Annotated in this window: 44 protein-coding genes, 1 other RNA gene and 2 pseudogenes (1 of these 47 only partly in view); 29 read left to right on the top strand and 18 right to left on the bottom strand. The window is 32.9% G+C overall.

Annotated elements, in window-relative coordinates; all coding sequences use genetic code 11:
• Positions 1–228 precede the first annotated feature (228 nt).
• Positions 229–1,613 (bottom strand): annotated as a pseudogene (locus G6042_RS06725) (IS3 family transposase).
• Between the two features lie 207 nt (positions 1,614–1,820).
• On the opposite strand from G6042_RS06725, the gene G6042_RS06720 reads away from it, so the two are divergent.
• From G6042_RS06720 to G6042_RS06680, 9 genes are all read left to right on the top strand, one after another.
• Positions 1,821–2,297, top strand: coding sequence for a c-type cytochrome (locus G6042_RS06720; RefSeq protein ID WP_169523532.1), 477 nt, complete (start codon positions 1,821–1,823; stop codon positions 2,295–2,297).
• 62 nt (positions 2,298–2,359) lie between these two features.
• Positions 2,360–4,339, top strand: coding sequence for a Sec-dependent nitrous-oxide reductase (gene nosZ / locus G6042_RS06715; RefSeq protein ID WP_169523531.1), 1,980 nt, complete (start codon positions 2,360–2,362; stop codon positions 4,337–4,339).
• A 51-nt stretch (positions 4,340–4,390) separates the two neighbouring features.
• Positions 4,391–4,972 (top strand): hypothetical protein, encoded by a 582-nt coding sequence (locus G6042_RS06710; protein ID WP_169523530.1) that lies wholly within the window; start codon positions 4,391–4,393, stop codon positions 4,970–4,972.
• 5 nt (positions 4,973–4,977) lie between these two features.
• Positions 4,978–5,409: a nitrous oxide reductase accessory protein NosL gene (locus tag G6042_RS06705; protein WP_169523529.1), complete on the top strand. Its 432-nt coding sequence runs from the start codon at positions 4,978–4,980 to the stop codon at positions 5,407–5,409.
• A complete protein-coding gene (locus G6042_RS06700; RefSeq protein ID WP_169523528.1) occupies positions 5,406–6,635 on the top strand; it encodes a nitrous oxide reductase family maturation protein NosD in 1,230 nt (409 codons plus the stop codon). Before G6042_RS06705 ends, G6042_RS06700 begins: the two co-directional genes overlap by 4 nt.
• On the top strand, positions 6,632–7,357 hold the full coding sequence (locus tag G6042_RS06695) for an ABC transporter ATP-binding protein (protein WP_169523527.1): 726 nt from the start codon (positions 6,632–6,634) through the stop codon (positions 7,355–7,357). Before G6042_RS06700 ends, G6042_RS06695 begins: the two co-directional genes overlap by 4 nt.
• A 4-nt stretch (positions 7,358–7,361) precedes the next feature.
• Positions 7,362–8,129: an ABC transporter permease subunit gene (locus G6042_RS06690; RefSeq protein WP_169523526.1), complete on the top strand. Its 768-nt coding sequence runs from the start codon at positions 7,362–7,364 to the stop codon at positions 8,127–8,129.
• A 1-nt stretch (position 8,130) separates the two neighbouring features.
• Positions 8,131–8,505 (top strand): group III truncated hemoglobin, encoded by a 375-nt coding sequence (locus G6042_RS06685; RefSeq protein ID WP_169523525.1) that lies wholly within the window; start codon positions 8,131–8,133, stop codon positions 8,503–8,505.
• Positions 8,502–8,945, top strand: a complete 444-nt coding sequence (locus G6042_RS06680) for a copper resistance protein CopD (protein ID WP_169523524.1) — start codon at positions 8,502–8,504, stop codon at positions 8,943–8,945. The genes G6042_RS06685 and G6042_RS06680 overlap by 4 nt, the downstream gene beginning before the upstream one ends.
• Positions 8,946–8,957: 12 nt before the next feature.
• On the opposite strand, the gene G6042_RS06675 is transcribed toward G6042_RS06680, so the two are convergent.
• From G6042_RS06675 to nadA, 3 genes are all read right to left on the bottom strand, one after another.
• Complete coding sequence (locus G6042_RS06675; protein ID WP_169523523.1) at positions 8,958–9,569, bottom strand: porin family protein; 612 nt, start codon at positions 9,567–9,569, stop codon at positions 8,958–8,960.
• A gap of 97 nt (positions 9,570–9,666) precedes the next feature.
• Positions 9,667–11,214 carry an L-aspartate oxidase gene (gene nadB, locus G6042_RS06670; RefSeq protein WP_169523522.1) on the bottom strand — a complete coding sequence of 516 codons (1,548 nt, stop codon included), beginning with the start codon at positions 11,212–11,214 and terminating at the stop codon, positions 9,667–9,669.
• Complete coding sequence (gene nadA, locus G6042_RS06665; protein WP_169523521.1) at positions 11,214–12,143, bottom strand: quinolinate synthase NadA; 930 nt, start codon at positions 12,141–12,143, stop codon at positions 11,214–11,216. The genes nadB and nadA overlap by 1 nt, the downstream gene beginning before the upstream one ends.
• Before the next feature lie 187 nt (positions 12,144–12,330).
• Between nadA and ric the strand changes: the two genes are divergently transcribed.
• From ric to G6042_RS06645, 4 genes are read left to right on the top strand one after another with little or no spacing between them, the layout of a single operon-like run.
• Positions 12,331–13,071, top strand: coding sequence for an iron-sulfur cluster repair di-iron protein (ric, locus tag G6042_RS06660; protein ID WP_169523520.1), 741 nt, complete (start codon positions 12,331–12,333; stop codon positions 13,069–13,071).
• 26 nt (positions 13,072–13,097) lie between these two features.
• Positions 13,098–15,212, top strand: coding sequence for a ribonucleoside triphosphate reductase (locus G6042_RS06655; protein ID WP_169523519.1), 2,115 nt, complete (start codon positions 13,098–13,100; stop codon positions 15,210–15,212).
• A complete protein-coding gene (gene nrdD, locus G6042_RS14435) occupies positions 15,196–15,354 on the top strand; it encodes an anaerobic ribonucleoside-triphosphate reductase (RefSeq protein ID WP_211161651.1) in 159 nt (52 codons plus the stop codon). Before G6042_RS06655 ends, nrdD begins: the two co-directional genes overlap by 17 nt.
• Positions 15,355–15,366: 12 nt before the next feature.
• Positions 15,367–16,041: an anaerobic ribonucleoside-triphosphate reductase activating protein gene (locus G6042_RS06645; RefSeq protein WP_169523517.1), complete on the top strand. Its 675-nt coding sequence runs from the start codon at positions 15,367–15,369 to the stop codon at positions 16,039–16,041.
• Here the strand turns inward: G6042_RS06645 and G6042_RS06640 are convergent.
• The 7 genes and pseudogenes from G6042_RS06640 to G6042_RS06610 all read right to left on the bottom strand — a co-directional run bounded on the left by G6042_RS06640 (position 16,034) and on the right by G6042_RS06610 (position 23,502).
• Complete coding sequence (locus tag G6042_RS06640; RefSeq protein ID WP_169523516.1) at positions 16,034–17,272, bottom strand: pyridoxal phosphate-dependent decarboxylase family protein; 1,239 nt, start codon at positions 17,270–17,272, stop codon at positions 16,034–16,036. The genes G6042_RS06645 and G6042_RS06640 overlap by 8 nt on opposite strands.
• Positions 17,273–17,305: 33 nt before the next feature.
• Positions 17,306–19,098, bottom strand: a pseudogene (locus G6042_RS06635) (hypothetical protein).
• Between the two features lie 77 nt (positions 19,099–19,175).
• A complete protein-coding gene (locus G6042_RS06630; RefSeq protein ID WP_169523515.1) occupies positions 19,176–20,495 on the bottom strand; it encodes a cbb3-type cytochrome c oxidase subunit I in 1,320 nt (439 codons plus the stop codon).
• On the bottom strand, positions 20,485–20,916 hold the full coding sequence (locus tag G6042_RS06625) for a c-type cytochrome (RefSeq protein ID WP_169523514.1): 432 nt from the start codon (positions 20,914–20,916) through the stop codon (positions 20,485–20,487). The genes G6042_RS06630 and G6042_RS06625 overlap by 11 nt, the downstream gene beginning before the upstream one ends.
• 140 nt (positions 20,917–21,056) lie before the next feature.
• A complete protein-coding gene (locus tag G6042_RS06620; RefSeq protein WP_169523513.1) occupies positions 21,057–21,608 on the bottom strand; it encodes a fasciclin domain-containing protein in 552 nt (183 codons plus the stop codon).
• 65 nt (positions 21,609–21,673) lie between these two features.
• Complete coding sequence (locus G6042_RS06615) at positions 21,674–22,915, bottom strand: hypothetical protein (protein WP_169523512.1); 1,242 nt, start codon at positions 22,913–22,915, stop codon at positions 21,674–21,676.
• Positions 22,915–23,502 carry a Crp/Fnr family transcriptional regulator gene (locus G6042_RS06610; RefSeq protein ID WP_169523511.1) on the bottom strand — a complete coding sequence of 196 codons (588 nt, stop codon included), beginning with the start codon at positions 23,500–23,502 and terminating at the stop codon, positions 22,915–22,917. Before G6042_RS06610 ends, G6042_RS06615 begins: the two co-directional genes overlap by 1 nt.
• A gap of 145 nt (positions 23,503–23,647) precedes the next feature.
• Here G6042_RS06610 and G6042_RS06605 point away from each other — a divergent pair, with 145 nt between their 5' ends.
• The 3 genes from G6042_RS06605 (at position 23,648) to G6042_RS06595 (ending at position 27,029) form a co-directional block, all read left to right on the top strand.
• A complete protein-coding gene (locus G6042_RS06605) occupies positions 23,648–24,022 on the top strand; it encodes a hypothetical protein (protein ID WP_317168056.1) in 375 nt (124 codons plus the stop codon).
• Between the two features lie 102 nt (positions 24,023–24,124).
• Positions 24,125–24,985, top strand: coding sequence for a FixH family protein (locus G6042_RS06600; RefSeq protein WP_235933220.1), 861 nt, complete (start codon positions 24,125–24,127; stop codon positions 24,983–24,985).
• Between the two features lie 58 nt (positions 24,986–25,043).
• Positions 25,044–27,029, top strand: coding sequence for a TonB-copper family protein (locus G6042_RS06595; protein ID WP_169523510.1), 1,986 nt, complete (start codon positions 25,044–25,046; stop codon positions 27,027–27,029).
• A gap of 62 nt (positions 27,030–27,091) precedes the next feature.
• On the opposite strand, the gene ssrA is transcribed toward G6042_RS06595, so the two are convergent.
• Positions 27,092–27,489: a transfer-messenger RNA gene (gene ssrA / locus G6042_RS06590) on the bottom strand.
• A 159-nt stretch (positions 27,490–27,648) separates the two neighbouring features.
• Between ssrA and G6042_RS06585 the strand changes: the two genes are divergently transcribed.
• Genes G6042_RS06585 through G6042_RS06570 form a run of 4 tightly spaced genes read left to right on the top strand, consistent with a single transcriptional unit; the run spans position 27,649 to position 33,838 of the window.
• The gene (locus tag G6042_RS06585; protein ID WP_169523509.1) at positions 27,649–28,137 is read left to right on the top strand and encodes a GbsR/MarR family transcriptional regulator; all 489 of its coding nucleotides are present in this window, start codon (positions 27,649–27,651) and stop codon (positions 28,135–28,137) included.
• A gap of 7 nt (positions 28,138–28,144) precedes the next feature.
• Positions 28,145–29,254, top strand: coding sequence for an efflux RND transporter periplasmic adaptor subunit (locus G6042_RS06580; protein ID WP_169523508.1), 1,110 nt, complete (start codon positions 28,145–28,147; stop codon positions 29,252–29,254).
• Between the two features lie 9 nt (positions 29,255–29,263).
• Complete coding sequence (locus G6042_RS06575; RefSeq protein WP_169523507.1) at positions 29,264–32,419, top strand: efflux RND transporter permease subunit; 3,156 nt, start codon at positions 29,264–29,266, stop codon at positions 32,417–32,419.
• A gap of 30 nt (positions 32,420–32,449) precedes the next feature.
• Positions 32,450–33,838 carry a TolC family protein gene (locus G6042_RS06570; protein WP_169523506.1) on the top strand — a complete coding sequence of 463 codons (1,389 nt, stop codon included), beginning with the start codon at positions 32,450–32,452 and terminating at the stop codon, positions 33,836–33,838.
• A 109-nt stretch (positions 33,839–33,947) separates the two neighbouring features.
• On the opposite strand, the gene G6042_RS06565 is transcribed toward G6042_RS06570, so the two are convergent.
• Positions 33,948–34,964: a hypothetical protein gene (locus tag G6042_RS06565; RefSeq protein WP_169523505.1), complete on the bottom strand. Its 1,017-nt coding sequence runs from the start codon at positions 34,962–34,964 to the stop codon at positions 33,948–33,950.
• 159 nt (positions 34,965–35,123) lie between these two features.
• The gene (locus G6042_RS06560) at positions 35,124–36,335 is read right to left on the bottom strand and encodes a serine hydrolase domain-containing protein (RefSeq protein WP_235933216.1); all 1,212 of its coding nucleotides are present in this window, start codon (positions 36,333–36,335) and stop codon (positions 35,124–35,126) included.
• 158 nt (positions 36,336–36,493) lie between these two features.
• Here G6042_RS06560 and G6042_RS06555 point away from each other — a divergent pair, with 158 nt between their 5' ends.
• The 9 genes from G6042_RS06555 to G6042_RS06520 all read left to right on the top strand — a co-directional run bounded on the left by G6042_RS06555 (position 36,494) and on the right by G6042_RS06520 (position 46,312).
• Positions 36,494–37,696 (top strand): NAD(P)-dependent oxidoreductase, encoded by a 1,203-nt coding sequence (locus G6042_RS06555; RefSeq protein ID WP_169523503.1) that lies wholly within the window; start codon positions 36,494–36,496, stop codon positions 37,694–37,696.
• Between the two features lie 228 nt (positions 37,697–37,924).
• Complete coding sequence (locus tag G6042_RS06550) at positions 37,925–40,024, top strand: glycoside hydrolase family 97 protein (RefSeq protein WP_169523502.1); 2,100 nt, start codon at positions 37,925–37,927, stop codon at positions 40,022–40,024.
• A 5-nt stretch (positions 40,025–40,029) separates the two neighbouring features.
• A complete protein-coding gene (locus tag G6042_RS14275; RefSeq protein WP_262887308.1) occupies positions 40,030–40,815 on the top strand; it encodes a family 43 glycosylhydrolase in 786 nt (261 codons plus the stop codon).
• The gene (locus tag G6042_RS14270) at positions 40,812–41,909 is read left to right on the top strand and encodes a discoidin domain-containing protein (protein WP_262887307.1); all 1,098 of its coding nucleotides are present in this window, start codon (positions 40,812–40,814) and stop codon (positions 41,907–41,909) included. The genes G6042_RS14275 and G6042_RS14270 overlap by 4 nt, the downstream gene beginning before the upstream one ends.
• 235 nt (positions 41,910–42,144) lie before the next feature.
• Positions 42,145–43,581: an MFS transporter gene (locus G6042_RS06540; protein ID WP_169523501.1), complete on the top strand. Its 1,437-nt coding sequence runs from the start codon at positions 42,145–42,147 to the stop codon at positions 43,579–43,581.
• Positions 43,582–43,748: 167 nt separating this feature from the next.
• Positions 43,749–43,967 (top strand): helix-turn-helix domain-containing protein, encoded by a 219-nt coding sequence (locus G6042_RS06535; protein ID WP_169523500.1) that lies wholly within the window; start codon positions 43,749–43,751, stop codon positions 43,965–43,967.
• On the top strand, positions 43,960–44,391 hold the full coding sequence (locus tag G6042_RS06530) for a hypothetical protein (RefSeq protein WP_169523499.1): 432 nt from the start codon (positions 43,960–43,962) through the stop codon (positions 44,389–44,391). Before G6042_RS06535 ends, G6042_RS06530 begins: the two co-directional genes overlap by 8 nt.
• Positions 44,391–45,173 (top strand): hypothetical protein, encoded by a 783-nt coding sequence (locus G6042_RS06525; protein WP_169523498.1) that lies wholly within the window; start codon positions 44,391–44,393, stop codon positions 45,171–45,173. Before G6042_RS06530 ends, G6042_RS06525 begins: the two co-directional genes overlap by 1 nt.
• Entirely contained in the window at positions 45,173–46,312 is a 1,140-nt protein-coding gene (locus G6042_RS06520; protein ID WP_169523497.1) for a hypothetical protein, read from the top strand. Before G6042_RS06525 ends, G6042_RS06520 begins: the two co-directional genes overlap by 1 nt.
• Before the next feature lie 10 nt (positions 46,313–46,322).
• On the opposite strand, the gene G6042_RS06515 is transcribed toward G6042_RS06520, so the two are convergent.
• The 4 genes from G6042_RS06515 to uvrA all read right to left on the bottom strand — a co-directional run.
• Positions 46,323–47,177, bottom strand: coding sequence for a DNA-methyltransferase (locus G6042_RS06515; protein ID WP_169523496.1), 855 nt, complete (start codon positions 47,175–47,177; stop codon positions 46,323–46,325).
• Entirely contained in the window at positions 47,167–47,901 is a 735-nt protein-coding gene (locus G6042_RS06510; protein ID WP_211161650.1) for a DNA-methyltransferase, read from the bottom strand. Before G6042_RS06510 ends, G6042_RS06515 begins: the two co-directional genes overlap by 11 nt.
• 192 nt (positions 47,902–48,093) lie before the next feature.
• A complete protein-coding gene (locus tag G6042_RS06505) occupies positions 48,094–48,699 on the bottom strand; it encodes a hypothetical protein (protein WP_169523494.1) in 606 nt (201 codons plus the stop codon).
• Between the two features lie 222 nt (positions 48,700–48,921).
• Positions 48,922–51,323 carry the 3' portion of an excinuclease ABC subunit UvrA gene (gene uvrA, locus G6042_RS06500; protein WP_169523539.1) on the bottom strand. It continues 400 nt past the right edge of the window, so 2,402 of the gene's 2,802 nt are visible here — the last part of the coding sequence; its start codon lies beyond the right edge, outside the window; it ends in the stop codon at positions 48,922–48,924.

Genomic DNA, 51,323 nt, shown 5'->3' with positions numbered 1-51,323 from the left:
GTAGTTTTTAATGAAAAATGGAAGTGGTCATTTTGCTCCGAAATTAGGTGGTCAATTTGAATTGGAATCAGGTGGTCACTTTAAATTGGAATTAGGTGGTCAATATCACTGGAATTTGCACACACGACCAATAATTTTACATTTTACATTGTTTAAAACTAACATTGCATTCTTACCTTCATTGTACGTCTTCAAACTAAATTGGACTTTTGCTAAGAGAGTATTTAGTTAATAATTCAAAGATAAAAGATTTTTTTGATTTGTTGATAATTTTGATTTTTGGTACTCATTTCTTCGGTTTAAAATTGCCATTTTCTTTAATCGTTCACGTTCTTTTAAAATTAGTTCGCCTCTTCCAAAATACACATCTGCTGGGGTTAAGTTGTTTAATGATTCATGATAGCGTTGATTGTTATAACGATAAACAAACTTTTCTATAGCAGCTTCTAATTCTTCTGGAGCGAAGTAATGATCAAGTTTTACCAAATTTTTCATGGTTCTGTGATAGCGTTCAATTTTTCCCTGTGTTTGTGGATGATTGGGTCTGCCGTGAACTTGATCCATTTGATAATTGTCTTTTAAATACAATTTTCATTCGCTTCCAATGTAGCATGAGCCATTGTCAGACAAGAGTTTAAGTTTTTTTTTAGTCACCAATTTTCCTTTTTTAATGGCGGTATCAACGGTTCTTTTTACATCATCTGCTTTCATGTTCGAGCAAAGTTCCCAGTGAACAATGTATCGGCTGTAATCGTCCAAAACCGTACTCAAGTAATACCAACCCCAACCCAATATTTTAAAATAGGTAAAATCCGTTTACCACATTTGATGAACAAAGCCTGTTTTATCTGTAAATTCATTACCTGCACTCAGAAAAATATGAGCTGGAGCTGTAATTAAACCTCTTGACTTTAAAATTCTGTAAACGCTTGATTCTGATAGGAATATTTGCTGTTCATCTGTCACTTTATAGGCTAATTCTCGTGAAGATAAATCAGGATATTCTAAAGCTAATTTTACAACTAAATTCTTCTGTTCTTGTGGAATGCTGTTCCATTGCCTGTTTGATGCTCTTTTGGTTGGAAATAATCCTTCAACACCATTTTCGCTGTAAGCATGATACCAATTGTAAAAGGTACTCTTGTTAATTCCAATCTCCCGAAGTGTTCGATTTACGCCAATTTCAGAACGAGTAACCAGGTGAATGATTTCTTGTTTTTCGGATACTGTAAGTCGCATATATTTCTTAAACTTTTCAGTTAATCCAGCATGTCTAAGCTTTTTTTTACAATATCGTAGCGTAAAACCAAATCGGCAATCATGACTTTTAAAGCCTGATTTTCTTTCTTGAGCTCTGCCACTTCATCACTTGTAGCTTCTCTTGTGGTATCGCCTGCTAAACGCTTTTTACCAGCTTCTAAAAACTCTTTGTTCCATTTGTAAAACTGGGATTCATTAATGGAATACTTTCGGCATAATTCTGCAACTGACATTTCTGCTCGTAAAGCTTCCATGACAATTTGAATTTTCTGTTCGGAACTAAAGATTCTTCGTGTGTTTCTACGAATGTCTTTGATGAAATTTTCTGCTGTTTTTTTCTTAGGTGTTTTCATACTATTTCAAAGTTAATAATTTTTGAAAACACTCTCTTAGTTTTGAACTAAATCAGTCCACTTTTTGCTGAAGATTTACAGTACTAACCAATGCTTAATTTTTTTTAATTCCTAAACTATTAAAAAACAACCTACTTTATGATTATAGTCATAAAATTAACTCTATTCAATTAAGACCTTTGGAATATTATTTTAAATCTAAACAATATGAAAAAATTAGTAGTATTTATCACAGCTGTAATGCTATTTTCTTGTGGTAAAAAAGAAAAAGAAGCAGAGGAATACAATCCGGCAACAGCCACAGAAAATGCAACAACATCTGCAGATCCTTCGAGTTATGATCCAAAAAGAGGTGAAGGAAAATTTGACAATGTAGAACTTGGGCCAACTTTAGATCAAGCAATGGCTTCCAAAGGAGAGGAAGTTTCCAGTGTAAAATGTACTTCTTGCCACAAACTTACCGATGAAAAATTAGTAGGCCCAGGTTGGAAAGGTGTAACAGAAAGAAGAAAACCGGAATGGATTATGAATTTCATAACTAATCCTGATCCAATGATTGATAAAGATCCTGAAGTTCAGGCGCAATTGGAGATATGCTTGGTTCGTATGCCAAATCAAGGGCTTAGTGACGATGATGCCCGAAATATTTTGGAATATATGCGTAAAAACGACGGTGTAAAATAAACCAAAACAAGAGATTGGTTAACCCGTGAAAGTACTGACCAATCTTATTTAAATTCAATAATATGAAAAATAAGTTTGTAAAAGCAATTTTTGCTATTGTCCTCGGGAGTGCTTTAGTCACTTCTTGTAAACCAAAAAATTCTGGTGATGCCGTAAGTGGTGATGCTGCTCAAAAAGCATACGTTGCTCCAGGAAAATACGATGAATTCTATAATTTCGTGTCAGGAGGTTTCAGCGGACAGTTGAGCGTTTATGGTCTTCCAAGTGGAAGGTTATTTAGAGTTATACCTGTTTTCTCCGTTGATCCTGAAAAAGGTTGGGGTTATAGTGAAGAAACGAAACCTATGTTGAATACATCTAATGGTTTTGTGCCTTGGGATGATTTGCATCATGTTGAAATGTCACAAACCAATGGCGAAGTTGATGGACGTTGGGTTTTTGGTAATGCTAATAATACACCACGTATTGCACGTGTCGATTTAAAAACATTCAAAACTGCCGAAATTATTGAGCTGCCAAATAGTGGCGGAAATCACTCTTCTCCATTCATTACTGAAAACACAGAATATGTAGTGGCAGGAACTCGTTTCAGTGTACCTGCAGATTATTCAAATGGTGACGTTCCTATTAATACGTATAAAGAAAACTTCAAAGGTCATATCAGCTTTGTAAAAGTAGGTAAGGAAGGCGAAATGGATTTGGCTTTCCAAATCGTAACTCCTGGAGTAAATTTTGACCTTTCTCATGCTGGAAAAGGTAAATCTCACGGTTGGTTCTTTTTCTCTTGTTATAATACAGAACAAGCTAATACTTTATTAGAAGTAAACGCTTCACAACGTGATAAAGATTTTATCATGGCTGTAAATTGGAAAAAAGCTGAAGAATACATTAAAGCTGGAAAAGGCAAAAAACAAGCTGTGAAATATGCTCATAATAAGTGGGATGAAAAAACACATACAGCAACATCTGAAATCAAGAATGAAGTATTGGTATTAGATTCTGCTGAACTAAAAGACATTTGTTATATGATTCCTTGTCCAAAATCTCCACATGGTTGTGACGTAGATCCAACAGGTGAATACATCGTAGGTTCAGGAAAACTGGCTGCTTTAATACCTGTATTTAGTTTTGATAAATTAATGAGAGCGATTAAAAACAAACAATTTGAAGGTGATTATAGCGGAATTCCTGTTGTAAAATATGAAGCAGCTTTACATGGTGAAGTTCAAAAACCAGGATTAGGTCCGTTACATACTGAGTTTGACGGCAAAGGAAATGCTTATACAACGTTTTTCGTATCCTCTGAAGTTGTAAAATGGGATATAAAATCACTGAAAGTATTAGACAGGGTTCCTACTTATTATTCCGTAGGTCATCTTTGTATTCCTGGCGGTGACAGTAAAAAACCTTTTGGCAAATATTTAATTGCTTACAATAAAATCACAAAAGACCGCTATTTACCAACAGGACCAGAATTAGCACAATCGGCTCAAATATTTGATATTAGCGGTGATAAAATGCAGTTAATACTCGATTTTCCAACTATTGGTGAACCACATTATGCTCAAGCTGCACCAGCTGATTTAATTAGAAACAACGGTCAGTTGAAGTTTTATAAAATTGCTGAAAACAATCATCCATTTGTAACCAAAGGAGAAAAAGAAGCCAAAGTAACCCGAAAAGGAAACAGGGTTGATGTTTACATGACTTCCATTCGTTCTCATTTTGCTCCAGATAATATTGAAGGAGTAAAACTAGGAGATGAAGTGTATTTCCATGTAACCAATTTGGAACAAGATTGGGATGTACCACACGGATTTGCTGTAAAAGGTGCCGATAATGGTGAGTTACTAATTATGCCAGGAGAAACAGCAACCTTAAAATGGGTTCCGAAAAAAATAGGTATGTATCCAATATATTGTACCGATTTTTGTAGTGCATTGCATCAGGAAATGCAAGGTTATGTAAGAGTTTCTCCAGCAGGAAGTTCTGTTCCGCTCACTTGGAGTGTAGGAACTAATCTTCCAAAGGCTACCAAATAAAATTAACCAAAGGGAACGGATTTTATTTGTTCCCTTTTTTTCTAAAATCAAATGAAAAATGTAAAAATATCCGGATTATCCAAAGTACTATTACTTATAACAGCAGTACTTTTTGCCAGTTCACTACTTGTTCCAATGTGGCAAATCCAACTTGAAGCACCACAATATCCCGAAGGACTTGTCCTTCGACTACACGCTAATAAAATTGGTGGTGATGTAGAAATTATCAACGGATTAAACCACTACATCGGTATGGCAACTTTACACACCGAAAACTTTTTTGAATTTACTATTTTGCCCTATATCATTGGTGGATTTGCTATTATTTCAATACTGCTGATTTTTATTGCTAAAAGAAAAGCGGTACTTTCTTTTCTGCTTTTGTATGTTACATTTGTTATTTTAGCTGCTATCGATTTTTATCGATGGAACTATGAGTATGGACATAATCTTGATCCAAATGCTGCCATAAGAGTTCCTGGAATGGCATATCAACCACCGCTTATTGGATATAAACAACTCTTAAATTTTGGAGCTTATTCTATTCCTGATATTGGTGGATGGATGTTGACTTTTGCAGGAATATTAATGTTTTCAATAGTCATAAAAGAATATAAATTCAATAAAAAATAAGTATAATGAAAACTTTATTTATATATATGATTGTTATTACAACATTAATTTCTTGTAATTCAAAAGAGTCAGTTCCAATTAAATTAAATGTTGATACTTGTGAATTTTGTAAAATGACTATTTCCAATGGAAAATTTGGAGCTGAATTGATTACGAAAAAAGGTAGAAATTATAAATTCGATGATGTAGCTTGTATGATTCAATTTGCAAAATCAAATACAGTCGTACCTTACGATGCATTTTATGTCAATGATTATTTAAAAGACAATACACTTATTCCAGCCGAAACGGCTCATTTTATCAATGGAGAAAAAATAAGTTCGCCAATGCGAGGCAATTTCGCTGCCTTTAGCTCAGTTAATGAACAAATGGAGTTTAAGAAAAAACTTGAAGCTAAAACTATGACGTGGTCTGAAGTTTATGATGCTTATAAATGAGAAAACTAATTTACATCTTGCTCTTCTTTTGCTTAATTAGTAATGCCAAAACTATTACTGTAGGTAGATTATATCCTGTAAAAACCATAAAACAGGCTATCGCTTTGGCTAACGATGGTGACATCATCATCGTTACTCAAGGTGTTTATAAAGAAGAAAATATTATCATTAATAAAAAAATTAAATTTTTAGGCAAAAATTTTCCAGTTCTTGATGGTCAAAATAAAGCTGAAGTGCTTTCTGTCGCTGCTGACAGCGTTGTGATAAAAGGATTTAAAATTATCAATTCTGGTCATGCTGCGCTCGATGATCCATGCGGAATTAAAGTATATGATCGGAATTTTGTAGTAATTGAAAACAATATACTTGACAATAATTTCTTTGGAATTTATCTGCAAAATTGTAAAAATGCGGTTGTAAAAAACAACACAATTAAAGCCTATGGCAAACAGGAACAGCTTATTGGTAACGGAATTCATTGCTGGAAAAGTGATAATCTGCAAATCATTGGAAATAAAATTTCAGGACATCGCGATGGAATTTACTTTGAGTTTGTAACTCAATCGGTCATTTGGCGAAACATTTCCAGTTATAACATTCGTTACGGTTTACATTTTATGTTTTCCAATGACGATTCCTATATTACTAATGTTTTCAAAGGAAACGGAGCTGGAGTTGCCGTTATGTTTACTAAAAATGTAAAAATGTTCAATAATTATTTTGAAGAAAATTGGGGTGATTCGGCCTATGGATTACTACTCAAAGAAATCTCAGATAGTTATATTTTCAACAACCGTTTTGCCCGAAATACTTCTGGAATATATATGGAAGGGACATCAAGAATTAAAGTTGAGAAAAATATTTTTGAAGCCAACGGTTGGGGAATGAAAATCCAAGCGAGCTGTATGGAAAATGAGATTGTGAACAACAACTTTCTCGGAAATACTTTTGATATTAGTACCAACGGAAGCTTGGTTCTCAACACGTTCAACAGTAATTATTGGGACAAATATGAAGGTTATGATTTAAACAAAGATGGTTTTGGCGACGTTCCATATCATCCGTTGAGTTTGTTTAGTGTTTTAACCGAAAATAATCCGTCGTCAATGATTTTGTTCCGAAGTTTTATGATTACACTTTTAGACAAATCCGAAAAAGTTTTACCCAGTATAACGCCCGATAATTTTATAGATAACAAGCCATTAATGAAATCACTGCCATTATGATTACGATACGAAACATTAATAAAAAATTCGGAAAACTATCGGTGTTAAACGACATCAATCTTTCGTTTAAAAAAGGACAATGTATTGCTTTGATTGGTCCAAATGGTTGCGGAAAAACCACATTAATTAAGTCTATTCTTGGCATGGTAATTCCCAACAGTGGATTAATAGAGTTCAACGGAAAATCTATTCTTGGCGAATATTTATATCGCGAAAACATTGGTTATATGCCACAAATTGGTCGTTATCCTGATAATATGACTATTGGACAAATTATCGAAATGATTAAAAAAATCAGAAATTCTAACCAAGAATTGGATGAAGATTTATTAAAAGCATTTGAATTAGAAAAAATGTTCGATAAGCAAATGCGAACACTTTCAGGCGGAACTACTCAAAAAGTAAGCGCGGTTTTGGCTTTTCTTTTCAATCCTGATGTATTGATTTTAGACGAACCAACAGCAGGTTTAGATCCGTTGGCATCTGAAATTTTGAAGGAAAAAATTATTCGCGAAAAAGAAAACGGAAAACTCATTTTGATAACATCTCATTTGTTGAGTGAATTGGATGATTTGATTACCGAAATTATTTTTATGCAAGAAGGAAAAGTTCATTTTCATAAAAGCATAGAAGTTATAAAAGCCGAAACCAATGAAACCAAAATTTCAAAAGCTATTGCGAGTATTTTAAAGCAAAAGCAATCCAAAAACCAAAATTCGTAACATCATGAACCGAATTATTAAAATCATATTACTCGATATACTAAAGAACAAAATTGTGCTGACTTACACCTTAATTTTGGCGGCACTTTCCTGGAGTTCTTTTGCTTTAGAAGACAATTCTGCCAAAGGTTTGCTCACAATTCTTAACGTAATTCTGTTTACAGTTCCGTTGGTTTCGGTATTGTTTTCTACCATTTATCTTTACAATAGTTCCGAATTTATCGAGTTATTATTGAGCCAACCGGTAAAACGCCGAAAAATTTGGGCAAGTTTATTTCTAGGATTATCGTCGTCTATGGTATTTGCATTTATGGTTGGAGCTGGAATACCATTACTTATCAATGCGCCAAATAGTTTAGGACTTATGATGATAATTATTGGATGTTTAATCACCGTAATTTTTGTAGCATTGGCATTTTTAAGTTCTATTTTAACTCGTGATAAAGCCAAAGGAATAGGAATTGCCATTATGATTTGGCTGTTTTTCGCCTTGCTTTTTGACGGAATAGTTTTGTTTCTTTTATTCCAATTATCCGATTATCCAATAGAAAATTTCATGGTAGGATTAACTGCTTTAAGTCCGATTGATTTAGCCCGAATTCAAATATTGATGCATCTTGACGTTTCGGCAATGATGGGTTATACTGGAGCCATTTTTAAAGATTTCTTCGGAACTTCATCAGGATTAGTGATTTCTTTCCTGCTACTTTGTTTATGGGCAATTATTCCATTTTTTATTTCACTGAAAAAATTCAACCAAAAAGATTTGTAGTATGAAAACCGATATAAGAAACCGAAAAGACATCGAAATATTAGTAAATACTTTCTACGACAGAGTAAAAACTGATGATGTAATTGGCTATTTATTTAATGACGTAGCCAAAGTAAATTGGGAAAGACATTTGCCTAAAATGTATGATTTTTGGGAAAATATTCTTTTTTTCACTGCCAATTATGAAGGAAATCCAATGGCAAGACATAAAGAATTGCATCAAAAAAGTCCAATGAACCCATCGCATTTTGGACATTGGAACAAATTATTCATCGAAACGGTTGATGCCCTTTTTGAAGGACAAAAAGCAGAAGAAATTAAAAACCGAGCAATGAATATTTCGGCAGCAATGATGTATAAAACGTTAAGTCAATGACGCATCACGTTATTTTAATTTTTCATTTATTGGCGGCAACTATTTGGGTTGGCGGACATCTTTTTTTGGCTATTAGAATTTTGCCCGAAGCATTGAAAAAGAAAGATGCTTCTATCCTGAAAAATTTCAAAAGTAAGTTTGAACCTGTTGGAATGCCGTCGTTACTGGTTTTGCTCGTTACCGGAATTTTGATGGCATATCATTATAACGTAACGTTTACCAAATGGTTTTCGTTTTCAAATGCTATCGAAAAAGTCATTTCTATAAAATTGATTTTACTGTTTACTACGGTACTAATGGCTGCTTGTGCAGAAACATTGATTTTCCCAAAGCTAAAATCGGAACGAATGTTTCCAGCCGCATTTTTTATAATAACAGTTACAACCATTGCTGTTACAATGCTAATTTTAGGAAGTTTGATTAGAATTGGAGGTTTATAGTTTTTTAAATGGCTACTTATTTATAATTCTCTCTAAATCAATGCCAACACCAAAATAAACCCCAAAAAAGTTACTTTTATTACCGTTATCCATTTTGAAAAATGGTGTAACTCCATAATCAAATGTGGCTTGTAAATCAATGTATTTTGCTATTCGCGTGCCAATGCCATATTGAGCTGAAAAGACAGTCGTTTCCAAATTATCTTTTACATCTTCTCCTTCTGATGTTGCCTTTGTTATAAAATTGATTTTTGGACCTAAAAACATATAAAAACCTTTTCTGTATTCTTGTCCGAAATCATATTTTAGTAATGGTGAAAACTCAACAAAAGATATTTTATGCAGATATTCTATTTGAAGCGGGTTTGCCCTATACGTTAAATCTCTATTTGAAAGAGCTAAAGTAACTTTCAATCCTAAATTTTTATTAAACGCATATTCGCCATAAACTCCATAGTTAAAACTTATATTATTGTCCAAAGAAGAAAAAGTATTTTGACTATTATTGTTGGCTGCTGTATGAAACAAACCCCCTAAAACTACTCCGTAAGATAATTTTTCTTGAGAAAAAGTTACCGTTGAAACTAGAAATAATAAAACCAAAAACCTAAATGAATTAACCATAATTTATATCTGAATTTTTTTAAGTCAGCAAATGTAAGATTAATTACAATCTTAAAATAGTATTTTTAGCAAAGTCTCCGTTTTATTCAGAACTTAATTAGAATTGGAGGTTTATAGTTTTTCCTTCTTTGAAAAAACTTCCTTTATTTTCGTTTCTTTTTAATGAAAAGGCAACAATCGGAATACTTACCGTAAGCATGTTTTTTAGTTCCAAAAACTCTTTCGACACTTTATATTTGTATTCCATTTCTAAACATTTTTTTTTCCAAAGAAGTAATTGTTCTAACGTTTTTTTCAAATCGGTATCATTTCTAACAATTCCAACATTTCGCTGCATACTATTTTGCAAATCTTCTTTGAATTTATGAATGATTTTTTTGTCTAAAGATTTGTTATTTGAGATGAAACAATCAGAAATTATAGTTTTTACGAATGAATCTTTTTTGTCATTACTTTTCAGAAATTCAAAAATCTGATTGGCATAAACCAATGCTTCCAATAACGAATTCGATGCCAATCGATTAGCACCGTGTAATCCAGTTTGGGAACATTCGCCGCAGGCAAATAAATTTTCAATAGAAGTTTGCCCGTTTTTATCCACCAAAATTCCGCCACATAAATAATGTTGCGTTGGAATTACCGGAATCCAATCTTTTGTAACATCAATTCCTGATAATAAACAATTCTGATAAATCGTTGGAAAATGATTTTTAAATGCTAAAATATCCAAATGTGTGCAATCGAGATAAACACATTTGCTTTTAGAATTTTTCAGTTCGGTTTCAATGCTTCTCGACACAATATCTCGGGAAGCCAATTCGCCTCTAACATCATAGTCAAATAGAAATCGGCGACCTTTTTTGGTTTTCAAATAAGCGCCAAAACCTCTTACCGCTTCCGAAATCAGGAATGTTGACGTTGATTTTGGCATATATAAAGCCGTTGGATGAAACTGAATAAATTCCATTTCTTTAATGGTAGCATTTGCTCGAATAGCCATAGCAATTCCGTCACCTGTAGCAATTAACGGATTGGTTGTTTGTTTATAAACCTGACCAATTCCACCGGTTGCTAAAATTGTGAAACGAGAATAAACTGGAATTATAGTGTCGTTTTTTTCATCTAAAACAAATGCACCAAAACAACTATTGGATTTGGTAATTAAATCGATGGCAAAATGAAAATCGAGGATTTCAATGTTCCTTTTTTGATGTGTTTTCGTCAAAATTGCTCTTTCAATTTCTCGTCCAGTTTGGTCTTTGTGATGCACAACACGATGATTGGAATGTCCGCCTTCTTTGGCTAAATCCAGATTTCCTTCGGCAGTAAGATCAAAATTTGTTCCCCAATCGATAAGTTCTTTCAATCGTTTTGGTCCTTTTTTCACGACCATTTCTACAACTTCACGATTGCATAATCCATCGCCACAAATTAAAGTGTCGTTAATGTGTTTTTCAAAATCATCATCAATGCCATCAATCACTACGGCAATTCCGCCTTGTGCATATTTAGTATTCGATTCATCCGCATTGGACTTGGTTACAATCAGTATTTTTCGATCGGGAAATTGTTCTGCCAGTTTGATGGCAACGGTAAGTCCGGCAATACCTGAACCTAATATAAGATAATCGGTTTCTATTTTCATTATTTTGATAATTCCAACATTCGTTTAATCGGTGTCAATGCTTTTTTTGCAATTTGTTTTGGTACCATAACTTCGGGAGTTTCATTTGCTAAACAATCATATACTTTTTGAAGTGTATTTAGTTTCATATAACCACATTCGCTGCAAGCACAAGTATTGTTTTCAAATGATGGCGCAGGAATTAATATTTTATCGGGAACTTCTTCCTGCATTTTGTATAAAATTCCAGCTTCGGTGGCGATGATAAACTTGTTTTTTGGACTTTGTTTTACATAATCAATCATTCCGGCAGTTGAACCAATATAGGTTGCTGTTTCCAAAATATGTGTTTCCGATTCGGGATGCGCAACAATATCAGCATCGGGATGTTCTTTGTGAAGTTCAATTAATTTATCCAAAGAGAAAGCTTCATGAACAACACAACTTCCGTCCCACAAGATCATTTTTCTACCGGTTTTTCGGTTAATGTAATTGCCTAAGTTTTTATCGGGAGCAAAAATTATCGGAATATTTTCGGGAACAGAATTCACAATTTTTTCAGCATTAGACGAAGTACAAACCAAGTGACTTAATGCCTTTATTTCTGCCGAACAGTTGACATACGTAATTACAATATGATTAGGATGCGCTTCGATGAATTTCTTGAAGATATCCGGCGGACATGATTCTGCTAGAGAACAACCAGCATTCAAATCGGGCAATAAAACTTTCTTTTTTGGATTTAAAACTTTCGCTGTTTCTGCCATAAAATGAACTCCAGCAAACAAGATAATATCAGAATTCACTTTTTCGGCTTCTTGTGATAAACCTAGACTGTCACCTACATAATCGGCAATTTCCTGAATTTCGGGTTGCTGATAATAATGAGCCAAAATCACAGCATTTTTTTCTTTTTTTAAAGCAAGTATCTTTTGTTTCAGATTTTCCATTAGATATTTTTTTACCACGAATTACACAGATTTTCAATTCACAACATTTCAATCTGTTCAATAAAAGAACAAAGTAACTACTGAAATTTTCCATTTAATATGATTTTAGTCATAGAATGCTATTGGTTTTATGGCGTAATATTGAAACAACTTTAGTACTTGAAAATCTCATTAAAAACATTTCATTATGAATACATTAGAACATCCAACAGTAGGCGAATTTGTAGCCGAAGATTTTAGAACAGCAGCCGTTTTTTCTAAATATGGTATTGATTTTTGCTGCAAAGGCAATAGAACGATAGAACAAGCTTGTGAAAAAAAAGGTATTGATCCCGAAGAAGTAAAAAAAGAAGTATTGCAAGTTTTAAATACTCAAACCGGGCAAGAAATTGATTTTAAATCGTGGCCAATTGATTTGCTTATTGATTATATCGAAAAGACACATCATCGTTATGTAGAAGAAAAATCGACTGCTTTGTTGTTTTACCTTGATAAGCTTTGCAAAGTTCACGGACAAAGACATCCAGAGTTGTTTGAAATTGCGCTTCATTTTAAAATCTCAGCAGGCGAATTGGCGCAACACATGAAAAAAGAAGAGCTGATTTTATTTCCATTTGTCAAAAAAATGTACAATGCTTTGAGAGAAAATAATTCTATCGAACAAGCTCATTTTGGAACCGTGAGTAATCCTATCGCGATGATGATGGATGAACACGATAATGAAGGCGAACGTTTTAGAATTATTGCGAAGCTTACAAATGATTATAATCCGCCAGCCGATGCTTGTGAAACCTACAAAGTAACTTTTGCCATGCTAAAAGAGTTTGAACAAGATTTACACAAACACATTCATTTAGAAAACAATATTGTATTTCCAAAAGCCAAAGAAATGGAAACAAAATTCAATATCATAGAACCAATTAACTAATACAAAAAATCAAAAATGCGCTCATTATGGAAAAATATGTTATCAAGAGAAACGGCGATTATAAACCTTTTGAAACCTTTAAAATAAAAGATGCAATTGTCAGGAGTTTTGATAGTGTAACCGTTCCGTTTGATGAACGTGTTTTTGAGAATGTCATCGAAGCCATTGACAAAAAAGAAACTTGGGCTGTTGAAGAAATTCAGGATATTATAGAGAAAACGCTCTTTGAAAACGAATATTTCACAGTAATGCGTTCGTTCATGTTGTATCGTCATACACGAAAATTACAGCGCGAACACATCCAAGGACTGAATGATGATACGACTTATGTTGACAGTACGCAAACCATTGAAGAATATATTTCACAAACCGATTGGCGAATTAATGCTAATGCAAATACTTCCTATTCTAACGCAGGTTTGGTAAACAATGTCGCTGGAAAAATCATCGCCAATTATTGGTTGGATAAAGTATATTCTAAAGAAGAAGGTTATGCGCACCGAAACGGCGATGTGCACATTCACGATTTGGATTGCCTTACGGGATATTGTGCCGGATGGAGTTTGCGTGTTCTGTTGAATGATGGTTTTAATGGTGTTCGTGGTCGTGTGGAAAGTAAAGCTCCGTCACATTTTAGAGAAGCTTTAGGACAAATGGCAAATTTCTTAGGGATTTTGCAAAGCGAATGGGCTGGAGCACAGGCATTCAGCTCTTTTGACACCTATTTGGCACCTTATGTTTTCAAGGACAATCTTTCATTTGATGAAGTTTTGAAAGCCGTTCGCAGTTTTGTTTATAATCTCAATGTTCCGGCACGATGGGGACAATCTCCATTTACGAATATTACGTTGGATTGGGTTGTTCCAGCCGATTTGAAAGAACAAATTCCAACAAAAAACGACCATCATTTATTTGAAAAAATAACTAATGAAAGTGTTTTTATCCGAGCCAAAGAACGAGGTGTTACTTCGTTGACGGAAATGCGATATGAACATTTTCAGCCAGAAATGAACCTGATAAACAAAGCGTATTATACTGTAATGACCGAAGGCGATGCCAACGGACAACCATTTACGTTCCCAATTCCTACGGTAAACATCACCGAAGATTTTGATTGGAATGGCGAAAATACCGAATTACTTTTTGAAAATACAGCCAAAATTGGTTCGTCATATTTCCAAAATTTTATCGGAAGTCAATATATTTTAGATGAAAACGGAAACAAAGTTGAAAATCCAAATGCCTATAAACCAAATGCGGTTCGCAGTATGTGTTGTCGTTTGCAACTGGATTTGAGAGAATTATTGAAACGTGGCAACGGACTTTTTGGTAGTGCAGAAATGACGGGAAGCATTGGCGTAGTTACCATAAATATGGCTCGTTTGGGTTATTTATATGAAGGAAATAAAGAAGAACTTTTCCGCCGATTGGATTATTTAATGGAATTGTCTAAATCTACTTTGGAGAAAAAACGAAAATTTATTCAGGAAATGTATGATCGAGGTTTATATCCCTATACCAAACGTTATTTACCACATTTCAGAAACCATTTTTCGACCATTGGTGTAAACGGAATGAACGAAATGGTACGTAATTTCACCGAAGACAAAGAAGATATTACGACTACTTTTGGACATGAATTTTCTATGGAAATTTTGAAACATATTCGTAACCGAATGAAAGAATTCCAAGAAGAAACAGGAAATCTCTACAACCTCGAAGCTACACCAGCAGAAGGAACAACCTATCGTTTTGCCAAAGAAGACAAAAAGCGTTATCCAAATATTCTTCAGGCAGGAATGGAGGAAAATGTTTACTATACCAACAGTTCGCAAATTCCAGTAGATTTCACCCAAGATCCGTTTGAAGCGTTATTGATGCAGGACAATTTGCAATGCCAATATACTGGCGGAACGGTTTTGCATTTGTACATGAACGAAAGAATAAGTACTTCTGAAGCTTGTAAAAACTTTGTAAAAACTGTTTTGTCAAAATTTAAACTGCCATACATCACGGTAACGCCAGTTTTTAGCGTTTGTCCTGTTCATGGTTATTTGAACGGCGAATATGAATTCTGTCCAAAATGTGATGAAAATTTATTGGAACAATTAAATAATGACACTTATGAAAACAAAAACTAACGAATTGCTAGAACAGCATCAGCAATCAAGAACCAAATGCTTGGTTTATACCCGAGTTATGGGATATCATCGTCCTGTAGAAAGTTTTAACATCGGAAAAAAAGGTGAACATAAACAACGAATTCATTTCAAAGAATGTTAGAAACTGTTTAAAATGGCTAAACCTGTCAGCAATATAACACCGTTTACATTACTAGATTATCCAGATAAAAGTGCTTGTATTCTTTGGTATTCGGGTTGTAATATGCGGTGTTTGTATTGCTACAATCCTGAAATTGTTTTTGGGAAAGGAAAACTTTCTTTTCCCGAAATGATTTCTTTTCTCGAAACCCGAAAAGGATTACTTGATGCCGTTGTTTTTAGCGGTGGCGAATGTTTAATTCATAAGAACATTGTAGAGCAAATCCGAACGGTGAAAGAAATGGGATTTTTGGTAAAAGTAGATACCAATGGTTCCAGCCCAAAAGTTTTATTGGAACTTTTGGAACAAAATCTGCTAGATTATGTAGCTATTGATTTTAAAAGTCCAATAGCAAAAGCTCGGGAAATAACGAAAAAAGTGTTCTACGATGAGTTTATTTCTTGTCTAAAATTGCTTATGGTTTCGAACATATCATTTGAAGTAAGAACTACGTATCACTCAAGTTTACTTAATGAAGTAGATATACAAACAATGATTTCTGTATTGGAAAGCCATAATTACCAAGGCAATTTTTACATACAACATTTTAGGAATGATACAGAAACCATAGGAAATCTGTGTCATTCTTTAAAAAATCTTAATCCAATAATTCTGAATACAAAGAAGATAAAAGTTCATCTTAGATGACACAATTTTTCTTTAAATCGTCTATTAAATGATTTAAGCTGTCAACTTCTACATGTTCCATCAAAACAATCTTATACCATTCGTTATCGGTATTATGCTTTTGAGGTACTAAATCATATTTATCTGCAATGTTGTTTGGAATATACTTGGCTTTTATGGTTACAATATTCATAAAAGGTTCTCTGAAATATTCAATAGAAAGCGAATCCAATTGCTTGCAAATCCAGTCCGTTCTCATTTGAAGAATTTTTACTTTTTCAAACCATCCATTTTCGCCATAAGTTGTAAGTATCATCCAAGTAGCAACCGCATTAGCTCCTGATCGGCTTCCACATAAAGTTAAATCCATTCCTTCCACATATTCTGCTTCTTTGGTCAATACATTTTCAATTAGATTTTTTCTGCATAAAAATATTCCGGATCCGTAAGGTGCTTGCAGCATTTTATGAGCATCAATAGTAATAGAAGAAACATTTTTATTTTTAAAATCTAAGTTACTTTTTGGTGCAATAAATGGATAAACAAAGCCACCATAAGCCGCATCAATATGGAGTTTGTATGCTAAATTATATTTGTCTAAAAAATTTGTATAACTATCAGGATTATCGACTGAACCAAACATGGTCGTACCCATATTTGCCACTACAATAAAATATTTTTTGTTTTCAGTAATAGCTTTTTGGAGTAATGTTTCAAATTCGTTTTCGAGAATCGTTCGGTTTTCAAAATCCACAGGAACTTTCATCCACTCAATAGATAATAAATTTGCTCCTTTTGCAATAGAATAATGAGTGTCGTCTGAAGCGATAATCATAATTTCAGATAATTTTGCATTGTATGTGTTTATGAAAAAATTTCTGTAAACCCACAAAGCCTGAATGTTCGCTTCGGTTCCGCCTGTAGCAATATAACCGTCAAACTGATTTTCGGTTGCATTAAAAATATCAACTGCCAGTATTTCTAATACTTCTTTTTCGATTTCTTGTGTTCCTTTAAATGCAACTTCCGAAGTTCCTGTGGTATGACAGCCAATATGGTTTGGATTAGAAAGATAAGTCATTAATACTGGTGCGTCTTTTAAAAAAGGAGCATCATCGTTAAAAACTTTACTATCTAATTTTGAAGCAGGATAGCCTAATGAAATGTCTTTCATGAAGTTAACATTCTCTTTTAGTGCTTTTTGTATTCTTGTTATTCGTTCTTCTGAAGTTAATTTTTTCCAATTATTCATTATTAATATATGTTTAGGATTTACATTTTTAAACTAAAATTCAATTTGCTTGACTTCTTCTTTATAAAAATGTAATTGATTGATTATTTGGAGCGTATTTTTAAAAATCAAGGTTGAACGGAATAGGCTTTCATAGTATTCTATACCTTGAAGAAGATTATCTTGAAACGATTTCCATTTTTTTATTTTTGCAGTAGAAGTTTCACCAGAAAAGCTAAGAATATCATTCTTCAAATGATCAACATACATTCCTAATTCTTTTACAAACATATTCGGACGATTAACATCTGTAATAACAGTGACATTTCCATAAATATGTTTCACCATTTCTGCCAAGGAAACAACTTTATCAAAATAAGCCAAATTTGGTCCGGGACAAACCACTACGCCTTGTTGCTGACCTTTAATTTCCATTTTGTTTTCAAGATAAGACGAATTAGCTAAACCAACACAAAGACACGATTTTTCAAATATTTTGCTTTTTTGTTGTTCAAAAACTTCATTTGAAAAATCGTTTTTCTGTTGTTCCAATTCTGCTAATTTGACATCTTGATATTTTTTGGAAGCCGTACACATTCCTTGAGTATCATATTCTTTGCTTAATGCCAAAAACTTTTTCGGACAAGAACTTCCGGCTTTATTGTCGTCAATCCGTTTTTGTTTCCAAAAATCGTTACTCATTCCTTTAACAGTGTTGAAAGGAACGCCAAGCGGCGAAATATTGCTCAAATAAAAATCGTCTTCTTTAGCATTTGCCAATAAATTTCGAGTTTCATCATCAACGGAAGTCGCTTCGGGAACCAATAAAAAAGGTGAACCCCAACCGATACTGTCCAGTTTATAATAATCTAATAAAAATTCGTGTTCTTCGGCTGTTCCAACGCCACCTTGTGCGGTGATTTTTAATTCTAATGGTTGCAACGGAATAGGTAAATTTTTAATTTCTAATGCTTTTATCATCAGTTCGTGTGCCGATTGGATGAGTTGCTCTTTTTTGGTTTTAAATTCTTCTAAAATTGGACCTAATAAAAAACCATCGGTAGCAAAAGCATGTCCGCCACAATTTAATCCAGATTCTATACGATATTCGGAAACCCAAAGTCCTTTTTTTGCCAAAAAATTACCTTGTATCATCGCAGAACGAAAATCACTCACTTTCAGGATAATCTTCTTTTTTAACTGACCATTTTTATTCGGATAAAAGTCGAAAATTGCTCAAAATAGCTGTACAATCTTGGGTTCATACCGGCAGAAAGAACTACGGAAGAATTCAGGTTGCTGTTGGCAAAACCACGTAATGAAGCATGAGCATCGTTAAACTCTACTGGAAGTTGTTTGTTTTTGTCAAAATTATCTTTGTCAACTTTGGTCATAATGTTAACATCAATATCGCCAGGTAAAAGATGTTCGGCTACATATTTTTTTACATTTTCTGTCATCTGTAAACCTTCATCGATAAATTTTTGCAGACGATTTTTTAGTTCCGATTTATTAGGAAGCAACGAAATATAGTAATCTAAAGTTGTTTTGTTTTGGGCTAATTCGTGTTTGAAATGTTCCACTTTATCTTTAACAATGGTATCAACCAAATTCAGATAATGTTTTATTCGTTCGGCACGATAATCATAGCATTTTTGGGTAATTTCCTGATAAGGCAAACTGAATTTTTTGCTGTAAAAAGCTCTCATTTTTTCAATTAGTTCGTCATCAGTAATAGAAATTACAGAAGATATTCCATAATGAGCAACCCGAATTGGACTGTCGATTGTATAAGCTAATCCCATTACAGGAATATGAAAAGTGTGTGCATTTTTTAAAATGTTCATGCGAATTTTTTTAGAATAAATAAAGAGGCGAATTTTGGAAAATCATCCCAATTAAAGTATGATATATATCATACAGGTTAAACTTTAGTTAGATGATTTTTAATGCTTTTTAGCAATTCGAAAATGATGTAATAAAGTCCTATAATAATTCCTAAACCAAAGAATACAAAAAGAATGTAAAACCAATGCATTGATTCATGAAATTGACCAAAAGAGATTGCTTCTGTAAAATAAATCCAATGTGCTTTTTTAACTCCCATAAGTAGTAAACAAATCCAAAAAAGCACAAAAGAAATATTGAAAATTTTAATCCCAATTTGGATTTTCTTTGTTGAAATCAAAGTAATTTTTTTGTTCAATTCCAAAATATAAGCAACGGAAGAAAGCAATATTAACGTATTAATTCCAATGGTTGTTCCCATTGAATGTGCAACGGTTATGTGAGTTCCATGAGTAAATAAATTGATAGACGGAATAGAAATCAATAATGCTAAAATGATGTTTAGAAATATCCAAAAATCAGCCAAAACAGTAAATCGATATGCCAAAATGTATTCGATTTTTTTCTCTTGCGGCAAGCTTTTTCTCCAGTCATAAATAATAGAAAAAAGAATAATCCATTCGGTCATGCTAATTCCATAAGCCAAATAGCGCATCCATGGCGCAGTTGGAACTATATAAATATGATGAGCCCAACCAAACATTAAATTGGTTAAACCTAAAAAATAGAAGAAAAATGCTTTCCCCGATTTTGCGTAGCTGTCATTGTTGCTCGTTTTTGCCATTACATAAAGTGAAGTTCCATAAACCAGCATATTCCATGCGCCAACATACGAACCTCCAGCTTTCCACTGCATGGCGACATTTTGTACAAAATGATTTCTAAAATAAGGCAACAGCCATAAATGAGCTTCGGTAAAATGATAAATCATCAGCACAATTCCAGTTGCCCACATCCAGTAGTAAACCGGAAGATTTTTGAAAGAAGAAAATACATTTTTGAAATAAGTAATTCCAAATAAAATCCAACCCGAAACAATAGGAAAATAAAAATAAGACGGAAATTCCAGATATTCTTTTCCGGCAAAATTTCTCGATAAATAAGAAACTACAATCCCGATTCCGGTTAGTATAAAAAGCCAAAAATGAACGGAAACCAACTTATAGTTTTGATTTTTTTGCTCCAAATAATAATAAATTCCGCCTGTAGCGGTAAGAATTACCCATGAAACGGCAAACAAAGTATGCAACGGACGAACCGCATTAAACGGCAGAATTTCCTTGATAAAATCAGGAATGATGTATTGAAATCCGGAAAGCAAGCCAAAAAATAACGTCAGCAACAGCGAAATTAATCCGGCAGAAATAAAGTAAAAAGGATAACGGTTAGTTTTCATGAACGTCGTTTTTATATTGGATTTCTACCCAGCCGTTGGGTTTAATTTTGGCATTGATACTCGGATAATGTCCGGTTTGGTCAATTTCTTTTAAAAATTGGAGCAATTCTTCTTTTTCAGATTCGTTAAAGTCAAATTTTGGCATAGTTTTAATTCCGCTGTTGAACATGGCTTTCAGATAATTATCATTTTTTTTGAACGAATATGCATTGGTCAAATCAGGTCCGAGATAACCGCCTAAACCATAAATCTGATGACAGGAATTGCAGTTGTTTTTCAGCCAGAGATTTTCTCCACGAATGGCTTTTTCAGACAGATGAATATTTCCATAGGAAGAATTATCGGTATAGATAAAAAAATTATAGACAAAAAAAAGTGTCGTCAGCAGTAAAAGAATAAGTAGATTTTTTTTCGGTTTCATATCCGAAGGAATTTCGTTTAAAACACAAATAGAAGAAAACTAAATTCCTTTTTTTATGATTTATGTCATAAAAAAAGCGTGAATACTAATTTCACGCTTTTTCGCATCTGAAGAAAACTAAAATTGAATTAATAATTATTCTATTTAGGAAGTAAAACATCACCAATTATATGAATTATTCCGTTGGAAGTTTCGATTGAAGCTACAATTTCTACATTGTTAACAAACGTTTTTTCTCCTTGTTTTGTAATTTTAACTTTTTGTGGTGTTACCATTTCAAATTCCTGTCCATCCTGCATATATTCTGCTTTTAAAACACCTACATAAGTATGATAGCCTAAAACATCGACTAGCTTATTTTTGTTTTCCGGTTTTAATAAATCTTCTACAGTTCCTTTTGGTAGTTTGTCAAAAGCGGCATTAGTTGGGGCAAAAACAGTAAATGGTCCAGCGTTACTTAACGAAGTAACCAAACCTGCGGCTTTAACGGCAGCTACCAATGTAGTGTGATCTTTACTTCCTGAAGCAACCTGTACAATGTTTGGATTGGAAGTATCGTCTATCACTCCTTCCTGGCCAACACTTTGTTCAGGCTTGTTTTCTGTTGTTACTGTTGCATTTTCGTTACTTTGTTTACAGCCAGTTACAGTAAAAAGTCCGGCTAAGAGCAAAAATTTGATAGAATTTTTCATAATGTGAAATACTTGGTTTATAGCACAAAGTACTTAATTATGAAAAGGTTATTTTATGATTTTACTCATAAAATCAAAGAAATTTTAACTTTTTTTAAGGCATGAAAAATCATAATTGATAATCCAGAAACCATGACCAAAGCTGCAACAAAAAGTAATTCGTTTATTTTTGGAATAAGTGTATAACTAAATGATGCCATACCTTGAATTGCCAAAAATAGTTCGTTCAAGAAAACTCCAATCGAGAATAGAATTAATCCGTTTTTGGCACCTTTTGAAATAAATAAAAGATGTTTTGCAAAGATGTAAAAAAGCAAAAACAAACTAATAATTGCCAATAAAACCAAATGCAAGTAAGCAATAACGATTGGTCGGAAACCAAATGCCAACTGACTTAATGCAGGAATAACAGAACCTAATTGCAATAAAAATTTAATAGTAAGTGCTGTTCCAACAAATAACAGAATGTAACGTAGAAAAACAGGATAATTTTGAAAATCAATCTGTTTTGATTTTATGATTGTAAAAAGTAATTTAAACCAAAAATACACTTGAATAAAAGCAGCTGTAATAGTTAAAAAATAGAGCCAAACAGGAAGTTTTAACCAAAGTGTCGATAAAAAATAAGCGGGAATGCATGCTGTAAAAAATAACCAAAAAGATTTTTGGTAAAAAGAATTTTCGGTTGATTTAAGATTGAATAAAGTAATTAACAATCCCATACAAGCGAAGAAAAACCATCCATTGTATTGAAAATGTAAATAGTAATAAATTGATGCTAAATACTCATTTTGAAGAATGTTTTTGGTTGCCATCATATAAGCCAAAAAAAACGTTCCGATTGAAGAAAGTACATTAAAAAAAATAGCTCCTTTGAACCAATTGATAGAAAGATTTTCTTTTTCTACAAATTTTAAATCGTTCCAAAATCGATAACCAAAAGCATAGGAAACGATGATTGACATAGTTGAAAAAAAGATCGAAATTGCTCCATAACCTTCTATAATAAACGAAATCAACATTCCATAGGCACAAATTAAATTTAGCGACAAGATACTATTGTAGTTTTTATAGAAATTTTGAAACTTATTGACTGCTTTTTTCTCCAGAAAAATAATCATCAAAACAATCAACGTATGGCTAATCCATCCGGCAAAGGCAAAATGAGAATGAGAATGTTGGATGTTTTTTTGATCAAAATAAGGAAATTCAAAACCAATTTTATATCGCATTAATAATCCTAAAACAGCAACGATAAAGAGATTAACTATGGAAAAGCGTAACCAAAATTTAGGGTTAAAATGCATTAGAAATATATTTTATGATTTATAATGTCTATTTTTTTTTCCTCTTTCATTTTTGAAAAAGCACGAATTACAGTTTCTACACGAAGTCCGGTAAAATTGGCAATTTCCTGACGCGTAAACGGAACTAACTCTTTTTTGCTGCTATTTCCTTTTTTATGTGTATTTAAAAAGGCAATAATTCTAAATTCGGGTTTTTGATTGATAATATCTTTTGAAGTCTTGGCTTTACTGTGAATTCGTTGCGCCATAAGTGTTAGAAAATGCTTCTGAATGGCGGGATATTCTTCTAAAATTTTTAAAAATTTTTCTTTAGAAAGTTTAATGATTTTGCAATCTTGAAAAGCGGTAGCGGTAGAAGGATATTTTTCGTCAATAAACAATGGTGGTTCTCCAAAACTTTGTCCTTCAGTAAAATAACCTTGAGTAAATTCTTTACCATCATCATTACAATTGAACATTCGCACAGAACCATCAATTACCTGATAATAAAAATTAGCGGCTTCACCTTCGTAGAAAATGACCTCATTTTTTTTATATTCTTTAGCGATGGCACCCCAAGTAAAAAGTAAATCTAAATCTATTGGCATAACTAAAATCAAGTTTTCATGTGATAAACAATCTTTTTGTTTAGATTCTTTAGAAACTTTTGATAAACAAAGTTAAATTTTATGGATGGTAGAAAATATGATTATAATCATATTTGATACTGAATTTTTATGTGAAATTTGTCTTGTGAAAAAATTAATAGTCATAATAGCTTTTGTAATGTTTTTGAAACCGGTTTTTCCGGTGATAGATTACATCGTTAATTATGATTATATTTCTAAAGAGCTTTGTGAAAATAAAGCAAAACCCGAATTAGAATGTAACGGAAAATGTAAGTTGATGCAAGGACTTGCAAAAGCTTCTGATGAAGATAAACCAATTTCAAGTGATAAAAAAGTAGTTCATTTAGAAACGGAATTACTGTTTTTTAAAGAAATTGAAACTCTAATCGCAAGACAAACTTATTTTCAACATAAAATTAGTATTAGCGACAACTATTCCAATCTTTACTTTCACTTGAATGGTTGCGCCGTTTTTCATCCACCAACAATTATTACTTAATACAAAAATTGCATCAATCTTTTTTGGATTGACAGGACAAACTATGTCTAAAAATTATTGGAAAAACTTCCAATAGAATTCGTATTAATTAAAATTTACAAAATGAAATCTTTACTAAAATATACACTTGCCTTTTTTATAATGGCAGCAACAACTATGTTTACTTCATGCTCATCAGATGATGATACAACTACAACAACCACCGACGAATTATCTGGAATTACTAAATTTAAAGAATTTTCAAACGATACACATACCATAGAATTATATTCTAAAGCAGGAAGTTTAGAACAAGGATTTAATGAAATTTCTATCAGAATTAAAGATAAATCTACTGGAAATTATGAAAAAAATGCAGAAGTGAGTTGGATGCCAATTATGCACATGACAATGATGAACCATTCTTGTCCAAAATCTGAAGTAGAAAAAACAACTCCAAACGGAACGTTATACAATGGTTATATTGTTTTTCAAATGGCACAAAACACAACAGAATATTGGGATTTAAAAGTTGATTATACGATAGAAGGAACGGCTTATACGGCTACTTCTGTAATTGATGTTCCTGCATCGGCAAAGAAAAAAGTAAGTTCATTTACAGGAACTGATGGTGTGAAATATGTTGTGGCTTATGCCGAACCAACTAATCCAAAAGTTGCAGTTAATGACATAGCTTTAGGCGTTTGGAAAATGCAAAATATGATGGATTTTCCTGTAGTTGATGGCTATAAAGTAAAAATCGATCCACGTATGCCAAGTATGGGAAATCACAGTTCGCCTAATAATGTTGATGCTACCCAAAAAACAATTGGCGGTTTATATGAAGGTAAATTATCATTAACAATGACAGGTTATTGGAAAATAAACTTGCAGTTACTTAACGCTGCTGGCGATGTTTTAAAAGGCGAAACCATTACCGAAACTGTTACCGAAAGTAGTCTTTTTGTAGAAATTGAATTCTAAAATAGTCTCAAAAAAGTCTTGTTTATTAAAGGCAAGACTTTTTAAAATCCAAAATGCGATGAAAAAAATACTATTTCTGTTGTTACTCAACGGCTTGGTTTCTTTTGCCCAAGAACAAAAAGATACTTTGGTTCCTAAAGACTTGAAAGAAGTAATAATCATTGGTAAAAAAGCAAAAATTCATGAAAAACAATCAAAATCATTAGCTTCAATAGATGAATTTCTGGATAAATCAAGTCAGGTTGATTTGATAAAACGCGGTGCGTATGCATGGGAACCAATAATCAATAGTATGGCAACCGAAAGAACATTGATAACCATTGACGGAATGCGGATTTTTGGCGCTTGTACCGATAAAATGGACCCAATTACTTCGTATGTTGAAGTTTCTAATCTTTCTGAAGCAACGATACATTCTGGGCAACAAGGTTCGTGTTTTGGGTCGACCATTGGCGGAGCAATTGATTTGAAAAGAAATCAAAATCAATTTGGAAATCAAAAATGGGATTTTGCGGTTAATAGTGGTTTTGAAACCAATAGTCGTCAAAAAATCATTGGTTCATCAGTAAATTATACAGACAGTTTATTTTATGTTGATACCGATATTATGTTTCGTGATGCCGATAATTACAAGGCAGGAAACAACAAAGAAGTTTTGTTTTCTCAATTTAAAAAACTCAATTTTTCAGGAACTTCGGGGTTTAAATTCAGCCAAAACAAACTCATTGAAGCATCTTTAATTTATGATAAAGCGACCGATGTTGGTTATCCAGCATTACCAATGGATGTTTCATTAGCCGAAGCTTTGATTACTTCGCTTAAATATATGGTTATTCCAAAATCTCCATTATTGAAAGATTGGGAAACCAAAGTATATTTTAACACCATCACACATCGAATGGATGATACCAAACGACCTTCAGTTCCTATTCATATGGATATGCCGGGTTGGAGCGAAACATTTGGAATGTATTCCAAAATTACAGGAAACAAAGACAATCATCATTTTTTGATTAACCTGAATAGTTTTTACAATAAGTCTGTTGCCGAAATGACAATGTATCCTGAAAATCCTGATGAAAATAGTATGTTTATGTATACTTGGCCAGATGTTAGAACATTTTATACAGGTCTTTTTGCTGAAGATAATTGGGTTTTTAACTGCCATTCGGGTTTAAAAATGTCATTTTCTTTAGGAAGTCATACTAATGATGTGGCAAGTGATTTTGGATTGCAAAGTTTACAGATTTTTTATCCTGAAATGGAAGCTCAAAAAACACGTTTACTAAAAAGCATCGGACTAAATTATAACTACAATAAAAACGGATTGGAATATGGTTTTGGAACCGGTTACAGCGAACGTGCACCATCAGTTTCCGAAGGATATGGTTTTTATTTGTTCAATAGTTCTGATCGTTTTGACTATATTGGTAATCCTAATTTGAGAAATGAAAAATCGATTGAAACAAATGTTTTCTTCGGATATAAAAAGAGTAAATACAACGTTAAGATTTCATCGACTTTTTTCAGAATTTCAGATTTTATTGTTGGTCAACCTAATGATTTTTTTGTCCCGATGACGATTGGTGCTTCTGGAGTAAAACTTTACACAACTTTGGATTATGCAACCATTTTTAATGTTGACATAACTACAGAATGGAAGATTTCAAAGCAGTTTCAGTGGAGCGGAAAAATAAAATACAGTCGTGGTCAAGATAGTAACAAGAATAATTTACCGTTTATTAGTCCTGTAAGTTATCAAACGGAATTAAAATATAGGTGTCAAAAACTGAATGCAGCAATTGAATGTATTGGAAACGGAGCTCAAACTCGATTTGGTTCATTTTATGAAGAAAAATCTACGGCAGCTTTCGCCATACTAAATTTCAGTGCGGGTTATAAATTTAATTGGAGCGGAAGTATACTTTATACTAAAATAGGAGTAGAAAATATAGTAAACACATATTATACTACGTATTCCGATTGGAATAAAATTCCTCGAATGGGAAGAAATATATTTTTGAATTTAGGAATAAGGTTTTAAAAAAGTTGAAAGAGAATAATTAGAATAAAAAAACCTGGAGAATATAAAAAAAATCCAGGTTTTTGTGGAGTCGGGGAGAGTCGAACTCCCGTCCAAACAAGGAAATAAAGAGCTTTCTACACGCTTAGTTCCTGATTAAATTTTCGATAATTTGCTAGGTCAGAAACAACCACAAACTACTTAGCTTTATCAGTGTCAAAATGGATTTAAAGCATTACCATTTCTAGGTTTATTTTTCCGGTTTACCTTAATCAAACGCCACAAACCAAGGCTTTTGAGGTAAATCTAGCTTTCCAACCTTGTTGGAACTAGGCAAATCGTACTAAACTTCGGATTAAGCAGCTAAAGCGTAATTATTTTCGCCGTTTATAAGTTCGTACCTTTGGATTTACGAGCTAAAAGTACAATGCTCGACGTGCTTACTGTCCACTTCATCTTGCTGTCAAAACCAGTCGACCCCAATTTTTAATTTTTATGCATCAAAAATCAGACCGCAAAAATAGTGATTATTTTTGATTTTTTATCATAGGTTTTGAAGATTGAATTTTTAACAAAAATTTATGTTCGTTTAGTTCGGTAATATCCGAACTAAGATTAAATTTGCCAAAAAAATAATTCCATGGAAGATGAAAAAAGCGAATTAATAGAATTATTTGGAATTCATTTTGAACGCCTATATAATATTTCTCCACTTGGAGGACGTATTTTAGCAACGTTAGTTATTGACGGATGTAAATCGGGATTGACATTTGATACATTGGTTGAAAAAATGCAAGCCAGTAAAAGTTCAGTTTCTACCAATCTTAATTTATTACTCAAAACAGGTAGGATAGAATATTTTACAGTAGCCGGAGACAGAAAAAAATACTTTAAAGCTGCACCTCTAAGTCAACGATTAAAAAATTATTTAACCATTATTGATGGTGAAAAAATGATGATAGACAGATTAATGCAATTCCGGAAAAAGAATATTTCTTGTGTTCAAGAAGAAATTAATTTTCAAAATATGTGTGCCTATAAAGAACATGTTTTACAAGTGGAACAGCTTCTGCTTTCAACCATCAATAAATTCAAATCAATAGAAATCAAAAATCAATCCGCTAAATAAAAGCCCTATGAAAAAGAATAATATTATCATTTTACTATTAATAACAATAAGTTTGTTTTCTTGTAAAAAAGCAGATGATGTTAAAAAAGAAATGCCACCGATGCCTTATAAAGTAGTAGAAGTACAAAAAGCAAATACTACATTAACGGCAGAATATCCAGTAACTTTAGAAGGCGTTACTGATGTTGAAATTAGAGCTAAAGTTGATGGTTATATCGAAAAAATATATGTTGACGAAGGACAGGAAGTAAAAAAAGGACAACCGCTTTTTAAATTAGAAACCCAAACTGCAACTCAAGATGCAGCAGCAGCCAAAGCACGAGTAACAGCGGCTCAAGTTGAAGTAAACCGTTTAAAACCTTTGGTAGATCGAAACATCATCAGTGAGGTACAATTGGAAACGGCCAAAGCTAATTTAGCCAGTGCCAAAAGTACTTACCAAAGTATAGTAGAAAGAATAAATTATGCCACCATCAAAAGTCCTGTAAACGGAATTGTTGGAACCATACCAATGCGTTTAGGAAGTTATGTAAGCAGTCAAACAGCTGAACCATTAACCCGAGTTTCCGATATCAGTTCCGTTTATGCCTATTTTTCAGTAAATGAAAAGCAACAGCTCGACATCATGATGAATGCTGAAGGAAAATCATTTCAAGAAAAATTAAATAAAATGTTGCCAGTAAAATTACTTTTGAGTAATGGAATGACATATGAGCAGTCAGGGAAAATCGAGACCTTTAGTGGTCAAGCTAATGTACAAACAGGTTCGTTTAATGTAAGAGCAAAATTCCCTAATGCTAATAAATTACTTCGTTCTGGTGGAAGCGGAACCATTCAAATTCCAACCGATTTAAAAGACGTTATCCTTATTCCTCAAAATGCTTCGATGGAATTACAAGACAAACGCATCGTACTTGTTGTAGATAATGAAAATAAAGTAAAAGTTGTTCCGGTTGAGGTTAGAGCTATTTCTGGCGGTAAGTTTTTCGTAGTAGATAAAGGACTAAATGTTGGCGATAAAGTGGTACTGGAAGGTGTTGGAATTATCACAGAAGGAACAGCTATCAAACCTGAACTAGTAGATTTTAATGAAGTACTTAATCCTACCACCAAATAATTAAAAAATATGTTTTCAAAATTTATTGACAGACCTGTATTATCAACAGTAATTTCTGTTATCATTGTTATTTTGGGTATTTTAGGATTGATTTCACTTCCTGTTTCTCAATATCCCGAAATTGCTCCGCCAACAGTAACTGTTTCTGCCAACTATCAAGGAGCAAGTTCCGAAGTAGTGATGAATTCGGTAGTTATTCCACTAGAAGAACAAATCAACGGAGTAGAAGACATGACTTATATGACTTCTACTTCAAATAATGATGGTTCGGCTTCCATTAATATTTATTTCAAATTAGGAACAAACCCTGATTTGGCTGCCGTAAACGTTCAAAACCGTGTTTCTCGTGCCACGCCGTTGCTACCGCAAGAAGTAACAAGAGCAGGAGTAACTACAGCCAAAAGACAAAGTGATAACATTTTGATTTTTTCATTGTATAGTGAAAATCCAAATTATGATATGACTTTCCTTCAGAATTATGCGAATATCAATATTTTACCAAAAATCAAGCGTGTTCCAGGTGTTGGAGAAGCAATGGTTTTTGGTCAAAAAGATTATTCTATGCGTATTTGGCTTAAGCCAGATGTAATGGGTTCTTATGGACTTGTACCTTCTGATATTACTAATTTATTAGCAGAACAAAACATTGAAGCTGCTCCAGGACAATTAGGAGAAAGTGGTAATCAATCGTATCAATATACATTAAAATATAAAGGTCGTTTACAAGACATCAAAGAGTTTGAACAAATTGTAATTCGTTCTACACAAAATGGCGAAGTACTTCGTTTAGGCGATGTGGCAAAAATTGAACTTGGCGCCATAAATTATGCTAGTAATACTTTAACTAACGGAAACCCATCCGTAGCAGTTGCTATTGCCCAAACAGCAGGTTCTAATGCACAGGAAGTAATTGAAGGTTCGTTGAAAGTTCTGGAAGATTCTTCGGTAAATTTTCCAAAAGGGGTAAAATACCGAGATTTAGTTAATGCTAATGATTTCCTTGATGAATCCATCACAAAAGTAATTCATACGTTAATTGAAGCCTTTATACTCGTATTCTTAGTGGTATTTGTCTTTTTACAAGATTGGCGTTCAACGTTGATACCAGCTATTTCGGTACCAGTTGCCATCGTTGGAACTTTCTTCTTCCTGAATTTATTCGGATTTACAATCAATCTATTAACGCTTTTTGCCTTGGTATTAGCCGTCGGAATTGTCGTCGATGATGCCATAGTTGTCGTCGAAGCCGTTCATGCCAAGATGGAAGAGGGCGAACACGATCCAAGAAAAGCAACGCATAGCGCTATGAACGACATCAGTAATGCCATTATTTCCATTACTTTAGTGATGTCAGCGGTGTTTATTCCGGTTTCGTTTATTAGTGGTTCGTCTGGAGTTTTTTATAAACAATTCGGATTAACCTTGGCGGTTTCCATCGTGTTATCGGCTATTAATGCCTTAACACTTTCGCCAGCGTTGTGTGCTATTTTCTTGAAACATCACGACAAAGGCGAAGAGAAAAAAGGATTTTTACAACGTTTTTATTCAGCATTTAATATGGCGTTTGAAGCTACCACTATTAAATATAAAAAGTCAGTTGGATTTTTTATCAAACAAAAATGGTTAGCGTTTTTAGGAATTGCAATTTTTACTGCTTTGTTTGTGTTTTTAATGAATATTACGCCAAAAGCTTTTGTGCCAAGCGAAGATACGGGTGGTATTATGTCTGATATTTCGCTTCCGCCAGGAACATCTTTAGAAAGAACAGAACAAGTTTTATTACAAATTGAAAATAAAGTAAAAGACATACCTGAAATTGAAGGAATTCTTAGAATTTCAGGACGAAGTTTATTAAGCGGAAGTGGAAGTAATTACGGTATGGTTATCGTAAAGCTAAAACCTTGGGCAGAACGTAAAAATGATAATCAGGAAATCACGGCTATTGTAGGCGAATTATTCAAAAGAACTGCGGTGATAAAAGATGCCAAGGTATTGTTCTTTGCTCGACCAACCATCGTTGGATTTGGTTTCAGTAGTGGTTTTGAGTTCCAGTTACAAGATCAAAAAGGAGGAACCATTCAAGAATTGAACACGGTAAAAGATAAATTTTTGGCAGCTTTAAACAGTCGTCCTGAAGTAAAATACGCATCGACTTCTTTTTCTCCAAATTATCCGCAATATCGTATCGATTTGAACGTACCAGCAATTAAAAAATCTGGATTAACTGTTGCCGATGTTTTAGGTACTATGCAAGGTTATTATGGTGGCGTTTATGCTTCCAATTTTAATAAATTCGGTAAACAATACCGTGTTATTTATCAATCGGAGCCACAGTTTAGAGCTGATCCTGAATCATTAAATAAAGTATTGGTTCGAAATAACGTTGGTAAAATGTCGCCTATTTCACAATTTATTACGTTAGAAAAAGTATTTGGTCCACAAGCTATCGAGCGTTTTAACTTGTTTACTTCGGTAAAAGTACAAGGTGCTCCAAACGACGGTTTTAGTTCAGGTGAAGCCATTAAAGCGGTAGAAGAAGTTGCAGCACAAACCTTACCTGTTGGTTACGGCTATGAATATTCGGGGATGACACGTGAAGAAATTAGCGCTGGTGGACAAACTATTTTCATTTTCATGCTGTGTTTAATCTTTGTTTATTTCTTATTAGCCGCTCAATATGAAAGTTATATACTGCCTTTTGCTGTTTTACTTTCGTTACCCGTTGGATTAGCCGGTTCTTATATTTTTGCGTTTTTCTTTAATGTAAGTAATAATATCTATTTACAAATTACACTCATTATGCTCATTGGATTATTAGCCAAAAATGCCATTTTGATTGTAGAATTCTCGGTAGAAGCAAGGCGAAAAGGTTGGAGTATTAAACAAGCAGCTATTCAAGGTGCCGGAGCGCGTTTACGACCAATTTTGATGACATCCTTTGCCTTTATTTTAGGATTATTGCCATTGATGTTGGCGCAAGGTGCCGGAGCTATTGGAAACAAAGCTATTGGAACTGGAGCTATTGGCGGTATGTTGATAGGAACTATTTTGGGAGTATTTGTAATTCCGGTGTTGTTTATTGTGTTCCAAGGTTTACAAGAGCGAATAAGTGGTAAACCCAAAACTATTTTACCTGAATCGGAATTAGAAGCCGAAGAAAATTAATAACTAGATACTGAAAAATTCAGCCTAAAAATGAAAAAGCCATATATCATCAAAAGTGTACTTTTTGTAGCCATCATGACGCTGATGCAGTCGTGTTTTGTAGCCAAAGACTATGAAGCGCCAAAAGTAACCACCGAAAATCTATTCCGAACCGAAAGCACGGATACAACCTCAATAGCATCGGTGCCTTGGAATAAATTATTTACTGATACCCTTTTGCAACAACACATCAATGAATGCTTGCAAAATAATTTAGACTTGAAAATCGCACTGCAAAATATCGAAGCGGCCGAAGCAACTTTCAAGCAAGGAAAAGCAGGTTATTTACCTTCAGTAACGGCAAATGCTTCGTTGACGCATCAAGAATTGTCGAGCAATAGCCAGTTTGGACGATTATTCAGTTCGTTAGACCAATATGAACTATCGGCAAAATTATCTTGGGAAGCCGATATCTGGGGAAAAATACGAAGCACCAAAAGAGCCGCTTTGGCACAATTACTTCAATCCAATGCAGCTAAACAAGCCGTGCAAACCGAATTGATTGCAACCGTTTCTTCGTTGTATTTTCAGTTGCTTGCGGTCGATGCTCAAATTAAAGTAGTGACTAAAACGCTGGAAAATAGAACCCAAAGTGTTGAGGTAATCCAAGCATTAAAAAAAGCTGGAAATGTAAACGAAGTAGCCGTAAAACAAACCGAAGCTCAAAAATATGCTACCCAAATCATATTAAAAGATTTGGAATTTAATCGAAAAGTACTTGAAAATACTTTTTCGCAGTTGTTAGGAAAAGTTTCAGGAACCGTAAATCGTTCTACTTTTGAAACCCAAAAAATTGAGGCAAATGTCAGTGCAGGACTTCCAGTTTCGGTCTTGAGTAAACGTCCCGATGTGGTTTCGGCAGAGTTAAACTTTAGAAGTTCTTTTGAACAAACTAATGTAGCGCGAAGTTTCTTTTATCCATCCTTAACCTTGAATGCTACTAGTGGTTTACAAGCTTTAGAGCTTAAACAATGGTTCAGTACCAATTCTATTTTTGCTACGGTAATCGCTGGATTGACACAACCAGTTTTTGCACAACGCCAAAATAAAACCCGATTGGAAGTTGCCAAAGCCAATCAGCAAAAAGCCTATCTGCAATATGAAAAAGCCATTTTAGCCGCTGGAAAAGAAGTGTCAGATGCCTTGGCGAGTTATGAAAACGAAACCTCAAAACTAGCTATCCGCAAAAACCAGTTGGAAGCGTTAACCCAAGCTGCCAACTATTCGGATGAATTGTTGCAGTATGGAATGGTGAACTATCTGGAAGTATTGACTTCCAAAGACAACGCACTAAACACCGAAATCAATTATATTGATAATAAATACAAACAAATGAACGCAGTGATACAATTGTATAAAGCGTTAGGCGGTGGGAATTAATTGCTATGAATGAAAAAGACAAAAACCAGCTTAATTGCTGGTTTTTTTGTTTTTTAAAATTAGTTGTTACTCAGAATATAGTTTTCTAGGTTCTTTCCTTCTTGCTTTTTTATAGATTATTAATTTCAAAAAAATCTGAAAAAAAATTTATTCGACTTTTAAAAAAAACATTTTTGTATTTTTCAGTTTCTGTGTTAATAGCATATTCATCAAGAAAGATTCTCTTTTGATTTTGATTTAGTTTGTTCCAAACCTTTGGAGAAAAGAATGTATTCTCACAATTTGCAATGATTAAAGAAGTAATTACTTTTTCTAATTCTACTGCATTTAGTTCTTTCAATTCGTCTAATAAAATTTCTCCGTTTTTATCATTAGGAAAAATTGCAAGAATTACAAATGTTGTTGTTCTGTCAGGTAAAAAAGTCAATATAGGCTGTGAATAAGGTTCATTTGGCTTCAAATGATTATTCATTGGCTTATTTTTATATGAAACGGTTGGAGATATTTGAGAAGAAACAGCGAATGGATACAAACCTTCTTTTTCATAAACTAAATATTTAAAAAAATCATATTGTTCATTTTCTAAAGCAGCATCTAATTGATGTTTATAAAATTTCAAATCTTTTACTCCCATTTCAACTCCCATTTTAAGTATTTCTACCCAATCTTTTGGTAAGGATTTTACGAATTCAGACTCAGGATTATTATAAATTTTATATTCTTCATGTTTTCTATGGTAAGAATGTGCATAGGAACGATATGAGTGAAGAAATAAATGTTTTAAACTTTTATCAAATTGAAAATTTTCTATTGGAGAAAATAGATTTGTATCGTGATAATCACAAAAGCCAAAAAATGTTGAAGCTTCTTTTTTACCAATAGGTACTAAGTCGTCTAACCATCTTTCTTTAGTTGATTTATGGCTAGTAAAAGTATAAACACACATATTTCCATTGACATCAGATTCTAAAATTGAAAGTCTACCATTTCTTTGAATACTATGAGCTTGTTTAATTAGTCCATTACATTCATCTTTTTTGTGATGAAAGCATTCTTCAATTCTACTTTCATTTTTAAAAGCTTTCTTTTTAGAAGCTAATTCTCTCGATAGTTCTTCTTGTGTCATATAAATTTGTATGTTTGGTTTTGCCTTAAAATAAAGCCAACACGCAGATTGTCGCATGTTCCATTTACAAATACGTATAAACATTTGTAAAAGTAAAAATATAAAAAAATCCTCAACAGTTTTACCATTGAGGATTGTGTTTTTTAAAGATGAAATAAATTACTCATCGTTATCGTTCCATTTAAACGGATAATCACCAAAAAGTCCAGCAAGCTTTTTAGATTGATAGGTTTTCTTGGTGTATTTGTTAGATAAAGCTATAATAGTTACTTTTTCTTTTCTAAGATTGATAAAAGATGACGTGTTTCCGTGCCACCAACCGTTGTGAAAATAAAATGGTTCGCCTTTTTCAAATTCAATCATTCTTATGCCAAGACCATAATTTTTCACACCTTTGCTTTCATAACTATAACCTTGATATACTTTTTTTATCAGTTCAGGATTTAGAAAAAATGGCGCATAACGCGCGGTATCAAATTTTAATAAATCGCGTGGCGTGGAATAAATATTTTTGTCGCCATAAACGGCATCGAGATAATCAGTTCCAATTTCCATATTGTTTCCTTTATAGGAAGGAACAATGTTTTCGCGGTCTTTTTCAAAGTCACAAACATAGGTGTTTGTCATTCCAAGTGGAGCAAAAATCATTTCTTTCATCGCCGCAGGAAACTTCATTCTGGTGATTTTTTCCACAATTAATGCCAACACAGCATAGTTGGTATTGCAATAACTAAAACGAGTATCGGTTTTGGTTTCCAGCGGAATTTCTTTTTCAATCATTACCTTGATGATATCTTCGTTGGTTAACGTCTTCTTTTTGTCCCAATTGTTATTTTCAAAAGTAAAATAAGCATAGTTTTTCATTCCACTTCTGTGATTTAAAAGCGTTTGAACGGTTACATCTGGATAAGGAAAATTGGTAATAATGGTGTTTACTTTTTGATCAAGCGCAATTTTTTTGGCATCAACAAGCATTAAAACGGCTGTTGCGGTCAAAACTTTACTAACGGAAGCTGTGTGCAAAGGCGTATCTTTAGTAATCATTTCATCGGTTCGCTTGTTGGCAAAACCCATGTAGTTTTCATAAATAATTTGACCGTTTTTGGCAACCAAAAACGCAACGTTATCATTTTTCTCTGACCATGTTTTTTCAAAAAACAACGATGAACCATATTTTTTATCGGCTATAAATTTTTCCGAAAGTTTTGGTAATTCTTCTTGAAGAGGTTGCATTACGGGAATTCCGTTTTCGTTAATTTTAACAACGCCTTCTTCGGTTTTTTCTTGTTTAGAACATGAGGTAACGGCAATAGTTGTAATTATAAAAAAGGATAGTAATAGGGAAATATATAGAATGATTTTATTTTTCATTTTCATAAATATGTGGAATAACAAATATAATTATTCAAAATGGGTTTACAGAACAAAAACGACAAACCTTTCAACATGTTTTCCACAATATTATTTCATAAAAAAGTTTTGAAAACGTTTTCGTTACCGTTACTTTTGGGCAATTAAAATTTGAGGTAATGAAATTTGGAATTATAAAAGAAAGAAAAAATCCGCCAGACAGACGTGTAGTTTTTACTCCAGAAGAATTAGTAAAGTTAAAAACGGAATATCCTAATGCTGAAATTAAAGTTGAAAGTTCAGATATTCGAGTTTTTTCGGATGAAGAATATGCTAATCTTGGAATTGAAGTTGTTTCAGATATGACGGATTGCGATGTTTTATTTGGCGTAAAAGAAATTCCAGTTGATTATTTGATACCAAATAAAAAGTATTTTTTCTTTTCGCATACGATTAAATTTCAACCTTATAATAGAAAGTTACTGCAAGCTATTTTAGAGAAAAATATCGAGCTTTTTGACCACGAAACTATTGTTGATGTAAACAACAGAAGGTTGATAGGTTTTGGTCGCTATGCCGGAATTGTTGGTGCTTACAACGGTTTTAGAGCTTTTGGAATTAAATATGATTTATTTACGTTGCCAAAAGCTGAAACACTAAAAAGTAAAGACGATTTAATTGTTAGACTAAAAAGACAAATTCTTCCCAACATCAAAATTGTATTGACTGGTCACGGAAAAGTAGGAATGGGCGCAAAAGAAATTCTCGACGGAATGAAGGTAAAACAGGTTTCGGCAGATGATTTTTTGAATAAAATTTATACGCAACCCGTTTATACTCAAATCGATGTTTTGGATTATAACAAAAGAAAAGACGGTCAAGTTTTAGATAATCAAGATTTTTATAAAAATCCTCAAGATTATATTTCTGATTTTGAACGATTTACTAAAGTAGCCGATATTTATATGGCTGGACATTTTCACGGAAATAATGCACCCGATATTTTAACTCGTGAAATGCTGAATTCGCCCAAAAATAAAATTCAAGTTGTTGCTGATATTTCATGTGATGTTAATGGACCAATTGCCTGTACCATCAAAGCATCGACGATAGCCGAACCATTTTTTGGTTATTTGCCAAGCGAACATAAAGAAGTTCCTTATTCGCATCCAGGTTCAATCATGGTAATGTCAGTCGATAATTTACCGTGTGAATTGCCAAAAGATGCCAGCGAAGGTTTTGGCGAAATGTTTATGCAACACGTTATTCCAGCTTTTTTTAATAATGATAAAGACGGTATTTTGCAACGTGCTAAGATAACCGAAAACGGAAAATTAACACCTCGATTTGCCTATCTTCAAGATTATGTAGATGAAAAATAAATAAAGTCCCGATATAGTCGGGATTTTTTTTGTAGAGTTGTTAAAAATAGTAAAAGAAATCGTTTTCGTTAATAACTATTTTTGTTCTTTGTTATTAGAATTTACGAATAAATGTATTTTTATGAAAATTATATCAGCATTTTTTTTAATGTATTAATTTTTAGGATTAAAAAATAACAAAATAGAAAAGTAGTATCACTTTTTTGTAAAAAAATCAAAGTATTTTAGATGAAAAAATTTCAAATTTTAGCATTACTTTTTTTGGTTTCAATTGTAAATGCTCAAAAAGTTCAATCACCTTCCAAGTCTTTAACAGTTAATTTTGGTTTAGATAATGAAGGAAAACCAAATTATTCTGTAACTTTAAAAGATAAGAAAGTAGTAAATCAGAGTTTTTTAGGATTAAAACTAAAGGATGGAACCGATTTTACTAAAGGATTTACGGTTGAAAATAGTAATACATCAACTTTTGACGAAGTATGGAAACCTGTACTTGGAGAACAAAGTAGTATCAGAAATAACTATAATGAATTTGTAATCAATTTAATTCAAAAGAAAAGCGAAAAAAGGCTTACTATTGTTTTTAGAGTTTATGATGAAGGCGTTGCTTTTCGTTATGAATTTCCAAAACAAAAAGACTTAAACTATTTTATCGTTAAAGAAGAAAAAACCGAATTTAACCTAGCTGGAAATCACAAAACGTTTTGGATACCAGGCGATTTTGACAGTCAGGAATATGTATATAATGAAACATTATTGTCTGAAATAGATAATGAAAAACTCGATTTGAACAACGGAATTGGAGTAAAATCTATTCCAGGAAAATATGCAGTACAATCGCCGCTAATGATGAAATCATCCGATGGTTTATACATCAACATCTTCGAAGCGGCAACGGTAAACTATCCAGTAATGCATTTGGAATTAAACCCAAAAACATTTGGATTAACTTCAATTTTAGCGCCAAATGCCATTGGCGACAAAGCCTATTTGCAAACACCTTGCGTTACGCCTTGGAGAACGATTATGGTTAGCGATGATGCACGAACTATTGTCAGTTCCAAAATGACTTTAAACCTAAACGAACCTTCAAAAATTGAAGATACTTCTTGGATAAAACCAATGAAATATGTTGGTGTTTGGTGGGAAATGCACGTAGGTAAATCTACTTGGGATTATGCTGGTTCACAAAATGCACAGAATACCGAAACTAGAGAATTAATTGCCAGTGGAAAACACGGAGCAACAACAGAAAACACCAAACGTTATATCGATTTTGCTGCAAAACACGGTTTCGACGGTGTGTTAGTTGAAGGTTGGAACGTAGGTTGGGAAGATTGGTTTGGCAACTGGAAAGAAGATGTTTTCGATTTTGTAACGCCATATCCTGATTTTGATTTGAAAGCGGTTAACGATTATGCTAAATCTAAAGGTGTAAAAATGATTATGCACCACGAAACTTCGGGTTCAGTGGCTAATTATGAAAGACATTTAGACCGAGCAATGAATTTGATGAAACAATACGGTTACCCAGCGGTAAAATCAGGTTATGTTGGAAAAATTATTCCGCGTGGCGAATTTCACGACGGACAAACCATGGTAAACCATTTCAATTTTGTGGCTAAACGAATGGCTGACAACAAATTAATGGTTAATTCTCACGAAAGCACACGACCAACAGGTTACCACAGAACGTATCCAAATTATATTGCGGCAGAAGCAGCTCGCGGAAACGAATTCAACGCTTGGAGCAACGGAAATCCGCCAATGCACGAAACCATTTTACCGTTTACACGACTTCTTGGCGGACCAATGGATTATACGCCAGGAATTTTTGAAATCAAAATGAGTGCGTATGACAAAACCAAAAAAGAGCAAGTTCATACCACTTTGGCAAAACAATTAGCCTTGTATGTAACCATGTATTCTCCGTTGCAAATGGCAGCCGATTTACCTGAAAACTACGAAAAATATCCTGATGCCTTTCAGTTCATCAAAGACGTTGCAGCCGATTGGCAAGACAGCAAATATCTAGAAGCTGAACCAGGAGATTATTTGACTGTTGCCCGAAAAGACAAAAAATCGGAACGTTGGTTTCTTGGAGCAATCACCGATGAAAATGCTAGAACTTCTGAAATTAAATTGGATTTCCTTTCGCCAAATAAAAAATATAAAGCGGTTATTTATCAAGATGGAAAAACAGCCGATTGGGAGAAAAATCCAATCAATTATGAAATAAAAACAATGACCGTTACTTCTAAATCTAAACTAAAATTAGTTTTAGCAAAAGGTGGCGGAACCGCAATTAGTTTTGAACCAATTAATTAATTTTTATGAGCCATTTCCAGCTATTCACTTCAAGCATTCGTCGTATTTTCTTTTTTTCTAAATCAAAAAAAGAGCTTCTTTGGTCGCTTTTTTTTGATAAGAAAAAAATAGAAAATACTTCCTCATGGCTTTACGTTTCTATCTGGGCTACGGCAATCTGCATCAATACAAATTCGCTGCAAGCACAAAACAAAACCTATTGCAATCCAATCAATATTGATTATGGTTATTGTCCAATTCCAAATTTTGTTGAACAAGGAAAACATCGTGCCACAGCCGATCCGGTAATTACTTTTTTCAAAAGCGATTACTATCTTTTTTCCACAAATCAATGGGGTTATTGGCATAGCAAAGACATGTCTGATTGGAAATTTATCTCAAAAAAATTCCTTCGTCCTGAGCATAAAGTTTATGATGAACTTTGCGCGCCATCATTGTCTTTTGTCAATGATACGTTGCTAGTTGTTGGTTCAACCCACGGAAAAGATTTTCCACTTTGGATGAGTACAAATCCCAAAAAAGGCGAGTGGAAAGAACTCATCCACAAATCGGAAGCTGCTGCTTGGGATCCGCAAATTTTTTGGGACAAAGAAAAAGACGAAGTCTATGAATATTATGGTTCGAGTAATTTATATCCATTGTATGGAATGAAACTCAACCGCAAAACCTTTCAACCCGAAGGCGAAAGAATTCCAGTTTTAGCCTTGAATGACGATGAACACGGTTGGGAACGATTTGGTGAATACAACGTAACACCTTTTTACAACCGTTTACTGAAGGCGCTTTTATGACCAAACATAACGGTAAATATTATTTGCAATATGGCGCGCCAGGAACTGAATTCAGTGGTTATGCAGATGGTGTTTATGTAGGCAAACATCCGCTTGGACCATTTGAATATCAATCTCATAATCCGTTTTCCTATAAACCTGGAGGATTTGCTCGCGGTGCTGGACATGGTGCAACTTTTACAGATAGTAACGATAAATATTGGCATGTTTCCACCATAGGAATTTGTGTCAAAAATAATTTCGAACGCCGATTGGGAATTTGGCCAGCAGGTTTTGATAAAGACGATATTTTATATTCCAATACAGCTTATGGCGATTATCCAACCTTTTTACCATCAGAAAATAAAGGTCATTTAAGCGAAAGTTTTGCAGGTTGGATGTTATTGAATTATAACAAACCAGTTCAGGTTTCGTCAACGCTTGGCGGATTTCAACCTAATTTGATTGTAGATGAAGATATAAAAACCTATTGGTCAGCAAAAACGGCTAACAAAGGCGAATATTTAATTTCAGATTTAGGCGAAAAAAGTACCATCAACGCCATTCAAATTAACTATGCCGATCAAGATGCTGAAATCATGGGTAAACCTGATACAACAACTGGTCACAAATACATCATTTATGCCTCTGATGATAACAAAAATTGGAAAATAGCAATTGATAAAAGCAAAAGCACCAAAGATGTTCCTCATGAATATATAGAGTTACAAAAACCTATCGTTGCTCGTTATTTGAAACTAGAAAATATTAGCATGCCAACGGGTAAATTTGCTATTAGTGGTTTTAGAGTTTTTGGAAAAGGAAGTGGCGAAAAACCAGCCGAAGTTAAAGGATTTGTTCCGTTGCGTTCTGCTCCAAAGATTAAAGGTGAACGCAGAAATGTTTGGTTCAAATGGAAACAAGAACCTAATGCTGATGGTTATGTAATTTACTTTGGAAAATCGCCTGACAAATTATACGGTTCGATTATGGTTTATGGCAAAACCGAATATTATTTTAATGGATTGGATCGTTCAGATGTATATTATTTCCAAATTGAAGCATTCAACAACAACGGAATTGGACCAAAATCAGAAATTAAAAAAGCAGAGTAATTTATAAAGTTGATGGAACGCAAACGTTGTAATTTTTATAGGAATTTGATAAAAATAGGTTTATGAAATCGATTTCGTTAATAACTAATTGCTCCCAATTTCCATGTGTTTTGCTTATAACTGTATATTTAACCAATAAACGATAACTTAAATTATCAAACTGATAATTTTTTATATCAAAAATTATATTTTTTTCATAAAACTATTAACTAAACCAAAATTTAAAATTTAATTTATGAGTACTAACCAAATTAAAACCAATTGGGCACAATTTATTCCCTTGGTAACTGTTTTCTTCTTTTGGGGATTTGTTGCTGCAAGTAACGATATTTTAATTCCCGTTTTTAAAGAAGCATTTGATTTATCACAAGTAGAAAGTCAATTGGTTTCTTTGGCATTTTATATTGCTTATACTGTTGGTTCTCTTTTGTATTTATTGATTTCCTATATAACCAAAGGCGATTTAATCAACCGAATTGGCTACAAAAATTCATTAGCTTTAGGATTAGCGATTTCGGCTTTAGGAACATTATTATTTTATCCAGCGGCAAATACAGGTTCATTTCCATTAATGCTTTCAGGATTGTTTATTGTAGCTTTAGGATTTTCGTTGCAACAAACGGTGGCAAATCCATTAGCGATTGCGCTTGGACCAATATCGACAGGTTCACAGCGTTTAACAATGGCTGGCGGAATTAATAATCTTGGAACAACAATTGGACCGTTAATCGTGAGTTTTGCTATTTTTGGTTCAGCTACTTCCGAAAAAACAGAAATGAGTATCGAAAGTGTAAAAATTCCTTATTTAGTTCTTGGAGCAGCATTTTTATTGGTTGCTATTTTATTAAAATTCTCATCAATTCCAGATAAACCAGAAGCCATAGTTGAAGCAGAAAGCGATGGAAGTTCAGCAAGAAGTTCAGCGTTGAGATATCCTCAATTGGTTTTGGGAATGATTGCCATTTTTGTTTACGTTGGAGTAGAAGTTTCTACAGCAAGTAATTTGCCAGCTTATATGGAGAAAAACTTAGGATTTTTAACTAAAGATGTTGCGCCTTACATTTCGTTATATTGGGCAAGTTTAATGATTGGTCGTTGGACTGGAGCAGTTGAAGCATTTACCGATAATATGAGTACACAAAAGATATTGCGTTTCATTGCGCCTTATTTAGCATTTGGAGTTTTCTTGTTGGTTAATGCTATTGCAAAACACGATTTGACACCGTTTTATGTTTATGCATTAATTATTTTAGTATTGATTGTTGCGGATATTGCTAGTAAAGGAAATCCAGCACGAATGTTATTGATTTTCTCTGGTTTAGGTATTGCCGCTTTATTGATTGGGATGGCAACTGATGGAATGATTAGCGTTTATGCGTTTACAAGCGTTGGATTGTTTTGTAGTACGCTTTGGCCATGTATTTTTACATTAGCTGTTAGCGGTTTAGGAAAACACACTAGCCAAGGAAGTAGTTTCTTAATTATGATGATTATGGGTGGAGGTTTTGTAAGCTTACTACAAGGTTATGTAGCCGATGTTTCAACCATTCAATCAAGTTATATTGTTGGTGTTTTATGTTTTGCTTATTTGGCTTTCTACGCTTGGAAAGTAAGCGGAATTCTAAAACAACAAGGTATTAGTTTTGACAAAAAAGTTAGTGGCGGACATTAATTTTTTAATGTTTTACAAATAAATAAAAACCCTGTCAGATATAAATTTGACAGGGTTTTTGGTTTTTGTACACCTAGTTTTTTATATGATCTTCCGTGTAATTAATGCTAATCATAGTATGTTGTTAGGCTTTTTTTATATTCTTAATTTGCATACTTTAATTAGCAATGAAGGATAAATCTAAAATTTTAATAAAGTTCGGAGAAAGAGTTAGGGAGATAAGAATTGAAAGAGGACTTTCTCAGGAGCAACTTGCTCATCTTGCAGATGTTCATAGAACTTATATTGGAATGATTGAACGTGCTGAAAAAAATATTACTTTAATTAATATTGAAAAGATTGCGAAATCTTTAAATATTGAAATAGCAAAATTGTTTAATGATTGATTATTTGACTACAGAAGATTTAGTTTTAAACAAACTAAAATCTAACTATAAGCTAAAAATTGAAGAAGCATGTTTTAGTACCGAATGGATACCAAAGCATATTCTATTGGACAGAACCAGAAACATTCATTCTTATTTTGTTTTTGCAACTAATAATGAAAATGAATACGAAGGAAGATACTTTACCAATAAGAATCAGTTTGAAAATCAAGTGATGGAATTGATTAAAACTCAATATTCTAGTTTAGATAGACCTTTGTTTTTTGTTTTCATGGATAAGAATGATAACTTATTAAGTATTGAAGGTTCCTTAATACGTGAATTTATTCTTGAAAAAAAAAAGAGTCAAACAATTAAAAATTTTATTAGCAATGAAGTCGTATCATTCAATGAAATTATTAATAAAATAAAAAAAGAGTTGTAATGACTGATATAGGATTGTTTAAAGAGCTAGTTGATTTTTGTAATAGTAACAAAGAAAAAATTGAAACGAAATTTGATAGAAAAGTTGAATTTAGTGACTTTAACGAAGTGTGTTTTCAAGAAATGTATCTTAATATAAAAGATGAGCCAAATCCAATAGCTCCTAAAATTTTGAAAGAAAGAGTGAAAGGATTAACAGAATGCTACAGATTCGTTATTCCAAAATATCTTAATAAAAGAAATAATTTTATCAAAGGTTTAGATATTCAGTTGGGGCAATGGTATGAAAAAGCATTTCAGTTCTTTTTAGAAAGCAAAGGAATTATAGTTCAAAAAAAGGGTTATCCATTTCCTGATTTTATTGTAGGAAGTGACGATAAACCAAAAGCATATTATGAATTGAAATATATTGAAGCACCTTTTTTAAGTGCCAATAATATGGTAAAAAACACTTTTCCATACTCAACTTCCAGATACGATTATGAATGTTCATTAACTCTTGATACAGGTAAGAAACTTCAACGACAAAGAGAAAAAATAGAAAATGATTTGAGTGATGATAATATTCCATGTTTTTACATTTGGTGGTTTGATGCACCACACTTAAAAGGAATTTTTTATATGAATTCTAAAGAAGTTTTTGAATATTGGGATAATGTAGGAACATTACACGTGAGAGAAGAAAGAGAAGGCGATAAGATAGCAACACAAGTTAAAGGGAAAATATATCCACCATTACTTAAAATGAAATCAATTAGTGAACTATTAAAGGAATTAAGATAATGGATTTTTATTTTGTATATAGTTCAGGTGGTGGTGCTGGAGATTGGAATGGTGTAAACAGAATGTGGAATGAGTTTATGCCAAATTATTTTAAAGAAAATACATTGATAAAGTTTGGCGATATATTTTTTAATCATAAAGGTTTGAACAGTTTACTTAAAAAAAGTAATTGGAGTAAAATTTATAATGCTAGGGAATGGATAGTTGATAGAACAAATGACAATTCATTATACAATACTAAAAATTTAATAATGGATGTTGGAACAACAAAAATTGTTAACTATATTGATTCAAAATTTCCAAACTTATCAACTAATGAAATAATCGAAAAGTTTGATTCTATCATAGATTCTGAAAAAATATTAGAGAGATATTGTAAATTTATATTAGACTCTAACATACATAACGCAGTAACATTTGATATCCCGAACCCTTTCAAAGTAAGAAATCAAAGTGGAAATCCAATAAGAAATATATTTAACGATAAAAAATGCAAATCACTATTAATCGATAAATGTGTTAAATATGCAAACTTTACATATCACAATATTGATGATGAAAGTAGATTGTTAACTATATTACCTGCGTTTTTACAAGATGATGAAATCAACCAATATTTGAGTAGATTGGATTATAAGTCTACTAAATTAGCTATTGGAGCTTTAATTGATATGAATAATGAGGAATTTGTAAATTCAATTTTAAATATTGACAAAATCCTTAACTTAAAAAGCTTTAAAAAAGTTCATTTTTTAGGTTGTGGAGGACTTAGTAAAGCTAAATTAATAAAAGCAACACTTGGTAACCATTCAAATTTCTCGGTTGACAACACAACTGCATTTAACAGATCAATTGACGGTTCTAAAAATGGTAATTCTTCATTGAAAGAAGATCAATCTTGCTATATAGATTATCTTAATAAAAAACAATTTAGAATTAAGCCACAATCAAAGGAAGAAATTTTGAAAATTCATTTTGCAACGCCGAATGAATTAAAATTGTTTTCAAATCAAGAAATGATTGTGATAATTAATTCTATTTTGGAACATCAATCGGATAATAGCTCTAAAGAAACATATGATAACAGAGCGAAATTGATAATGCACAATTTCGATGTTTTTAGATATAATGCAGAATAATTTTGATTATTTAAAACAACTCTTTAATACTTTCATTTTTAATTCTTTTTGAAATAATATCTTCATATCTTTCATCAAGTTCAATACCTAAGCCTATCCTTTCTGTTTTTTGAGTAGCAACTAAAGTAGTTCCGCTTCCAAGAAAAGGATCTAATACAACATCACCTTTTTGTGTTGTCATTTTAATAATCCTTTCAATCATAGCGGTTGGATAAATACATGGATGTTCTGTTAACCCAAGTTTGTTTTTTGTCATGTTATTAACTCTATCAAAATACCAAAAATCACTTTCAGGCAAATCAAAATTCCATGTGTCAGTTGGGTTTCTGCCACTACCTCCGATCAATCTTTTGTCATTTTGAGTAATGTATGGAATTCGGATATCGTTTAAATTGAATTGATAATTATTGATATCCTTAACAAACCAAAGGATTGATTCCCATCTACCACTTAATCGGTTTGTGCAATTCTGCATATTATTAAAATGCCAAATAATACTGTTTCTTAAATAGTAACCGTTTTTCTTAAAAATATAATAAGCTATTGCATCTAAAGGAATTATTTCTTTGGTTTTTTTATCAGGAATAGGAGAAACATTTAATAAAAAACTACCATTGTCTTTTAATATTTTATGTGCTGTTTTTGCAGTTTCATCAATAAGATTTTCCCATTCTTTAAAAGGTTTATTGTCATCGTATTTACCATATTTTTTGTCAAGATTATATGGAGGAGAAGTTACAATTGTATTTACGCTTTTTTCAGGCATATTTTTCATAGTATTGATACAATCTCCAATTGTATAATAACTATCTCCAATGTTTTTTACTAAAGTATCTTCTAAATTAAAATATTTGTTATTCTGCATTCTTCAATCTTTTTTCAGCAATTTTAATAAAATCTTCTTCGGTTTCGTAACCAACATAATTTCTGCCTAATTTTTTAGCCACAACAGCAGTTGTTCCACTTCCCATAAACGGATCAAGAACCAAATCATCTGGATTTGTTCCAGCTTTAATAATTCTCTCAATTAATTCTTCAGGGTATTGAGCTGGATGTTCTGTTCTTTCCAATGAATTACCGCTAACCAAAGATATTTTCCATACATCTGTTGGGTTTTTAAGTTGGCTTTTGTATCTATCAGGTCTGTAGTTTAGAGCTGGGATTTTTACGTCGTCTAAATTAAAAGTATAGTTGTTTTTGTGTTTAGTAAAAAAGAAAACATATTCGTATCTTGAAGAGAATCTTTTATTTGTTGATCCACCCCAATCAAAATTCCAAATAATAATATTCTTTAAATACATGTCTTGAAAGTATTCCATTATCCAGAAAGGTGGAATCATATTATCATTATTGTATCTATTTTTTATATTGAACCATATTTGTCCATCATCTTTCAAAACTCTTTTGGTTTCAGTGATTACTTTTTCTATCATTTTTCTATATTCGTTTTCTTCTAGATTATCCGAATATTTTTTCCCTTTAGAATTTTTAATTTTTCCGTCTTGCCAATTATTTCCATAGTTTATGTCAATATTGTATGGTGGAGACGTTACCATTAGTGAAACAGATTTATCTTCTATTTCACTCATTTTCTCACTGGTATGGTTAAATATTTTATTCAAAACAAATGCTAATTATAGTATTCAAAACTACATAGAAATTTATTAAAAAACAAAATAAATATATAAAAATAAACCATAAAAAATCCCGCTTCGTTTTCACTCCGCGGGATTTCATCATCAAAAACTAACCAACCAAAATTTATAAAAACCTAACTCAATTTATTTTTTGTCTTCTATTTTTGCTTTTGTACCATCAGTTCTGTAGTAGTAATAATCGTTATCTACAGGATAGTTTGAAGCATAATCATTGTTGCTGCTATAACTGGTGTAAACAAATCCTTGATTTCTGGTTCCTTTTATGTTACCATACATGCTTACAATTTGTCCACGGTTGCTATAGTTAATTTTCATTCCACCAATTTGTGTTAATCCAAATCGGTTGTATCTCATGTAAACTGTTCCAATTCGGCTTACTCTATCGTTGTTGTCATAGTTGATAAACGTGTTACCAATTCGTCTAACGCGACCAAAACTATCATGCTCAATTCGAGTTCCATAATTTACATTTACTGGTTTTCTTGCCGTTGTTGCTCTTTTTCCAGCTGTTCTATAAAAATAGTCGCCTTGGCTATCTTCTGGTCTTGTGTTAAAATCAAATTCACCGTTGGCAAAAACATAAAACTCAATACCGCGTTCTATAAATGAAATTGGCTCATCGAAATTGTATCTCATTCTATTTTCGGTTGAAGTAAAAGTTACTTCGGTTGCGTTTACAATGGTTGTTGTCATCAAAACGCTTGCTACTAATAATGTAATTGTTTTCATAATAATTCAATTTAATGCGTTTTGCTTACTCTTTCGATTTTCGGCTTCTTCGAACAGAAATTGTTTCTGTTGTTTAGCTTATTTCAATTGCTGTGCCAAATGACTAAAAGAAATTCTTAAGGTTTGATTAAGAGTTTTTAATGAAATGATTTTCAGTTATTTGAATAAAAAAAGCACAATCCAAAATTTTGAATTGTGCTTTCGTATGAAGTTGTTTTTCGATTATATTTTCTCCTTAAGATACATTCCCGTAATCGATTTTTTGTTTTTCACGATTTCTTCTGGAGTTCCAACCGCGAGAAGTTGTCCGCCGTTTTCGCCACCTTCTGGACCTAAATCAATAATCCAATCGGCACATTTGATTAAATCTAAATTATGCTCAATCACAATAATCGAATGTCCTTTTTCTATCAAAGCGTCAAAAGAAGTTAATAGTTTTTTGATGTCATGAAAATGCAAACCAGTCGTTGGTTCGTCAAAAACAAATAATGCTTTGTCTTTTGTAGCTCCTTTTACTAAGAACGAAGCCAATTTAATACGTTGTGCTTCGCCACCAGAAAGCGTAGATGATGATTGTCCTAATTGAACATAACCTAAACCAACATCTTGCAATGGTTGCAATTTTTGAATGATTTTGGTTTGTTTATGAGCGCTGAAAAACGAAATAGCATCATCAATAGTCATCGTTAATATATCATCGATGTTTTTGCCTTCAAAAGTTACTTCGAGGATTTCTTTCTTGAAACGTTTTCCGCCACAAGTTTCACATGGCAATTCAACATCTGCCATGAAAATCATTTCTACATTAATTGTTCCATCGCCTTTGCAGGTTTCACATCGTCCGCCATCAACATTAAATGAAAAGTGTTTCGGTAAATAACCTCTAATTTTGGATAATTTTTCTTTGGCATACAAATCTCGGATGTCGTCATACGCTTTAATATAGGTAACCGGATTAGAACGCGAACTTCTTCCAATTGGGTTTTGATCTACATATTCGATGTGTTTTATATGCGAAAAACTTCCTTTAATTTCAGAGAATTGTCCAGCTTTGTCACCAATGCCTTCTAGTTTCTTTTGCATTGCCGGAAAAAGAATTTTTTTAACCAACGTACTTTTTCCACTACCTGAAACACCTGTAATTACGGTCAAACTTTCCAAAGGAAACGAAACGTCAACGTTTTGGAGATTGTTTTCTCTTGCGCCGATAATTTCGATGGCGTTTTTTGACTTTCTGCGTGTTTTTGGCACAGCAATTTCCATTTCGCCATTCAGATATTTTGCGGTAAGCGAATTGGCTTTCAAAATTTCTTCAAATGTTCCTTCGGCAACTAGATTTCCGCCGTGCGTTCCAGCTTCTGGACCAATATCGATAATTCTGTCCGCAGCTTTCATAATATCTTCGTCGTGTTCCACCACAATAACGGTATTTCCTAAATCACGAAGATTTTTCAAAACTGTGATTAATTTTTCGGTGTCTTTTGGATGTAAACCAATACTTGGTTCGTCCAAAATATACATTGAACCAACTAAACTACTTCCAAGCGAAGTGGCTAAGTTAATTCGCTGTGATTCACCACCAGAAAGCGAAGCCGAATTTCGGTTTAAGGTCAAATAATCCAAACCAACATCGCTCAAGAAAGCCAATCGATTATTGATTTCGATAAGCAAACGTTTGGCGACTTTAAAATCATATTCGGATAATTTTAAATCATTAAAAAACGGAATTAATCGCTTAATTGGTAAATCAACCAATTCGGAAATGGTTTTTCCGCCAACTTGAATGTAATTAGCTTCCAATCGAAGGCGTTTTCCTTTACAAGTAGTACATTTTGTTTTGCCTCGATAACGCGAAAGCATCACACGATTTTGAATTTTATAATTTTTTTCTTCGAGTTCGGCAAAAAAATCATTCAATCCAGTAAAGAATTTATTTCCTTTCCAAATCAGTTCTTTTTGTTCATCCGATAGTTGAAAATAAGGTTTGTGAATAGGGAAATCAAATTTATAAGCATTGTTAACCAATTGATCGCGATACCAACTCATGCTTTCGCCACGCCAAGGAAAAATAGCGTTTTCAAAAACCGAAAGTGCTGTATTTGGAACGACTAATTCGGTGTCAATCCCGATGATGTTTCCATAACCTTCGCAGGTTGGACATGCACCATAAGGATTATTGAAGCTAAAAAGATGAATATTTGGTTCTAGAAAGGTCATTCCGTCCAATTCAAAATTTGAACTGAATTCCAATCGTTTTTTGGTTTCAAGTTCTTGTAAATAGCAAACGCCTTTGCCTTCAAAAAAAGCGGTTTGAACGGCATCTGCCAATCGATTATAGAATTCTTCTTCGCCCGAAGTTTCAGGATTTACTACAATTCTATCGATAATTAGCAAAATATCTTTATTGTCTAACGAATGTTCGTCAATTTGGTCTAAACGAACCATTTCATTTTCAACCAAAATACGAGCAAAACCTTGCTGAAGCAACACTTTTAGTTTGTCTTCTAGTTTTCGTCCTTCTTCCAGATGAATAGGAGCAAGAAGCAACCATTTACTTTCTTTTTCAAAGGTTTTAACTTCGTTTATAACATCAGAAACGGTATCTTTTTTAACTTCTTTGCCAG

The sequence above is a fragment of the Flavobacterium solisilvae genome, from assembly GCF_012911605.1.
Lineage (GTDB): Bacteria > Bacteroidota > Bacteroidia > Flavobacteriales > Flavobacteriaceae > Flavobacterium > Flavobacterium solisilvae.
This window is presented reverse-complemented; position numbering and strand designations above follow the sequence as displayed.

Bases quoted from the DNA above. Each gene is read 5' to 3' on its own strand.
- G6042_RS06570 (WP_169523506.1), top strand. From the start codon at position 32,450: ATGAAAAAGCCATATATCATCAAAAGTGTACTTTTTGTAGCCATCATG.
- G6042_RS06610 (WP_169523511.1), bottom strand. From the start codon at position 23,502: ATGCCAATAGATTTAGATTTACTTTTTACTTGGGGTGCCATCGCTAAA.
- G6042_RS06630 (WP_169523515.1), bottom strand. From the start codon at position 20,495: ATGAAAACTAACCGTTATCCTTTTTACTTTATTTCTGCCGGATTAATT.
- ric (WP_169523520.1), top strand. From the start codon at position 12,331: ATGAATACATTAGAACATCCAACAGTAGGCGAATTTGTAGCCGAAGAT.
- G6042_RS06675 (WP_169523523.1), bottom strand. From the start codon at position 9,569: ATGGTTAATTCATTTAGGTTTTTGGTTTTATTATTTCTAGTTTCAACG.
- G6042_RS06565 (WP_169523505.1), bottom strand. From the start codon at position 34,964: ATGACACAAGAAGAACTATCGAGAGAATTAGCTTCTAAAAAGAAAGCT.
- G6042_RS06680 (WP_169523524.1), top strand. From the start codon at position 8,502: ATGACGCATCACGTTATTTTAATTTTTCATTTATTGGCGGCAACTATT.
- nosZ (WP_169523531.1), top strand. From the start codon at position 2,360: ATGAAAAATAAGTTTGTAAAAGCAATTTTTGCTATTGTCCTCGGGAGT.
- G6042_RS06700 (WP_169523528.1), top strand. From the start codon at position 5,406: ATGAGAAAACTAATTTACATCTTGCTCTTCTTTTGCTTAATTAGTAAT.
- G6042_RS06705 (WP_169523529.1), top strand. From the start codon at position 4,978: ATGAAAACTTTATTTATATATATGATTGTTATTACAACATTAATTTCT.
- nadA (WP_169523521.1), bottom strand. From the start codon at position 12,143: ATGGAAAATCTGAAACAAAAGATACTTGCTTTAAAAAAAGAAAAAAAT.
- G6042_RS06575 (WP_169523507.1), top strand. From the start codon at position 29,264: ATGTTTTCAAAATTTATTGACAGACCTGTATTATCAACAGTAATTTCT.
- G6042_RS06625 (WP_169523514.1), bottom strand. From the start codon at position 20,916: ATGAAACCGAAAAAAAATCTACTTATTCTTTTACTGCTGACGACACTT.
- G6042_RS06620 (WP_169523513.1), bottom strand. From the start codon at position 21,608: ATGAAAAATTCTATCAAATTTTTGCTCTTAGCCGGACTTTTTACTGTA.
- G6042_RS06685 (WP_169523525.1), top strand. From the start codon at position 8,131: ATGAAAACCGATATAAGAAACCGAAAAGACATCGAAATATTAGTAAAT.
- G6042_RS06615 (WP_169523512.1), bottom strand. From the start codon at position 22,915: ATGCATTTTAACCCTAAATTTTGGTTACGCTTTTCCATAGTTAATCTC.
- G6042_RS06540 (WP_169523501.1), top strand. From the start codon at position 42,145: ATGAGTACTAACCAAATTAAAACCAATTGGGCACAATTTATTCCCTTG.
- G6042_RS06645 (WP_169523517.1), top strand. From the start codon at position 15,367: ATGGCTAAACCTGTCAGCAATATAACACCGTTTACATTACTAGATTAT.
- G6042_RS14275 (WP_262887308.1), top strand. From the start codon at position 40,030: ATGAGCCATTTCCAGCTATTCACTTCAAGCATTCGTCGTATTTTCTTT.
- G6042_RS06555 (WP_169523503.1), top strand. From the start codon at position 36,494: ATGAAATTTGGAATTATAAAAGAAAGAAAAAATCCGCCAGACAGACGT.
- G6042_RS06595 (WP_169523510.1), top strand. From the start codon at position 25,044: ATGAAAAAAATACTATTTCTGTTGTTACTCAACGGCTTGGTTTCTTTT.
- G6042_RS06720 (WP_169523532.1), top strand. From the start codon at position 1,821: ATGAAAAAATTAGTAGTATTTATCACAGCTGTAATGCTATTTTCTTGT.
- G6042_RS06505 (WP_169523494.1), bottom strand. From the start codon at position 48,699: ATGAAAACAATTACATTATTAGTAGCAAGCGTTTTGATGACAACAACC.
- G6042_RS06510 (WP_211161650.1), bottom strand. From the start codon at position 47,901: ATGAGTGAAATAGAAGATAAATCTGTTTCACTAATGGTAACGTCTCCA.
- G6042_RS06585 (WP_169523509.1), top strand. From the start codon at position 27,649: ATGGAAGATGAAAAAAGCGAATTAATAGAATTATTTGGAATTCATTTT.
- G6042_RS06515 (WP_169523496.1), bottom strand. From the start codon at position 47,177: ATGCAGAATAACAAATATTTTAATTTAGAAGATACTTTAGTAAAAAAC.
- G6042_RS06530 (WP_169523499.1), top strand. From the start codon at position 43,960: ATGATTGATTATTTGACTACAGAAGATTTAGTTTTAAACAAACTAAAA.
- G6042_RS06525 (WP_169523498.1), top strand. From the start codon at position 44,391: ATGACTGATATAGGATTGTTTAAAGAGCTAGTTGATTTTTGTAATAGT.
- G6042_RS06520 (WP_169523497.1), top strand. From the start codon at position 45,173: ATGGATTTTTATTTTGTATATAGTTCAGGTGGTGGTGCTGGAGATTGG.
- G6042_RS06580 (WP_169523508.1), top strand. From the start codon at position 28,145: ATGAAAAAGAATAATATTATCATTTTACTATTAATAACAATAAGTTTG.
- G6042_RS06560 (WP_235933216.1), bottom strand. From the start codon at position 36,335: ATGAAAAATAAAATCATTCTATATATTTCCCTATTACTATCCTTTTTT.
- G6042_RS06535 (WP_169523500.1), top strand. From the start codon at position 43,749: ATGAAGGATAAATCTAAAATTTTAATAAAGTTCGGAGAAAGAGTTAGG.
- G6042_RS06550 (WP_169523502.1), top strand. From the start codon at position 37,925: ATGAAAAAATTTCAAATTTTAGCATTACTTTTTTTGGTTTCAATTGTA.
- G6042_RS06655 (WP_169523519.1), top strand. From the start codon at position 13,098: ATGGAAAAATATGTTATCAAGAGAAACGGCGATTATAAACCTTTTGAA.
- nadB (WP_169523522.1), bottom strand. From the start codon at position 11,214: ATGAAAATAGAAACCGATTATCTTATATTAGGTTCAGGTATTGCCGGA.
- G6042_RS06600 (WP_235933220.1), top strand. From the start codon at position 24,125: ATGAAATCTTTACTAAAATATACACTTGCCTTTTTTATAATGGCAGCA.
- nrdD (WP_211161651.1), top strand. From the start codon at position 15,196: ATGAAAACAAAAACTAACGAATTGCTAGAACAGCATCAGCAATCAAGA.
- G6042_RS14270 (WP_262887307.1), top strand. From the start codon at position 40,812: ATGACCAAACATAACGGTAAATATTATTTGCAATATGGCGCGCCAGGA.
- G6042_RS06710 (WP_169523530.1), top strand. From the start codon at position 4,391: ATGAAAAATGTAAAAATATCCGGATTATCCAAAGTACTATTACTTATA.
- G6042_RS06695 (WP_169523527.1), top strand. From the start codon at position 6,632: ATGATTACGATACGAAACATTAATAAAAAATTCGGAAAACTATCGGTG.
- G6042_RS06640 (WP_169523516.1), bottom strand. From the start codon at position 17,272: ATGAATAATTGGAAAAAATTAACTTCAGAAGAACGAATAACAAGAATA.
- G6042_RS06690 (WP_169523526.1), top strand. From the start codon at position 7,362: ATGAACCGAATTATTAAAATCATATTACTCGATATACTAAAGAACAAA.